Here is a 56,153-nt window from a genome sequence, read left to right as displayed (position 1 = left end):
GCGCCGGTTAAGAAGCCTTTGCCTAGCGGGCTGAAGGGCACGAAGCCAATTCCCAGCTCTTCAAGCAATGGCAGAATCTCTTGCTCAGGCTCGCGCCACCACATCGAGTATTCGCTTTGCAACGCCGTGACGGGCTGAACGGCGTGGGCACGACGAATCGTCTGCGCGCCAGCCTCAGACAGGCCGAAGTGTTTCACTTTGCCTTCGTCGATAAGCTGCTTCACCGTCCCGGCGACGTCTTCAATCGGCACGTCCGGGTCGACGCGGTGTTGATACAGCAAATCAATCACGTCCGTTTTCAGGCGGCGCAATGAGCCTTCCACCGCTTTACGGATATGCTCCGGGCGGCTGTTCAGGATCTGCTGTTTGTTGTCATCCCCGAAGGTGAAGCCAAACTTGGTGGCAATCACCACGCGACCGCGAAACGGTTTTAACGCTTCGCCGACAACCTCTTCATTGAGATACGGGCCATAGACTTCAGCGGTATCAAAGAACGTCACGCCGCGTTCAACCGCAGAACGGATGAGTTCAATGGCCTGACGGGTGTCTGTCGCCGGGCCGTAGCCGAAGCTGAGCCCCATACAGCCCAGGCCTAAAGCGGAAACCTCAAGGCCGGATTGGCCGAGTACACGTTTTTGCATTTGTTTGCCTCTTAAGTTGCGGATCACACGTCAAGCTTGCGGCCGGTCAGCCATTCCACTTTGGCCGGGTCGCGGTGATCGAAGAATGCGCTGGTGGCGGTATCAAGGGCGGTAATGTGCAGCATTTCGTCGGGCGTGAGCTCGAAATCGAGGATGTTGATGTTTTCCTCCATTCGCGCTTTACGAACGGTTTTCGCCAGCGACACAATGCCGCGCTGGAAGACCCAGCGCAGAACAACCTGGCCCACGCTTTTACCGTATTTCTGACCGATGGCGGTTAATACGGGATGATCAAACAGGCCGTTTTTCCCTTCAGCGAACGGAGCCCAGGCTTCTGGCTGAATGCCCCGGCTTTGCATCCACGGCACCGCCTGCAATTGCTGATTGAACGGGTTCACTTCTATCTGATTCACCGCTGGCGTAATGGTGTTGAAAGCGATCAAATCGGCCAGGCGGTCGGGGTGAAAATTACTGACGCCAATGGCGCGAATTTTCCCGGCCTGCTGGAGTTCTTCCATTGCACGCCAGGCGCCATGGACATCACCGTACGGCTGGTGAATCAAATAAAGGTCGACGTAGTCCAGCTGTAGTCGGTTGAGCGAACGCTCGAACTGCGCTTTCGCGCCTTCATAATTGGTGTCCTGAAGCCACAGCTTGGTGGTGACGAAAAGCTCATCGCGTGGCAGCCCGCTTTGTTTAAGCGCGTTGCCGACCTGAGTTTCATTCTGATAAGACGCCGCCGTATCAATCAGGCGATAGCCGGTTTCGATGGCCTCAATCACCGCACGCTCGCATTCGGCGGCATCTGTCATCTGAAACACACCAAAGCCCAGCAGGGGCATATGAATACCGTTATTCAGGGTAACTGTTTGCATCGCGTAATCCTTCTTTGGGAATGCTGAGAGCTTAACGCAGAGCGATTAATGCGATTAGAGGGGGTAATTCGCTAAGGTTAATCAGAATGATTCATGAATGAGGCAGGCTGTGGACGGCGCCACAGCCTGTGATGCTTTTCTTACCCGGCAGAAAGGGGGCTCAAGCGCGAGAGAATGGTCGGTAAAAACTCCGCCACGGTGGGGTGCACGGGCAGCGCCTGAAGCATTAACCGATAGCTCGCGCCCGTCGCCATGTAATTGGTGATAACCGCAATAATCTCGTCACCGCCGACACCCAGAAACGTGGCACCCAGAAAACGTTCACTTTCGGCATCAACAATCAGGCGAATCATCCCGGCTGTTTCACTTTCTTCTTTGGCCCGGCTGACATCTGCCATACGGAAGTTAGCCACCAGAATTTGCCTGCCGTCAGCGACCAGCTTTTTAGCCTGCTCAAGCGTAATGCCGGTGCGCCCGAGGGGCGGGTCGGTAAACATGGCATAGGAAATCACACGCTGATCCGCGTCCTGCCACTGGCCCACGGGCGTTTGGGCTTCGATTGCCGCCGACACAATCTGGTAATCGTGATAGCTGGTATGGGTAAAAGCGCCGCGTCCATTGATGTCGCCGAGCGCTTTTATTCCCGGCACGTTGGTATTGAAATGCGCATCGGTGCGGATAAATCCTCGTGAATCCGTTTCGACACTGACGGCAGCAAGATTGAGTCTGTCAGAATTGGGTACGCGCCCGGTAGCAAACAGAATATGGCTGCCGGTAAGCACAGCGCCATCGCTGAGCGTGGCTTTTACGCCGCCATTTTCAGAGGAGAGGCCAGTGACCGAGGCATTGAAATGAAAGGTGATGCCTTCCGCAGATAACACTTCGGCGATGGCTTCGCTCACATCGTGATCTTCCCGCTCGGCTACTCGACCCGCACGATGAATAATGGTCACTTCAGCGCCCAAACGGCGATAAATCTGCCCAAGTTCCAGCCCGATATAGCTGGCACCGACAATTAACAGATGCGAAGGAGAGCTTTCCAGTGCCAGCAGGCTGGCATTGTCCAGCCAGGGCACGCTGTCGATGCCCGGTAGCGCTGGAATATACGCTCGGGTGCCGGTATTGAGATAAACCTGCGCTGCACTCAGCGTTTCACCGTTCACTTCCAGCAGAAAACGCTCGCCGTCGCGGCCCTTAAAGCTGCCCCAGCCGTGGAACATGTCCAGGTTTTGCGTGCCTTCCAGCCACTGCGTCAAACCTGCTCGTGAACTCTCAACGCGTTCGCGCATTCGCTTAACGGCGGCCGAAAAGTCCACGCTAACGTGCCCTGTGATCACACCAAATTCTGCGGCACGTCGCGCCAGATGAGCAATGCGGGCAGATTTGCGCAGGGTTTTGGTCGGCGTACAGCCAAAATTTACGCAGGTGCCGCCATAGAAATTGCCTTCGATAATCGCCACCTGCTCCCCGCGAGAAGCCAGTTCAACCGCCAGCGACGGGGCCGCCTGGCCCGCGCCTATCAGCACAGAATCATAATGACGCATAGGGTTCCTCGATTGTCAGGCTGTTTTGCACACTGATTGAGCGTAGTGCAGGGCGATCGCCCTGACAAACTGGCGGTGAAATGCGCTTTTTTGGCGCATTGTGCTCCGTTTTAGTGCGCAGGTTTACGATAAATCTCGCAGGCGATCACAGATCGTGAATTAAGTTTTACTAATGCATAACGTTGCGATTATTAATGCTGCTAATGGCGCTTTGTTTCGTATTTATTCACTTTTTATGCATTTTGTGTGAATAGCGTTAGGTTGTAAGTTATTGATATTTAGTTGTCATCTTCCGTTTATGCAGTTTTGTGGCTGGCTGGCACGATGTCTGCAATATACATTTACAGCACAAACGCTCATTTTTATTAACAACACAATAACTTTATGTTTACCGGAAGAGGTTGCTATGAATCAGTCAGTATCGCGTGGAAATTTTGACGATTGGATGATGCCGGTTTACGCCCCGGCGCCTTTTATTCCGGTACGTGGGGAAGGCTCGCGCCTGTGGGACCAGCAGGGCAAAGAGTACATTGATTTTGCGGGCGGTATTGCCGTGAACGCGCTGGGTCATGCGCACCCGGTGATGGTTCGCGCGTTGACTGAGCAAGCGGGCAAGTTCTGGCACACCGGGAACGGCTACACCAACGAACCGGTGCTGAAGCTGGCAAAACAACTGATTGATGCCACGTTCGCCGAGAAAGTGTTTTTCTGTAACTCCGGGGCGGAAGCCAACGAAGCGGCGCTGAAGCTGGCGCGTAAATACGCTCATGACAAATTCGGCCCGCAGAAAAGCGGCATCGTGGCGTTCAAAAATGCGTTTCACGGACGGACGCTGTTTACCGTCAGCGCGGGCGGACAGCCTTCTTATTCTCAGGATTTTGCGCCGCTGCCGCCGCAAATCCAGCATGCGATTTACAACGACATCGACTCTGCGCGTGCGCTGATTAACGACGATACCTGCGCGGTGATTGTCGAGCCGATTCAGGGTGAAGGCGGCGTGGTGCCAGCAACGCCAGCCTTCCTGCAAGAACTGCGAGCTTTGTGCGACCAGCACAATGCGCTGCTGATCTTCGATGAAGTGCAGACAGGTGTAGGCCGTACGGGCGAACTCTATGCCTATATGCGTTACAGTGTCACGCCTGATGTGCTGTCTACCGCTAAAGCGCTGGGCGGCGGCTTCCCGATTGGCGCACTGTTAACGCGCAATGAATTTGCCAGCGTGATGACGGTTGGCACCCATGGCACCACGTATGGCGGTAACCCGCTGGCATGCGCTGTAGCAAATGAAGTACTGGCGAGCATTAACACCCATGACGTCCTGAACGGGGTAAAACAGCGCCACCAGTGGTTCACCGAGCGTTTGACTGCCATCAATAACAAAGTCGGCCTGTTCGACGACATTCGCGGCATGGGGCTGTTGATCGGCTGTGTGCTGAAGGCGGAGTACGCCGGGAAAGCGAAACAAATCAGCCAGCTTGCCGCCGAACATGGCCTGATGGTGTTGATCGCCGGGGCAAACGTGGTGCGCTTCGCGCCAGCGCTGATCATCAGTGAAGAAGAAGTGAACGCGGGCCTCGACCGTTTCGCCAAAACCTGCGAAAGCTTTGTCGCCGGGGTGACATCATGATGGTCATCCGCCCGGTCGGACGTGAGGATTTGTCCGGCCTGATGACTCTGGCAGGGAAAACCGGCGGCGGCCTGACGTCGCTGCCAGCGGATGAAGCAACGCTCTCGGCGCGTATTGAGCGCTCGATTAACACCTGGAATGGCAGCCTGCCGAAAGGCGATCAGGGCTACGTTTTTGTGCTGGAAGATACCGAGACCGGCAGCGTGGCGGGGATTTGCGCCATCGAAGTCGCTGTAGGGCTACACGATCCCTGGTACAACTATCGCGTCGGCACGCTGGTGCATGCGTCAAAAGAGCTGAATGTTTATAACGCACTGCCGACGCTGTTTCTGAGTAACGATCACACCGGCAGCAGCGAGCTCTGCACGCTGTTCCTTGACCCGGCGTGGCGTAAAGAAGGCAACGGGTATCTGCTGTCGAAATCTCGTTTCCTGTTTATGGCGGCCTTCCGCGATCGCTTTAACGACAAAGTGGTGGCAGAAATGCGCGGCGTTATCGACGACCATGGCTATTCTCCGTTCTGGGAAAGCCTGGGTCAGCGTTTCTTTTCCATGCCGTTTGCCCGTGCGGATTACCTGTGCGGCACAGGGCAAAAAGCGTTCATCGCTGAGCTGATGCCGAAGCACCCGATTTATACCGATTTCCTGACGCCGGAAGGGCGGGCGGTGATTGGTGAAGTCCATCCTCAAACCGCGCCAGCGCGTGCGGTACTGGAAAAAGAGGGCTTCCGCTATCGTAACTATGTCGACATCTTCGACGGCGGGCCAACGCTTGAATGCGATGTCGATCGCGTGCGGGCAATCCGTAAAAGCCGCCTGGTGGAAGTGGGCGAAGGCCAGCCTGCGCCGGGTGAGCTGCCGACCTGTCTGGTGGCAAATGAACAATACGGCAACTATCGCGCGATGCTGGTTCAGGCCGATCCCCACACGGAAAAACTGCTGTTAAGCGCCAAACAATTAGATGCCCTGAAGTGCCACGCGGGTGACCGCGTCCGGCTGGTGCGTCTTTGCCCGGAGGAGAAAAAAGCATGAGTTTATGGATCAATGGCGACTGGGTCACCGGGCGTGCTGAAGCCCGCAGCAAAAACAATCCTGTTACTCACGAAGCGGTGTGGCAGGGAAATGACGCTGATGCTGAACAGGTCGCGCAAGCAGTGCGAGCAGCTCGCAGCGCCTTTGCCGGATGGGCAAAGCAGCCTTTCAGCGCTCGTCAGGCGATTGCCGAAAAATTTGCCGGTTTGCTGGAAGCCAATAAAGAAACGCTGACGGAAATCATTGCCCGCGAAACCGGTAAACCGCGCTGGGAAGCGGCGACAGAAATTGGCGCGATGATCAACAAAATCGCCATTTCCGTGAAGGCTTATCACAGCCGCACCGGCGAGCAGGAAACCGCGATGCCAGACGGTGCGGCAACGCTGCGTCACCGTCCTCATGGGGTGCTGGCGGTGTTTGGCCCCTATAACTTCCCGGGGCATCTGCCGAACGGTCATATCGTGCCTGCGCTGCTGGCGGGGAACACCGTGGTGTTCAAGCCGAGCGAATTAACGCCGCTGAGCGGTGAAGCTGTCGTGAAACTGTGGGAGCAGGCTGGTTTGCCAGCGGGCGTGCTGAACCTGGTGCAGGGTGGTCGCGCTGTGGGTGAAGCGCTCAGTGCGCAAAGCGATCTCGACGGCCTGCTGTTTACCGGCAGCTCGAATACTGGCTTTACGCTACATCGTCAGCTTGCCGGGCAGCCACAAAAAATCCTGGCGCTGGAGATGGGCGGTAATAATCCGCTGATCGTTGATGAACCGCAGGATCTCGATGCGGCGGTGCATCTGACGATTCAGTCGGCCTTTATCACCGCCGGGCAGCGTTGTACCTGTGCGCGTCGTCTGCTGGTGAAACGTGGCGACGTGGGGGATGCCTTCCTGAAGCGTCTGGTGGAAGTCAGCCGCCGTATTATTCCGGGCAGCTGGAATGCAGAACCTCAGCCATTTATCGGCGGGCTGGTCTCTGAACAGGCAGCGAAAAATGTGCGTAGCGCGTGGGAGCAGCATGTGGCGAATGGCGCAGTGACGCTGCTGGAGCCTCGTTTGCTGGAAGCCGGTACCTCGCTAGTCACGCCGGGTATTCTGGACATGAGCAAGGCGACAAACGTGGCGGATGAAGAAGTGTTCGGCCCATTGCTGTGCGTCTGGCGCTATGACAGCTTTGATGAGGCCATTTCGATGGCGAATAACACTCGTTATGGCCTGTCCTGTGGGCTGATCTCAGCTGAGCGCGAAAAATTCGATCAGCTGCTGCTGGAGGCCCGCGCCGGGATCGTCAACTGGAACAAACCGTTGACAGGAGCAGCCAGTACCGCGCCGTTTGGCGGCGTGGGCGCTTCGGGTAACCATCGTCCTGGTGCCTGGTATGCCGCTGATTATTGTGCGTGGCCGATGGCGAGCCTTGAATCTTCTGCATTGACGCTGCCGGGCACGCTCAACCCTGGGCTTGATTTTTCCACTGAGGTGTCATCATGAAAGCCTGGGAAGTGAATTTTGATGGTCTGCCTGGCTTAACGCACCATTACGCCGGGCTGTCGTTCGGCAATGAGGCGTCGACAAAACACCGATTCCGCGTGTCAAATCCGCAGCTGGCGGCGAAGCAGGGTTTGCTGAAAATGAAAGCCCTGGCCGATCTCGGCTATCAGCAGGCCGTTCTGCCGCCGCAGGAGCGCCCGAATGTGCCGCTTTTACGCCAGATTGGCTTTAGCGGCAGCGATGAACAGGTGGTCGAGAAAGCCGCCACACAGGCACCGCAGCTGCTTTCTGCCGTGAGCTCTGCCTCCTCGATGTGGGTGGCGAATGCGGCGACAGTTTGCCCGTCAGCCGATGCGCTGGACGGCAAAGTGCATCTGACGGTGGCGAACCTGAACAACAAATTCCACCGTGCCAGCGAAGCGCCAACCACCGAAGCGGTGCTGCGCGCCATTTTCGCCAATGAGCAAAACTTCGCCGTGCATGGCGCGCTGCCTCAGGTGGCGATGTTCGGCGATGAAGGCGCAGCCAACCATAACCGTCTTGGTGGCGAATACGGTCAGCCTGGCGTGCAGCTGTTCGTGTATGGGCGCGAAGAGGGCGGCCATCATCAACCGCAGCGCTATCCTGCTCGCCAGACGCTTGAAGCCAGCCAGGCCGTAGCGCGGCTGAATCAGGTGAATCCTCAGCAGATTATCTTCGCCCAGCAAAACCCGGCGGTTATCGATCAGGGCGTGTTTCATAACGACGTGATTGCGGTCAGCAACCGTCAGGTGCTCTTCTGTCACCAGCAGGCTTTCCTGAATCAGCCGCAACTGTATGCTCAGCTACGTGAACGCATCACGGGGTTTACGCCTGTGGAAGTGCCGACCGCGCGAGTGTCCGTTAATGATGCAGTCGCGACGTATCTGTTTAACAGCCAGCTACTGAGCAAGCCGGATGGCAGCATGATGCTGGTGCTGCCGAAAGAGTCGCAGGAACATCCGGGCGTTTGGTCATACCTGAACGATGTGCTGGCGCAGGATAACCCGATCAACGAACTGAAAGTCTTCGACCTGCGCGAAAGCATGGCGAATGGCGGCGGCCCGGCCTGCCTGCGGCTGCGGGTGGTGCTGAACGAGCATGAACTGAAGGCGGTGAATCCGGCTGTGCTGATGAATGACTCGCTGTTCGACACGCTGAATACCTGGGTTGACAAATACTACCGTGACCGCCTGATTCAAGCCGATCTGGCCGATCCGCAGCTGCTGCGCGAGGGGCGAGAAGCGCTGGACACGCTTACGCAAATTCTTGGTCTGGGCTCGGTTTATCCGTTCCAGCAGTAAAGGAGGCACCATGCAGTCGTTTCTGGCGCTGACGCTGACCGGCGAAAAGCCACAGCAAACCCGCGGCGAGACAGCGCAGTTCCACTGGCAGTGGCACGATATCGGCATTCTGGAGCTGACGCCGTTCGACGAATGCTCACAGGCGCTGGTGCTTTCTGCGGGGATCCATGGCAACGAAACCGCACCTGTGGAGATGGTGGATTTGCTGCTCAAAGCGCTGTTTGCCGGGCAGATTACTTTGCGCTGGCGAATGCTGCTGGTTTTGGGTAATCCGCCCGCGCTGGTAGAGAACAAACGCTATCTGCACAGCGACATGAACCGGATGTTTGGCGGACGCTGGCATGAGTTTGTGCCGTCGCTGGAAACAGCGAGGGCAGCCAGGCTTGAAACTGCATTGGGGCAGTTCTGGCAGCCGCTGGATTCTCTACGCTGGCATCTGGATATGCACACCGCTATTCGTGGCTCGCATCACGTGCGATTTGGTGTGTTACCTCAGCGAGAAGCGCCCTGGGATGAAGACTTTTTGCACTGGCTGGGCGCTGCCGGACTGGAAGCGCTGGTGTTCCATAAAAGCCCTGGCGGCACCTTTACCCATTTCAGTACGGAACGTTTTAACGCGCTCGCCTGTACGCTGGAACTGGGCAAGGCGCTGCCGTTTGGTGAGAACGATTTGAGTCAGTTTGCGGCTACGCAAAGTGCGCTTACCAGCCTGCTGCAAGGGGAGACAGCTTCTGCACCGCTGCCGGTGAAGTACCGGGTGGCGCAGCAGATAACTCGCCATGATGACAGCTTCAGACTGCATATGTCAGCGCAGACGCTGAACTTCACGCCGTTCGAGCGAGGCACACTGCTCGCAGAAGAAGGGGAGACTCGCTGGAAAGTCGGGCATGATCAGGAATATGTCCTTTTCCCTAATCCTGATGTCGCGCCGGGTTTACGAGCGGGATTAATGTTAGTGCGCGAAGCGTAAAAGACAAAAGAGGAGACGGTGATTGATGACTGCCTCTTTTCTTTTTTTGTTGAACAGAACGTGTTGACTGAAAATTTTACAGAGTATTCCTGGTTAATGCTTTTAAATTAAACAGGCGTGGTGTAGACTTCTTCATAATTCCTTCCAGAACAGCTGCTTACTAATATTTCATCGCAACACTCCACACTTTATCCTTATTTTCTTCATAATTGGTTAAAACGTCGCTTTTATACTTTCAGTGTTTTACGTTTGCTCTGACTCATTGACGTTCAACCCCGTAAAGTTAATCTCGTCAACACGGCAATGCGCCGTAAAAAATAACTGAAAGTAAGGAACGTATTATGAAAAAGCTGACTTCTCTGATTATTGCCTCTACCCTGGCGCTGGGCGCTGCTAACTTCGCTCATGCTGCGGACACCACTGCGGCCACCACCACCGACAACGCGCCGATGATGCACCACAAAGGCAAGCCGGGTATGCATCACGACATGATGTTCAAAGGCCTGAACCTGACCGACGCGCAGAAAACCCAGATTCGCGACATCATGAAAGAACAGCGCGGCAAGATGCAGCGTCCTTCTCAGGATGACCGCCGTGCGATGCACAGCCTGATTGCCAGCGACACCTTCGACAAAGCAAAAGCCGAAGAGATGGTGAACAAAATGGAAGCGCAGCACAAAGCCATGGCGCTCTCCCGTATGGAAACTCAGAACAAGATTTACAACATTCTGACCCCGGAACAGAAAAAACAATTTAATGCCAATTTTGAGAAGCGTCTGACAGAACGTCACACAATGGACGGTAAAATGGCTCCCGCTGCTGAATAATTCAGTCGCAACGTCTTAAAGACCGCCGGTCTTGCCCACACGCTGTTAACCGATGTGGGCAGGACCGGCGGTTTTTCTTTTTCTCCCTCTTGCCAGTTGCCCGATTCCCGGTATTCTCCTGCTATCACCCATTGACTCTTTTCTACCGGATATCAGGCCGTTAGCCGCTTTTTGCTGCGTTCGAAAGCAAAGACGCTAAGGCTATCGTCGATCCCTGCCGATAATCCGTCTGTGGTGAAAAACTGATAATCAACGAGGCGGCACCTTAAAGTCGCCCAGGTCGTCGTTCAGGAGTGATGATGGAATACTTTGATATCCGCAAGATGCCGGTCAGTTTGTGGAAGAATGGCGCAGGTGAAACGCGCGAGCTGTGCTGCTTTCCGCCTGCGACGCGCGATTTCAACTGGCGCGCCAGTATCGCTTCCATCGCCGGTAACGGGGAGTTTTCCGCTTTCCCTGGGGTAGACAGAGTGATAACCCTGCTGGAAGGCGGCGAAGTGATGCTTGATGGCGGGACGGCGTTTCGCCACACCCTGAAGCGCTTCCAGCCTTTTAGCTTCGCCGGTGAGCAAACGGTGCGCGCGCAACTTACCGAAGGGCAGATGTCGATGGATTTAAACATCATGACCCGGCGCGACCGCTGCCAGGCAAGCGTGCGCGTGGCCGATCGCACCTTTACGACTTTTGGGACTCGCGGCGGGATGGTGTTCGTGCTGAGCGGAGCCTGGCAGCTTGGCGATAAACTGCTGACGGCCGATCAGGGCGCGTGCTGGCAGGAAGGCCGCCACACACTGCGTTTGCTGAAAGATGAAGGGCAAATTCTTTACAGCGAAATCAGCTGGCAGCCCGGCTTCCCGTTACCCGCCAGTCAGCAGATCGATAATCTCAGCCTCGCCGGATAACAGCGGTTTGCAGAGAATTTTATAGCCGTCGTGATCGAACCCTGCGGGTAACTGAGTCAGCGCACGGGCTTCACTCAGCGTATTGACAGAGCCCAGCCACAGCCAGTTGTGAATAATGTGGTAGTCGGTCAGGTCATCAGCCTGTTCTTTGAGGGCTATCGCGCCTTGCCACGGCCAGCACACCAGCTGCAGGCGGGCAAGTGCGGCCAGTAGCCGTTGCTGATGAGCTTCAACGCTTTCTTTCCCGCAGCATGCGCCAGCGCAACGACGTAAGGCTGAACGAAAACATCCTCGTCCTTTCGTTACCGCCTCAAGCCCCAGTAACCCATAACAAAGCTGATGTTCGTCGGCGGCACTCTTTAACGCTTCCAGCGCCGCACGACGGTTGGCGAACAGGCCGTATAAACCCGGTTGCTGCGAAAAATCGATATCTTTGGCATAGACGACCTGAGGCTGAGTGCCGTCCATCAACAGCGAACAAAGCTGACGATTGCGGCGCAGGCGCTTATTGAACAGCGGCTGCTGTTCCTTGATGAGTTTCGCTTCCAGTAATAATGCGCCCACTTCGCCCGCGGTGCGGGTCCAGGTGATGCGACGCGTCTGGCGGAGCATGGCTGCTTCATCCGGTGTCCTCAGATGAGAGAGCACGCGGCTGCGCAAATTGACGCTTTTACCGATATAGAGCGGCAGCGTTTCGCTTTCGCCATGAAAGATGTACACGCCGGGCAGGGAAGGCAAGGCTTCCAGCGACGGTCGCAGATGTTCGGGATATTCATAAATTGCCGCGGCCTCAAATTCGAGACGCGGCGTTGAGAGACGCCTGGCCACAAGGACTCCTGGTGCTGGTTATGCATACAGTGTAGCAGGTCGGGCCGGGGAAATCATTCGCATTGCCGGGCGTGTCTTGTAGGCCCGGTAAGCGAATGCGCCACCGGGCAGAGTTGCGTATCAGCGCTTCCAGAAATCGTCGAAAACGGTGATCGGCGGACGACGCTTATGCTCGGTCTTCAGATACCAGCCTTCAATGATTTTAGCGGTGCCTGCATCGACGTGTTTCCCTTCTAGATAATCGTCGATGTTGTCGTAGGTGACACCCAGCGCGGCTTCGTCCGGCAGAGAAGGGCGGTCATCTTCCAGATCGGCGGTTGGGGCTTTCTTGTACAGATGCTCCGGGCAGCCCAATGTGGCCAGCAGTTGTTTTCCCTGGCGCTTATTGAGGCGGAAAATCGGGTTGATGTCGGTGCCGCCGTCGCCGTATTTGGTGAAGAACCCGGTGATAGCTTCTGCGGCATGATCGGTACCGACGACAACGCCTTTGGTCATGCCTGCAATGCTGTACTGGGCTTTCATGCGTTCGCGTGCCTTCTCGTTACCACGAACGAAATCGCTCAGTTCGATGCCCGCTTCACGCAGCGCCTGCTCGCTCGCCAGCACTGCACCTTTAATATTGACCGTCAGCACGCGATCCGGCTTGATAAAGTCAATGGCATCCTGGCAATCCTGTTCATCCGCCTGAACACCGTAGGGCAGGCGCACGGCGATAAACTGCAGGCTTTCGTCACCGTTCTCTTTACGCAATTCATTAATGGCTGTCTGGCACAGCTTGCCGGTCAGGGTGGAATCCTGACCGCCGCTGATGCCGAGCACCAGTGACTTAATAAATGGATAGGTTTTCAGCCAGGCCTTCAGAAAATCCACGCTGCGGCGAATTTCTTCTTCGCTGTTAATCTGCGGTTTTGCGCCCAGTGCCGCGATAATCTCTTGTTGCAGAGCCATTTACCCCTCCCCGAAAAAGGTTGTCGTGTATCCGTTAAAGCTACCTCTTTGCCTGCAAAACGACAAGGATCACAGTTTTGACTGCCTTAAAAGGCGGCGATTTAGCAGGAAATCGTTGTTTAAGTAGATTTATCTGAAAGTTATGCCATCTTTGTCCTCAGGTTGAAAAAGATAGCACTTTATTCCAGGCTTATAACACACTGATAAAAAAGAGGACGGAATATGAACAAGAACGTAGCAGGATTTTTAGGTGCAGCAGCAGTACTGACCATGCTGGCGGGTTGTACCGCCTACGACCGGACCACCGATCAGTTCACCCAGCCGGTAGTAAAAGACGTGAAAAAAGGCATGACCCGTCAACAGGTCGCGCAGATTGCCGGGAAACCTGCGTCTGAAATTACCATGGTTCACGCTCGTGGTACTTGCCAGACCTACATCCTGGGTCAACGGGATGGTAAAGCTGAAACCTATTTCGTTGCGCTGGATGACACCGGCCGCGTGATCAATTCCGGTTATCAGACCTGCGCAGAGTACGACACCGACCCGCAAGCGAAGTAACAGAATCAGTCATTCTGTTGAGTTCTACGTAAACCCGACCCTCTGGTCGGGTTTTTTTATGAGAAATCATGCTTATTTAATTGCGCGAATTATTTGGCCAAAATGTGAGGGTAGTCATAACCGAAGGTCAATGAGAGACAATTTGGTTATGCCAGGAATTATCTTGCTGCTTTCTGATGCCGTATACTCAATCCCATAAACACAAAGTAACAATTCGTTACCATCATTACCCGGCCCCGATGTACAGCGGATGACGCAGCGGGAGGCGGGTTCAAAAGACAAATTGAGGAAGCGAGTATGGAAAAGAAACACATCTATCTGTTCTGTTCTGCGGGCATGTCCACCTCTCTGCTGGTGTCCAAAATGCGCGCGCAAGCTGAGAAGTACGAAGTGCCTGTAGTGATTGAAGCGTTCCCTGAAACCCTGGCGGGTGAAAAAGGCGAAGCTGCTGATGTTGTATTACTGGGCCCACAAATCGCTTATATGCTTCCGGAAATTCAGCGTCTGCTGCCAAATAAACCGGTAGAAGTAATTGACTCAATTCTGTATGGCAAAGTCGATGGTTTAGGTGTGCTTAAAGCCGCTGTCGCCGCAATTAAGAAAGCTTCAGCGCAGTAACTTTTGATTTATTTAAATCTTCCCGTCAAAGAGTAATTTCACACACATTAACGCCGTAATGTTTGTTGCGGCCTTTAAGGGTATTTTCTATGAGTAAAGTTATTAGCTCTCTTGAAAAGGTACTCCTTCCTTTTGCTGTTAAAATAGGAAAGCAGCCTCACGTTAACGCCATTAAAAACGGCTTTATTAAGTTAATGCCATTGACCCTCGCAGGGGCAATGTTTGTTCTTATCAATAACGTCTTTTTGAGTTTTGGCGAGGGCTCGTTCTTCTATTCATTAGGTATTAGGTTAGATGCTTCCACCATTGAAACCCTGAATGGTTTTAAAGCCATCGGCGGCAACGTGTACAACGGTACGTTGGGCATTATGTCGCTGATGGCGCCTTTTTTTATAGGCATGGCGCTGGCTGAAGAACGTAAAGTTGACCCGTTTGCGGCGGGCCTGCTTTCTGTCGCTGCCTTTATGACCGTTACGCCATACAGCGTAGGTGAAGCCTATGCGGTAGGGGCCAACTGGTTGGGTGGCGCAAACATCATTTCCGGTATTCTTATCGGTCTGGTGGTGGCGGAGATGTTCACCTTTATCGTCCGTCGCAACTGGGTCATTAAACTGCCTGACAGCGTGCCGGGCTCCGTGTCCCGCTCGTTCTCCGCGGTAATCCCGGGCTTCATCATTCTGTCTATTTTCGGCATCATCGCCTGGGCGCTGACCCACTGGCAGACCAACTTCCACCAGATCATCATGGACTCTATCTCTACGCCGCTGGCGTCGATGGGTGCCGTAGTTGGCTGGGCGTATGTGATTTTCACCTCGCTGCTGTGGTTCTTCGGCGTGCACGGTTCTCTGGCCCTGACGGCGCTGGACAACGGCATCATGACCCCATGGGCGCTGGAAAACATCGCGATTTATCAGCAGTACGGTTCGGTTGAAGCGGCGCTGGCAGCCGGTAAGAGCTTCCACATGTGGGCGAAACCAATGCTGGACTCCTACATCTTCCTGGGCGGTACCGGTGCAACTCTGGGTCTGATTATCGCCATCTTCATCGCTTCTCGCCGCGCGGATCACCGCCAGGTTGCGAAGCTGGCGCTGCCATCAGGCATCTTCCAGATTAACGAACCGATTCTGTTTGGTCTGCCAATCATCATGAACCCGGTAATGTTCATCCCGTTCGTGCTGATTCAACCGCTGCTGGCTGCCATCACCATGTCGGCGTACGGTCTGGGGCTTATCCCGCCAATCACTAACCTGGCACCGTGGACGATGCCAACCGGTCTGGGCGCATTCTTCAACACCAACGGAAGCATTGCGGCACTGCTGCTGGCGCTGTTCAACCTCGGGGTATCGGTTCTGGTTTACCTGCCATTCGTGGTTGTCTCTAACAAGGCGCAGGCGGTCATTGACGAGCAAGAAAGTGAAGAAGACATTGCTAACGCACTGAAATTCTGAGGTAACGCGGAGCGGGGGACTCTCCCGCTCCGCAAGACGTAAGAGGGAAAGAGTATGTTCGATCTGGATAAAATTGTGGCCGAAGAGGTGCAGGAAAACGACCTCGAAGAAGTGGTGATGGGACTCATCATTAACTCCGGACAGGCGCGCAGCCTGGCGTACACCGCACTGAAACAGGCAAAGCAAGGCGATTTCGCTACCGCAAAAGCCACCATGGAGCAGTCACGCGTAGCCCTGAGCGAAGCGCATCGCGTACAGACTCAGCTCATCGAAAGTGATGAAGGCGAAGGCAAAATGAAGGTCAGCCTCGTGCTGGTTCATGCGCAGGATCATCTTATGACCTCAATGCTGGCCCGCGAACTGGTTGCCGAATTGATCGAGCTTCACGAGAAGGTACAATAACGGGCAGAATTCACGATGAGGCAACCTAAGATGACAACCCTGGAAATCAGTACCGCGCTTGAACAACAGCTGTTTAACGGTAAAGATTTTCATGTCTTCATCTACAACAAAACGGAAAGCATCAGCGGTTTGCACCAGCATGATTACTACGAGTTCACCCTCGTACTGACCGGGCGCTATTATCAGGAGATCAATGGCAAACGGGTGTTGCTGGAGCGCGGGGATTACGTGTTTATCCCGATGGGGTCACACCACCAGAGCTTCTATGAGTTCGGCGCGACCCGCATCCTGAACGTTGGCATCAGCAAGCGCTTCTTCGAAGAGCATTATCAGCCGCTGCTGCCCGCTTTCCTGGTGGCCTCTCAGGTCTATTCGGTCAAAAGTACCTTTCTCAGCTATATAGAGTCGGTTATTGCATCACTCAATTTCCGCGAAAATGAATTTGACGAGTTTATTGAAGTTGTCTCTTTTTATGTGGTTAACCGCCTTCGCCATTTCCGCGAAGAGCAGGCCCAGGATGTTATTCCGCAATGGCTGAAAACCACCGTAGAGGCGATGCACGATAAACATAAATTCGGCGAGGGCGCGCTGGAAAATATGGTGGCGTTATCCGGTAAGTCTCAGGAGTATTTAACCCGGGCGACCCAACGCTATTACAGCAAAACACCGATGCAGATTATTAATGATATCCGCATCAACTTCGCCATGAAGCAACTGGAAATTACCAATTACTCGGTGACCGATATTGCGTATGAGTCTGGTTACAGCAGTCCGAGTCTGTTTATTAAGACCTTCAAGAAGCTGACCTCATTCACGCCAAGCAATTATCGAAAACAGCTCACCGTAATTAATTAACGCTGTGCGGTTCGCCGCACGCACCGAATTCGTTTAGCTATCCGCATCCCGTGGAGGGATTTTTACACCTCCTGCTGCGGATCACGAGGGAGAAAGTTATGAGCCAGAAATTAAAAGTCGTGACCATTGGCGGCGGCAGCAGCTATACCCCGGAATTACTGGAAGGTTTTCTCAAGCGCTATCACGAACTGCCGGTCACCGAGCTGTGGCTGGTGGACGTTGAAGGCGGGCAGGAGAAGCTCGATATCATTCACGCCCTGTGCGAGCGCATGGTGCAGAAATCGGGCGTGCCGATGACGGTGCATAAAACCCTCGACCGCCGCGAAGCGCTGAAGGATGCCAACTTTGTCACCACTCAGCTGCGTGTGGGTCAGCTGCAGGCGCGTGAAAAAGACGAGCGTATTCCGCTGAGCCACGGCTATCTGGGCCAGGAAACCAACGGTGCAGGCGGTCTGTTTAAAGGCCTGCGCACCATTCCGGTGGTGTTTGACATCATTAAGGACGTGCAGGAAATCTGCCCGGACGCGTGGGTCATCAACTTCACTAACCCGGCCGGGATGGTGACGGAGGCGGTGTATCGTCACACCAACTTCAAGCGTTTTATCGGCGTGTGTAACATTCCGGTCGGCATGAAAATGTTTATTACTGACGTGCTGAAACTGTCCGAAAAAGACGATCTGTCCATCGACCTGTTCGGCCTGAACCACATGGTGTTCATTCGCGATGTGATTGTGAATGGTGAATCTCGTTTCGCAGAACTGCTTGATGGCGTCGCTTCTGGCAAGCTCACCGCGAACACGGTGAAGAACATTTTCGACATGCCGTTCAGCGAAGGCCTGATTCGCTCCCTGAACTTGCTGCCGTGCTCTTATCTGCTGTACTACTTCAAGCAGAAAGAGATGCTGGCCATCGAAATGGGCGAGTACTACAAAGGCGGCGCGCGTGCGCAGGTGGTGCAGAAAGTTGAGAAACAGCTGTTTGATCTCTATAAAGATCCCGACCTCAACATCAAGCCGAAAGAGCTGGAACAGCGCGGCGGCGCTTACTACTCTGATGCCGCTTGCGAAGTGATTAACGCTATCTACAACAACAAGCAGACTGAGCATTACGTCAACGTACCGCACCACGGCCACATCGATAACATCCCGGCGGACTGGGCTGTAGAAATGACCTGTATTCTGGGCAGCGAAGGGGCGAAGCCGCACCCACGCCTGACCCACTTTGATGACAAAGTGCTGGGTCTGATTCATACCATCAAGGGCTTCGAAGTGGCGGCAAGCCATGCGGCACTGAGCGGTGAGTTTAACGATGTGCTGCTGGCGCTGAACCTCAGCCCGTTGATTCACTCTGATAAAGACGCGGAAGTGCTGGCCCGTGAGCTGATTCTGGCGCACGAAAAATGGCTGCCGAACTTTGCCGACACGGTGAAAACCCTCAAGCAGTAAAAGGAGTGGCAGATGGAACGTGTGTTAATCGTCAATGCGGATGATTTTGGCCTCAGTAAAGGGCAAAACTACGGGATTGTCGACGCCTGCAAAAACGGTCTGGTGACCTCCACAACCGCGCTGGTGAACGGCGCGGAAATCGAACACGCGGCTCAGCTGAGCCGCTGTTTACCCGAACTGGCGGTCGGTATGCACTTTGTGCTGACGCTGGGCATGCCACTTTCACCAATGCCTGGGTTGACCCGCGAGGGCAAACTTGGCAAGTGGATTTGGCAAATGGCAGAAGAAGACACGCTGCCGCTGGAAGAAATTGCCCGCGAGCTCGACTGCCAGTATCACCGCTTTGTGGATTTATTCGGCTGTGAGCCGACCCATTTTGACAGTCACCATCACGTGCATATGATCCCGCAGATTTTCCCGATTGTGGCGGCATTTGCAAAAGCGAAGGGCGTGGCGATGCGTATCGACCGCAGCCTGCAACAGCGTGATGGCCTGGACGATTTGGGCGTTCGCAGCAGTGCAGGTTTTGCCAGTGAGTTTTATGGCGATAGCATCAGCGAAGCGTTATTCCTGCAAACGCTGGAAACATCAGCTCAGGCAGAGGAAAGCTCGCTGGAAGTGATGTGTCACCCGGCGCTGGTAGATAACACCATTATGGGCAGCGCGTATTGCTATCCGCGTCTGGCCGAGCTGGATGTGCTGACTTCTCCATCGTTGAAATATGCGGTAGCAGAGCGTGGATACCGGCTTGGGACGTATCGCGACGTGTAATTCTGTGTTTATTGATGCCCGGCGTTCCTCCCGCAGGCATCGTGTTAGGGGTTAGGCCGGGTCATTGTCAGCACCCGGCATTTTTTTGCCCGCATTTCTCCGTCGTCGACAGGTTATCGCACACAAGGCGCGACGCAAGGCAGTGGGATCGGCTATCATTGCTTCTTTCTGTCTCTGTTTTCTGGTGCTTTTCCGCTTATGAAACCGCTGCGTCAACAAAATACCCGTCCTGTTATCAGCTATGTGCCGCGTGTGGAACCGGCGCCGCCCGATCATGCCTCTAAGGTCGATGGCTATCGGGATGTCTGGCTGCTGAGAGGGAAGTATGTCGCGTTTGTGCTGATGGGCAATCGGTTTCAGCGTTCACAGGCGTTCAGCGTGCCGGAATCCGCGCAGCGCTGGGCAGCTCAGATGCGTCAGGAAGGCGAAGTGGAAGAGTAATAACGTCCCCACGAAGGGGACGTTATCTGACATTAGCTCCAGAGCGCCAGCACCGGCCAGCCGACCAGCAGCAACAGCGAAATAAAAATCACGCCAAAAATGGCCCCTAAGCGCCAGTAGTCTTTTGACTTCACGTAACCACAGCCGTAAATGATGACCCCAGGCCCTGTCGCGTACGGGGTCAGACAACCCATAATCCCGATAGACAACACCAGTAAAATACACAGATGCTCCATCGGCACGCCTGGAATACCTTTACCCACCGCGAGGATAACCGGCAGCATTGTTGCGGTATGCGCGGACAGGCTTGCAAACAGGTAGTGAGCAAAATAGAACACCAGCACCAGCACGATTACCGTGGTATTGGCGGAGAAGCCCTCCAGATGCGTGCTCATGGTAGTGGCAAACCAGTTGATGAAGCCTGAACGGGTCAGCCCGCTTGCCATCACGACCAGCGTGGCCAGATTGACCAGCGTGTTCCACGCGCTGTTGTAGCGTGTGATTTCTTTCCACGGCACCACATGTAAAGCCAGCATCAGTGAAACGGCCAGCAGGCCAACAGCCGTCGCCTCAATATACTCTCCGCCAAAAACCCACAGCCCGAGACTTAACAAGACCAGCCCAATCAGTGTTTTCTCTTTCCGCGTGAGTGCGCCCATTTCTTTAAGCGCATCGTTCGCCCAGCCAGACACCTCGGCACTGTGGGTGATTTCCGGTTTGTACAGCACGTAAGAGAGCCACGGGGCCACGATCAGCAGAATAATCCCCACGGGCAGGAAGCTCAGAAACCACTGTAACCAGCTAATCTGAATGCCAGCGATTTTGCTGACAAACTCCAGACCCAGCACGTTTGGCGCGGCCCCGGTAACGAACATGGAGGAGCTGATGCTGGTACTGATCACCATCATCCACATCAGGTAACCGCCGATGCGTTTTGAGGACGGGTCGTTAGGGAAAGATTTGAACAGCGGCGGCAGGTTTTTTATCACCGGGAATACGGTCCCACCAGTACGTGCGGTATTCGACGGAGTAAACGGGGCAAGCAGAATGTCGATGATCACGATGGCATAACCCAGCGTCAGCGTGCGTTTGCCCATGAATTTGACCATGAACAGCGCAATACGACGCCCAAGGCCCGTCACTTCGTAGCCCAATGCGAAAATAAACGCGCCGAAGACCAGCCACACGGTGGTGCTGGAAAAGCCTGCCAGCCCCCATTTCAGCGACTCTCTTCCGGCATCAAAGGCCGGGTTCGCCAGCTCTTTCGCATCAAACAGCAGGTAATCACTGCCGATGACGCAAATTGTCACCGCAATAAAGCTGATGGCGGTTGCAGGGATCGGCTCAAGGATCATCCCGACAATCATCGCCACGAACACGGCAAAGTAGTGCCACGCCTGCGGCGGCATGCCGTCAGGCACCGGGATCAGAAGCATCGCGGCCATCACCAGCAGCGGCGCTATCAATTTCCCTGTTTTATCTTTTGTAAAAGACATAACTGATTCTCCAGTAAGGATTTTTTAACTTAACGTTGGAACATAAGTGGGTATTCGCTCAAAAAAATCGTGACGATCAGCAGGTCGGCGCTGCCGCCGGGGCTGAGATTACGTGCAATGCAGTGCTGGTCGAATTCATGCAAACGGTGGAGATCGACAGGGCGACGAATGCCGCCCTGCGACAGGCAGATTTTGGCCTGCAGTTGCAGCCAGTTCAGGCCTTGCTCACCGCCGCGAGAAGCCACGTTGGTGTCAGCGTTGTGGGCCATCAGCAGCAGCAGGGTGTCGAGCAGTGCCAGTTCAGGGTCGATACCTTGTGCACGCAACGACTGCAAATGAGGCAGGGCGAGCGTTAAAACCAGCGGGAAGCCGGCTTCAGCTTCACCCCTTGCGCCGGTTAGCCCCAACTGGCGATACAGCCGTTGACCTGCCGTTTGCAGCGGGTTGTGAGTCTGCAATTCGCGTGTGGTCAGCCCGCGACAGAATGCCGCGACCGTGGAGCAAAGCGCCTGCGGCGAAAGAGGACGGCGAAGCTGATAAAGGCGTCCCGCTGCCGCACATAACAGGCCCAAAGAGAAAATGCTGCCTTTATGCGTATTCACGCCTGCGGTGGCGCGAAACATGTCGGCTTCACAGGCCTGACCCAGTAAACGTAACCCGGGCAGAATCTGACCTTCAGCCTGGTTCGCGCTGTCGGCACCATAAAGCACAAAACGGGCCAGCCACGGGCGAATGGCCTCTGCGCTGCGATAAAAATCGTCCAGCGCCATATCTTTGTGTGCGCCACAGCTATAGCGATCGACAAGTCCTGGCTTTGGCGACAGGTTGACCTCGGCGATCATCGCCCGCCAGCCCCGTTCGCTGAGCCGATCCGCAAAAGTGGCCTCAGGCGTAAGTTGTGCAGTCGGCAACATCCAGCAGCGCCTCCATGCGGTTCAGCAAATCAGCGAGTGAATGCGTCCGTTCCCTGGCGCAAACTCTCGCGTCCTGTTCACAGAGCAAGCAACGGCGCGGGGGAAGTGAAAACGCGCTACGCGACAGCAGTTTTCCTTGTGCTGTGAAAATGTCGATATCCCACAATCGGCCCAGCGGAGCGTGTTGCTCCAGTTCGATGGCTGCCGCTTTCAGCGCCTGTGCGGGCGCGTCCACGGCCAGCAATCCTTCTGCGCCCGTCGGCAGCCCCAGACAGAGCTGGCTTTTGATTTCCCAGCCTGACTCAGCAAGACATTCCCGCAACGCCCGCAGCCCGTGATTGAAAATGCGCCTTGTCAGCTCGCTGTCTTTAACAGGCCCCGGAGCCAGCGTGGTAAACGAAATCAGCGGAGTGACATATTTTTTCAGCCATAGCTGCTGACGGGCCTGACGCGCATCCCGGCTGGCGAGCAGTTCGGCTAAGCTCACGGCGTTGTTGCTGGAGGAGGTCAGATACAGAGGCATCTTTTACTCCTTCACCTGATGGACGACATCGATCACCGATCCGTCGCGATAGCGCACCACGGCGATGACTCTGTCGGTGAAGGCGATGGCTTTTGGTTTGCCCGTGAGTGTTTCTGCACGTTCCCGTAACCCCTCAATGGATACCACGTTCAGCCCGGCGGCTTTCAGGCGTTCAGCCAGTTCCGGGCGAGCCGGGTTCACTGCAATCCCATGATCGGTTACCAGAATATCGACACTCGATCCCGGCGTGACGCAGGTGGTGACTTGATCCACTAACGTTGGAATACGACCGCGAACCAGCGGCGCAACAATGATCGACAGCGCAGCAGCCACGGCGGTATCGCAGTGTCCGCCGGAAGCGCCACGTATCACACCATCGGAACCAGTGAGCACGTTGACGTTAAATTGTGTGTCGATTTCGAGTGCGCTCAGCACCACCACATCGAGCCTGTCAACAGAAGCGCCTTTGGAACCCCAATTCGCATACTCATTGGCGCTGATTTCAATATGATTGGGATTGCGGGCGAGGGATTCTGCTGCGGCGCGATCAAAACTCTGTACGTCGAGAAGCTTATGAATCAGGCCTTTTTCATGCAGATCCACCATCGTGGAGGTAATGCCGCCAAGGGCGAATGCGGCATGGATCTCACGCTGGCGCATTTTGTCTTCCAGAAAACGCGTTACGGCAAGCGATGCGCCGCCGGTTCCTGTTTGCAGGGAAAAGCCCTCTTTAAAGTAACCCGAATTTACCACCACATTGGCCGCGTTGCGGGCAATCAGCAGTTCGCGAGGATTGGAGGTCATACGGGTCGCACCCGCACCAATTTTGTCGGCATCACCGACATGTTCAATCTCGACAATCAAATCCACCTGATCCTGGCGCAGGCTGGCAGGGCTGTGCGGATAGGGGACTAATGCCTCTGTCAGCAACACTACCTGGCGGGCATTTTCCGCATCGACCCGGGCATAACCCAACGAGCCGCAGCAGGCTTTCCCCGTATAACCGTTGGCATTGCCAAAGGGATCGCAGGAGGGTACGCCAAGAAAGGCAACATCAATGCTCAGCTCGCCGCTCTTCACCAGATGCACGCGTCCGCCGTGAGAGTGAATTTGTACCGGTTCTGCCAGCAAGCCGCGCGAAATCTCCTCTGCCAACGGGCCACGAAGGCCTGAGGTATAAACCCGGCTGACGACGTTATTGCGGATGTGTTCGATGAGCGGGGCGTGGCAATCGCTAAGTGAACTTGAAGCCAGCGTCAGGTTTTTAAAGCCCATTCTGGCGATGACGTCCATCACCGCGTTAAGCGTCAGATCGCCATTGCGGAAGGCATGGTGAAACGAAATGGTCATGCCATCCTGCAACCCGGATCGGCGAATCGCTTCATCCAGCGTGGCGCAGAGTTTTTTATCGCGTGGTTTTTGCGTCTGTTGGTTGAGTTTGGAAACCGCGTGATACGCAGGCGTTTGACCGTGCCATGCAGTAATGCGTGCCAGTCTTGAGTTCTGAGTCATGATGCGTCCTTATTCTTCACGAAGGCCGGAAAGTGCTGCTCGGGCGAGCACCAGGCGTGCGCGTTCAATCACCGGGCTGTCGACCATTTTTCCGTTCAGCGACACCACGCCGCGGCCTTCAAGCGCAGAAGCTTCGGCGGCGTCAACGACAAGTTGGGCGTGATCGACTTCTTTTTGCGTTGGCGCATAGAGGTTGTGCAACAGGTCAATTTGGCGCGGGTTGATCAGCGATTTACCGTCAAAGCCAAGTTGCTTGATGTGGGCGGCTTCATGCAGGAAACCGGCATCGTTGTTGGCATCGGAATAGACGGTGTCGAAAGCCTGGATCCCGGCGGCACGCGCGGCCTGTAAAATAGCGCAGCGGGCAAACAACAATTCGGTGCCTTCGGCTGAGCGTTCGGTTCGTAAGTTGCGAACGTAGTCTTCAGCGCCCAGTGCAATACCGATTAAGCGCGGTGAGGCATGCGCGATGGCCACCGCCTGAGTAATGCCCATCGGCGATTCAATCGCTGCCAGCAGGCCGGTGCTTCCTGCTTCGCGGCCGCACTCGGCTTCAATGCGGGTGATTTCGTTCTCGATATCGATAACGTCCTGAGCGGTGTCGGTTTTGGGCAGGCGCACAATGTCCACTCCACCGCGCACGACGGCTTCAAGATCGGCAAGACCATACTCAGAATCCAGAGCGTTAACACGCACGATGGTTTCCCGATCCTGATAAAGCGGATGTTGCAGGGCGTGATACACCAAACGCCGTGCGGCATCTTTTTCCCGCAGAATGACCGAATCTTCCAGGTCAAACATCAGCGCATCAGCACCGTAGATAAAGGCGTTGCTGACCATTGCGGCGTTAGCGCCAGGGATGAACAGCATGCTGCGACGAGTGCGAGTTTTCATGGACGCTCCTCCCACGGCAGGGCGGTAACGTTGCTGGCACGCACGAGCAGGGTTTCCAGACGAGCGCGAAGCACACAATCGAGAGCGCCTTTGTCGTCCACCATCAGTTGAACGCCTTGCACTTCGTAGCGACTGAGGAGCTCATAAATCGTGGCGCGGATAGCGTCACCAAACTGTTTCTCAACGCTGCTGCTCATTTGCAGGTCGATGTCCGGTGAATCGAGTGGGGCGATTCGTATCATCACATCGCCGGATTCCAGGGTGCCGGCAACGGCTGCTTGGGTTATTTTCATTTTTCACCTGTCGCTAATGCAGAAATCAGGGGGTTGTCCGGAGTGACCATCTGTTGCAGATAGGCCCGGGTGGGCTCCGGAACCAAAAGTTCGATAGTGGTCAGATCTTTTTTGACCAGCAGCCGACGCACCCAGGAGGCGGATATCGCGATGCCGTGGTATTGCAGGCGCTCAATTTCGACAAGCGTAATAGGCGGTGCGACGTCGGAAGGATCGGCCAGGCGCTGGCGCATATCGTGGTTGTAGCCTGCAGTGACAGTGCAAAAGGGCTCAGTCCCGACAAAACGGTGAGTGATGCCCAGCGCCGGGGCCAGATGCTGGCGAAAGATTTGCAGGTCAATTTCGGTATAACAGTGGTTGATAACACTCTGCTCTTTGATGAAATAGCAGGGAAACGTGGCACGAGAGATCAGGTATTCTGAGCCGCGATGCACCGTCAGCTTCGGGATATCTGCCGTTCCGGCGCGAACCAGCGTCAGCCTGTCTTCATAAGGGAAACGGGAGGTATCCTCTTTCACCAAAAAGACGTGCAGCCAGTCACATTCCGCGGCCGCTTTCTGAATCAGATAGCGATGGCCACGTGTGAAGGGATTGGCGTTCATTACGATGCAGCCAATTTTGTTCCCTGGCTTGCGTAACGTCGTGAGATAACTGGCATAGCGTTGCAGGCGAGTGGCGCTATTTTCCATTAGCACCATTACGCCGGGAACGCTGGAGAGCGTATAAAATCCGCACTGTTTAAACAGGGCTTCATTGTGGCTTTTGGTATAAATAAATAACTGTGTACAGTTTCTTTCATAAGCCAGATTTATTAATTCTGTGGCAAGGGTCAGCGCCAGGCCATCACCGCGAGAAGATTCACTGATAGCAACACACTTAATAATATTACCCGCAATACCGCCGCAGGCGATGAGGCAATCGTTACGGGTTACCGTAATAAAAACTTCTACCGTGGTATCAATACTCAGATCATTTTCACGCAGAAACTGCGTAATGGCGGCTATTTTTTTATGTTCAGCTCGCTTAACCTGAGCAAATACGGGTTGGGCAAACATGGTTCAGAACGTCCTGTTATTCACGCGGTATAAAGCAACGTGACGGGTGATAATTCTTTGCAAATTAATAACATTTGAATGGGTGATATCGGTTGTCCTTCAATCACGCGGCGAGTGTACGACTGATTGGCTCGCTTGTTTTTGACTTGTTTCACAAAGGGTTGCCTGATTTAACTGGACTTAATGGTTTTTATTTTCTTTATTCGCCTTAATGGCGTTTATTGCGTGGTGTTTATTTTCTTAATTTATTTTATTTGTGGAATTCATAACGAATTTCACCGCGATAACTGGACGCGGTAAAAACAAATCCATTACATTCTGCTGAAGCTTTGGGAAAGTAAAATATTGGGGTAAGAGCGTGATCACGTCAGGTCAAAAAACGGCAAAGGGATTTGTGTTTTTCCGCCGTCTTGCATTTCCACTCAGAATATTCTTGCTCCTTCTGCTGATCTCGACTTTATTAGTGACCGTGCTGGGCCAGTATCTCTCGGCCAGTTTCGGAGATTATCTCACCCGCCACGTGCGTGATATGGCGATGAATCAGGCCAAAATTATTGCCTCCAGCGACAGTCTTGTCGCCGCGGTAAAAGCGCGAGACACCGCACGACTGGCAGCTATTGTTAATAAACTGGCGGACGGTTCTGATTTTGATTATGTGGTCATTGGCGACAGTCACTCTATCCGGCTTTATCACCCCAATCCCCAAAAAATCGGCTACCCGATGCAGTGGAACAAACCCGGTGCGCTGGAAAAAGGCGAAAGTTATTTCATCACCGGCGAAGGGTCGATAGGCATGGCGATGCGGGCCAAAACGCCCATTTTTGATGAACACGATAAAGTCATTGGCGTGGTGTCGCTGGGCTATCTGGTCAGCAAGATAGACAGCTGGCGACTCGATTTCTTATTGCCGTTAGCCGGGGTTTTTGTCCTGATCCTGATGATGTTGCTGCTGCTCTCGTGGCTGTTTTCCAGCCATATTCGTCATCAAATGCTTGGGATGGAGCCCAGACAGATTGCCCGTGTGGTGCGCCAGCAGGAGGCACTGTTTGGCTCGGTGTTTGAAGGGCTGATTGCGGTCGATCCTCAAGGGCGTATCACAGCCATTAACCGAAACGCCCGCAAGATGCTGGGTTTGAGTTCACCGGGGCGACAATGGCTGGGCCAGCCGATAGGCGAAGTCGTGCAGCCTTGCGCGTTTTTTACCGAGAAAATTGCCGAAAAGCGCCAGGATGTGGTGTGCACGTTTAACGGGCTGAGCGTGATTGCCAATCGGGGCGCAATCCGTTTCGGTAATGAGATGTTGGGGGCGATAATCAGCTTTCGCAGTAAAGATGAAATCAGCACCCTGAACGCGCAGTTAACTCAGGTGAAACAGTATATAGAAGGGCTGCGGGCGCTGCGTCATGAGCATCTTAACTGGATGGCGACGCTCAGCGGTTTGCTGCAAATGAAAGAGTACGACCGGGCGCTGGAGATGGTGAAAGGTGAATCACAGGCTCAACAGACGCTAATCGACAGGTTGCGCGCCTTCTTCGATGATCGGCAGGTCGCGGCTTTGCTGTTTGGCAAAGTGCAGCGTGCCAATGAACTGGGCATCGCCCTGAACATTGTGGAAGGCAGCCAGTTGCGGCAGCTTCCGTCTGGTCTGGACAGCACTGAGTTTGCCGCCATTGTCGGTAATCTGCTGGATAACGCATTCGAAGCCAGCCTGCGTAACCCACAGAGTGATAAAACCGTTGACCTTTTCCTCAGCGATGAAGGCAAGGACGTTGTCATTGAGGTCGGTGACCACGGATGCGGGGTCCCGTTCGGTCTGCGTGACCGTATTTTTGAACAGGGCATGAGCACCAGGCAGGATGACGCGGGTGAGCACGGTATTGGCCTGTATTTGATTTCAAGCTACGTAGCGCGCTGTGGCGGCGTGATCATCCAGGAAGACAATGATCCCTGCGGCGCTTTATTTTCCGTTTTTATTCCGAAAGTGACTTTACGCGATGGTACAACCTCTCACAATTTTGATCGTTGAAGATGAAACGCCGCTGGCGGAAATGCACGCCGAGTTTATTCGCCATTTTCGCGGCTGCGGGCAAGTGTGGCTGGCAGGAAATCTGGCCCAGGCGCGGGTGATGATTGCGCGCTTTAAACCGGCGCTGATCCTGCTGGATAACTATCTGCCCGATGGCGAAGGCATCACGTTGCTGCATGAGCTTGCGCTAGCCCATAACCCTTGTGGCGTGGTATTCACTACGGCGGCAAGTGATATGGACACCGTGTCAGAGGCCGTACGCGGTGGGGTATTTGATTACCTAGTCAAACCGCTTTCCTACGAACGACTGGAACAGACGCTGGAACGTTTCCAGCAGCGAATGCTGATGCTTGCGACGGCAACCAGCGCCAGCCAAAGGCAAATTGATCAGATGTTCAACGCTTATGCGCGTGGCGAAACCAGAGAGGAATTGCCCGTCGGTATCGACGCGCTGACGCTGGCCAAGGTGCAGGCTTTGTTTGAAGACAATGAGACGCGCCACACCGCAGAAACCGTTGCTCAGGAACTTAAACTGAGCCGGACGACGGCGAGACGTTATCTGGAATTTGCCGCAAGTCAGCAGCAGATTGTGGCGGAGATCGTTTATGGGAAAGTAGGGCGACCGCAGCGAATCTACCGGAGCGCATTATAAAAAACGGTGAGTCAGATTCGCTCTGGCTCACCGTTCAGGTGTCAAACAAAATCGGGCTTAGCGATGCGCCAGCTCGACTTCGTCTTCGCTGTTCATCACGTCTTTATCCGTCTGGCGCAGCCACTGGCTGGTCAGGGTGCCCGCAGTCATGGAACCGTTGACGTTAAGCGCAGTACGGCCCATATCAATCAGCGGTTCGATGGAAATCAACAGCGCCACCAGCGTTACCGGCAGACCCATTGCAGGCAGCACGATCAGCGCGGCAAACGTTGCGCCGCCGCCCACACCGGCCACACCCGCAGAGCTCACGGTGACAATACCGACCAGCGTTGCGATCCACAGCGGGTCGAGTGGGTTAATGCCTACCGTTGGGGCAACCATCACCGCCAGCATCGCCGGGTAAAGACCCGCACAACCGTTCTGACCAATGGTGGCACCAAAGGAAGCGGAGAAGCTGGCGATAGATTCCGGCACACCCAGACGACGCGTTTGCGCTTCGATGTTCAGCGGAATAGACGCGGCGCTGGAACGGCTGGTAAAGGCGAAGGTCAGCACAGGCCAGACTTTACGGAAGTACTTCAGCGGGTTGACGCCGTTCGCGCCCAGCAGCAGGCCGTGCACCACAAACATGATCGCCAGACCAAGGTAAGAGGCCACCACGAAACCGCCGAGCTTGATGATGTCCTGCAGGTTAGAACCGGCAACCACTTTGGTCATCAGCGCCAGCACGCCGTAAGGGGTCAGTTGCATCACCAGACGTACCAGCTTCATCACCCAGCCTTGCAGGGTGTCGATAGCGGTCAGCACGCGCTTGCCTTTCGGCTCATCGTCTTTCAGCAATTTGAGCGCAGCCACACCCAGGAATGCCGCAAAGATAACGATGCTGATGATTGACGTCGGGTTCGCCCCGGTCAGATCGGCAAACGGGTTTTTCGGCACGAAAGAGAGCAGCAGTTGCGGCACGCTGAGGTCAGCGACTTTGCCAACATAGGTGCTTTGAATCGCGTTCAGACGGGCGGTTTCGGCAGTCCCCTGAACCAGACCTTCAGCGCTCAGGCCAAACAGGTTGGTGACCAGCACACCGACCAGCGCAGAGATCAACGTGGTGAACAGCAAGGTGCCGATAGTCAGGAAGCTGATTTTACCCAGCTGAGAAGCGTTATGCAGACGCGCCACCGCACTCAGAATCGAGGCGAAGACCAGCGGCATCACAATCATCTGCAGCAGTTGCACATAGCCGTTGCCAACAATGTTGAACCACTGGATAGAGTCTTTCAGTACCGGGTTATCGGCACCGTAAATGAGTTGCAGCGCCAGACCAAAGACCACGCCGATCGCCAGACCGAGCAGCACCTTTTTCGCCAGACTCCACTGCTTATGTCGGGTTTGCCCCAGCGCAAACAGCAACACCACGAACACAATCACGTTCGCTATTAATGGAAAGTTCATCCCCGTTTCTCCTGATGTCATTATAAGGCCCAGAAACAGGCCTACTTTAATGGCGCAAGAGTAGCAGAAGTGTGAAGTGCCGCTTATATCCAAATGGAATGGTTTATGCCAAATGAGTAAAGATCGCTGGTTTAGCGTTCAGTCTGGTGATTTATAAAGCGATCGAAGCGGAATTGCAGGGCGCTGATAAGGTTTGATGACCAGCGAACCGCGCTGTTTTCGGGCATGGATTGGGGCATCCAGACGGCGTAAACGAACAACGCCATGCACAAGACGCGTTCCAGTTGGTTGCCTTTACGAGGTGCCAGAATCGGCAAACGGAAGCGCCAGCGGCAGGGCCACAGCAGAGGCACGCCCGCAGGCGTAAGCATATCGGCCAGAATATGGCTCAGGTAACCCAGCACCATGCCCTGAATGGCATCGGCAGGCACAATCCAGGTCTCCGGTACTTTGAGGTAAAACAGCGTCAGGCTGGCGAAGACCGCCAGCAGGCTGTGCGTAAAGCCCCGATGACCGAAGGCCCTGGCGACAGGTTTGGCTATCCAGCTTAATCGCTGCCCCAGAAATGACTTCGGGTGGTCGATATCCGGCAGCAGGCAGGTTAACACCGCTGCGGGAACAATATGCCACCAGTCACCTTGCGCCAGTACAGGTGTCAGCTCGGCATTTTTGGCAAACACCGCGCAGGCTATAGAAAAGAGCAGGTGGCCTTCCGCTGTCATGATAACACCCGTCAAACTGTCGATTCATACAGTATAGGGTTTTTGTACAGTAGGCGGAAGAGGTGACGGTGTAACTCTTTGTCACACGCTGCTTTATCGTGCAAACCTCGATAAGGAGAGGAAAACCCGGCAACGGTGTTACCGGGAGAAGGTGTTAGCCCAGCAGATGCGCGGCGGTAAGCTGCTCAAGCGAACTGAGCTTCACGTCAGCCAGCACATAGCGTGCATCGGCAAAGTTTGCATGTTCCGGCACGACGATGGAGCGCATGCGCGCGGCTTTGCTGGCGATCATCCCATTGACGGAATCTTCGAGTGCCACACAGGTCAGCGGAGAAACGCCAAGCTTAGCGGCGCAGTCCAGATAAACCTGAGGATGCGGCTTGCTGTAAGGCAGTTTCTCGGCGGAAGCCAGCGCATCAAACTGATCGCGCAGGTCAAACATGGTCAGCACTTTTTCCAGCATGTGCAGAGGAGAAGCGGAAGCCACGCCGACTTTCAATCCTTGCGCTTTACACAGCGCAATCGCTTCACGTACGCCTGGCAGCAGCGGACGTTCTTCCTCCACCAGAGAAATAGCACGGCTGATAATGGTGTCTGTCACTTCTTCACGGCTCGGGCCGTTCCACGGCTGCTGGGCAAACCACAGTTCTACGACCATGTCGATGCGCAGACCCAGCGTGTCCGGGAGTTCGTTGCGGCGGGAAATGTCCACGCCAAGGCTGGCAATGATGTCCAGTTCGGCGCGATCCCACAGCGGTTCGGAATCAATCAGTAAACCGTCCATATCAAAAATAGCGGCAAGAATTTGACGCTGGGCTGTCATAGGGCAACTCCTGTAGAGGTAAAAAGGCCTGAGATTCGGCCTAATCGTACACCATAACGCTTTTAAAGCGCAGGCGAAAAGCGACAACTAAAGGTAGACTTACAGCGAAACAGAAAGCGCGTCTGAACAAGGGGAAACCATGACGTATCAACAAGCTGGACGCATTGCCATACTGAAACGCATTTTGGGATGGGTTATTTTTATCCCTGCCGTGATTTCCACGCTGATTTCCGTGCTCAAATTCATGTTTGAACACAGCGAGAAGCAGCCAGGGATTGATGCCGTCATGCTCGACTTCGCGCACGTGATGATCGAGATGATTCGCTTCAACACGCCATTTCTTAACTTCTTCTGGTACAACTCGCCGCTGCCCGATTTTCACCACAGCCTCAATATCGGCTTCTGGATTATCTTCGTCCTGATCTTCGTTGGCCTGGCGTTGCAGGCTTCTGGCGCGCGGATGAGTCGTCAGGCTAAGTTTCTGAAGGAAGGGGTACAGGACCAGATGATTCTGGAGAAAGGGAAAGGGCCGGAAGGGCTGACCAAAGAACAAATCGAAGCCAAAATTGTGGTGCCGCACCACACCATTTTTCTGCAAATCTTCCCGTTATATGTGTTGCCAGTGATAGTGATTGTCGCCGGATACTTCTTCTTTAAGCTGTTAGGCTTCCTCTAAAACGACAAAACCCGGCAATCACCGGGTTTTGTTTTTTCAGCACAGCATCAAACTTTCGGGAAAGGCCGGGGTTTACCTTCGCTGTCTACGGCGACGTAGATAAACAGCGCTTCAGTCGCCTTGTAGCGTTGCCCAATCGGCTCAGACGAGACTTTCTTCACCCACACTTCGATGTTCACCGTGATGGAGCTGTTGCCGCGTTTCGTGCAGCGCGCATAGCAGCACACTACATCCCCCACGGCGACAGGGCGCAAGAACGTCATACCTTCCACCCGAATGGTGACCACGCGGCCCTGAGCGATTTCTTTCGCCATGATGGCGCCGCCCAGGTCCATTTGCGACATCAACCAGCCACCAAAAATATCCCCATTGGCGTTGGTATCGGCCGGCATTGCCAGCGTGCGTAAAACTAAATCGCCAACCGGCGTGTTACTGCTGTCAGTCATTCTTGTCGTCCTGGGGCATGTGGCGGTAGATGTAAACGCCGCTCAGCAGGGTGAACACCAGCGTCAGCGCGGTGAGGCCGAACACTTTAAAGTTTACCCAGATATTCTGCGGCAGCCAGAAGGCGATGTAGATATTGGCCAGCCCACACAGAATAAAGAATACCGCCCAGGCGATATTCAGGCGCGACCAGACAAATTGCGGCAGGGTCAGCTCTTTGCCGAGCATGCGCTGAATCAGTGGTTTCTTCATGATCCACTGGCTGACGAGCAGCGCGCCAGCAAACAGACCGTAAATCACCGTGACCTTCCATTTGATAAATTCATCGTTATGGAAGAACAGCGTCAGCCCGCCAAAGACGGCGACCAGCACAAAAGTGATCAACGCCATTTTTTCAACTTTGCGGTAGCGCACCCAGCTATAGATAAGCACTACGGCGGTGGCGACGATTAACGCGGTGGTGGCAGCGTAGATGTCATAGAGTTTGTAGAAAACAAAGAATACCACCAGCGGTAAAAAATCGAGAAACTGCTTCATACATCATTTCCGTCATTCAGTTGCGGCCCGGACGCTCCGGGCCAAAGGGATCAGTTACGAATAAGCATATACAGGCGGAATAAATAGATCAGCAACAAAGCAGAAATGAGGTTACTGATACAGTTCACCACCACCGCGCCGACGTTTGGCGACAGCACGGCAAAGTTGGGTGCAAACATCAGCAGCAGCGTTTTTGCCAGCAGCCAGCCCATGACCGGTGAAGCCACCATACGCATATTAGCCCACGCCAGACGCATGCTGCTGCGCATGGAGGTGAAGATCCCCATTTTGTCCTGCACCATCATGACAGGCGCGAAGGCGAGCACGATAGCGAGCAGCACACCCGGCACCACCACCAGCATCACGCCCATCTGCACCAGGAAGGTGGTGATGAAAATCAGCAGTAACAGCTTCGGCAGCACCGGCGCACTGGCCCCGATAGCGCGCAGGGCGCTAATACGCTGGCCTGCTGACACCATCTGAATCGTCAGCAACACGCCACCTGCCAGAATGGCATTGCCAATCAGCCCGGAAAACGTGGATGCCGCAGAGGCACGCAGCAGGATTTGCTGCTGCTCAGGCGTCATGTTTTGCACCAGCTCAAACAGTCCGGCGCTGCCTGCGAGGTTATCGCCTTCTTTCAGAAGGGCGAGTTGTTCGTCGCTGGGTGAGAACGCATGGCCAAGTACCACCGTGATAAACGCACACAACAACGCAATCAGTAAAAGGGTAACGAACTGATTACGAAAAAAATTACCCGTGTCACGGAAAACAGAACTTGCCGTGATAGACATGCACTCTCCTTGAGTCTTACCTGCTGTGATTAAGCCGGCAATTGTAACTCAGCCAGCGGCAAAGTGGCAGCATCAACACCTGTATGGAAAAGCATATCTTTGTAAAGGGGCGGTAAGCCGCAGTGACCTCTGATGGGAGTGCCGGGCGCGATGCCTGGCTGATCTTTGCCGAACATCACACCGTTGAAGCTGATTTTGTAACAGACAAAAGGCTGAAAATTGATGTGGATGCGATTTATTCGGCTCTCTTTGGTAACCAAAAATTAATCCAGATCAATGAATGTTAAATCTCAAGACTGAATGTGATCCCGATTGGATCGTTATTACTCTTTTGTGGGTATATTCACCGCGCGGATAAAACCATAAGGAAGGAGTGGAAATGAAAAAGTTAGCCGTGGCAGCACTGGTTTTAAGCAGTCTCTCTGGGGGAGCCTGGGCGCATGAAGCGGGTGAGTTCTTTATTCGTGCCGGTAGCGCAACAGTTCGCCCGACGGAAGGCTCTGACAATGTGCTTGGACTGGGCAGTTTTACCGTCGATAACAATACCCAAATGGGGTTGACCTTTACCTATATGGCGACCGATAACATCGGTATCGAGCTGTTGGCCGCCACACCGTTCCGTAACAAAGTGGGCACCGGCCCGACCGGAACCCTTGCCACAGTGAATCTGTTACCGCCAACGTTGATGGCGCAGTGGTACTTCTTTGAGGCCGACAGTAAGGTCCGTCCTTATGTGGGCGCAGGGATCAACTACACCACTTTCTTTAACACCGACTTCAACGATAACGGGAAGGATAAAGGTCTGTCCGACCTCAGCGCAGATGATTCCTGGGGCGCAGCGGGGCAGGTTGGGGTGGATTATTTAATCAACCGCGACTGGCTGATTAACGCCTCCGTCTGGTACATGGATATCGACACCGACGTGAAATTCAAAGCAGGCGGTCAGAGTCAGACTATTCATACACGCCTTGACCCGTGGGTGTTTATGTTCTCAGCAGGCTACCGCTTCTGATGCCTCATTGAGCGGCTGTTTCACGCCGCTCATTATTTTATTTTTATGATTTAAAAATAAATTTCTTACATTTCGCGAGAGTGCAATTCTCGCATCTTCTGCCGTTCCGCCTAGAATAGCGCGCTTCTCTTTCCAGAAGCAGACCCATTCTAATGAACTATAAATCACTTTTTCTTGTTGCCGCTTTGGCCATTACCGGGTGCAGTGCTAAAGGCGACACCGCCAACGAACAGCGCGCCACCATTAAAAAAATGCGTACAGATACGCTGAGCAAGCTCTACAACCTGCATCCTGAAGCTCGCAGCGACATCGCACACTCTTCTGGATATGCCGTGTTTTCCAGCAACAGCAGCAAGATTTTCCTGTTTGGCTTTGGTAGCGGCTACGGCGTAGTGAAAGACTCGCGCAGCGGCAAAGACACTTATATGAAAATGGCTCAGGGTGGTGCAGGTGTCGGCGTGGGCGTGAAGCAGCTCAGCACCGTGATGGTGTTCCACGATCGTGAGACACTGAATAAATTCATCACCAACGGCTATGTTGTGGGCGCAGATGCGAACGCGGCGGCAAAATATGACGACAAAGGGGCAGGGGCCGGAACCTCAGCAAGCGCGGTGGCGAAAGATACGCAGTCATTGCCGTCCAAAGTCAGCGTCTATGAAATGACCGAGAAGGGCCTGGCTGCTCAGGCGATGTTGAACGGCTACAAGTACTGGCCGGATGAAGATCTGAATAAATAACGCAGAAAAAAAAGCCCGCACGAGTGCGGGCAAATAATACTGGAAGCAATGTGAGCAATGTCGTACCGAATACCTGAGTGATTAGCTCAACTATTCGGTAATGAGAAAGATAATAGTTCTCATTAGTGGCGTCAACCCCTTCTTTTTTGTGGTTATTCTTCAACGGTAAACACGGTGCAATTTTGCTCTCATCCCGGGGGCGGGCAGTTATTTCGGCTGGTGCGCAAATATGCGGAGAGTGTGAAAGGAAAAACGCCGCCTGAGGAAGCCCAGACGGCGTGAGGATTACGCGTGGCGAGTGGCGGCTTTCAGGCTCTGCACGAAGGCTTTCAGCTCGGCCAGCATCGCCGGGTGATTATCGACGTTTTTCTCGATAATTTTGACAATCGCTGAACCGGAGATCGCCCCGGCTGCGCCTGCACCAATCGAGGCGCTCACCTGATCCGGCGCGGAAATACCAAAGCCCTGCAACGGCGGCGCGGCATGGTACTCCTTCAGTTTCTCAATCAGGTGATGCAGCGGCAACGCGGCCTTGTTTTCAGCGCCTGTCACGCCCGCACGGGAAAGGAGGTAGGTATAGCCGCGACCATGAGAGGCAATCTGGCGCAGCAGGTCGTCATCGGCGTTTGGCGGGCAGATGAAGATTGGCGCGACGTTATGACGCATCGCCGCCTGACGGAATTCCGCAGACTCTTCCACTGGCACATCCGCAACCAGCACGGAATCCACACCCACGCGCGCGCATTCCGCGTAGAAGTTATCAATCCCACGGTTGAACACCAGGTTGGCGTACATCAGCAGCCCGATAGGAATGGTCGGATACTTCTGGCGAATCGCGGCCAGCATTTCGAAACACTGAGTTGGCGTCACACCGGAAGCAAACGCGCGCAGCGTCGCGTTCTGAATCGTTGGACCATCAGCCAGCGGATCAGAGAACGGGATACCCAGCTCCAGCGCGTCAGCCCCGGCTTCGATAAGCGTATCGATGATTTTCAGCGACTGTTCAGGGGTCGGGTCACCCAGCGTGACGAAGGGGACAAACGCGCCTTCCTTGCGGTTTTTCAGCTCAGCAAACAGGTTGTCATAGCGTTCCATCAGATTTCCCCTCGTGCTTTCAGGATGTCATGTACGGTGAAGATGTCTTTATCGCCGCGGCCGGAGAGGTTAACCACCAACAGCTGCTCTTTGTCCGGGTTCTCGCGCATCATTTTCAGGGCATGAGCCAGCGCGTGGGAAGATTCCAGCGCCGGGATGATCCCTTCATGGCGGCTCAATGCTTTAAAGGCATCCAGCGCTTCGTTATCGGTAATCGATACATATTCAGCGCGGCCAATACTGTTCAGGAAGGCGTGCTGTGGCCCAACGGATGGGAAATCCAGACCCGCAGAAATGGAGTAAGACTCCTCAATCTGGCCTTCATCGGTCTGCATCATCGGCGATTTCATGCCGAAGTAGATGCCGACACGCCCGTGCTTCAGTGGCGCGCCGTGTTCGCCGGTTTCGATACCGTGACCCGCAGGTTCAACACCAATCAGGCCAACCGAGGTTTCGTCGATGAAGTCTGCAAACATGCCGATGGCGTTGGAACCCCCGCCAACACAGGCGATAACCGCATCAGGCAGACGGCCTTCACGCTCCTTAATCTGCACTTTGGTTTCTTCGCCAATCATGCGCTGGAATTCACGCACGATGGTCGGGAACGGGTGTGGGCCAGCCGCAGTACCGAGCATGTAGTGCGCGGTTTCGTAGCTGCCAGACCAGTCACGCAGAGCTTCGTTACAGGCATCTTTCAGGGTGGCGGAACCGCTGTGAACGGCAATCACTTCAGCTCCCATCAGGCGCATACGGAAGACGTTTGGCGACTGACGCTCTATGTCTTTCGCACCCATATAAATGCGGCATTTCAGGCCGAGCAGGGCACAAGCGAGTGCGGAAGCCACACCGTGCTGGCCTGCGCCAGTTTCCGCGATGATTTCAGTTTTGCCCATGCGCTTGGCCAGCAACGCCTGGCCCAGCACCTGGTTGGTTTTGTGCGCGCCGCCGTGCAGTAAATCTTCACGCTTGAGGTACAGCGTGGTTTTGGTGCCTTCAGTCAGGTTCTGGCATTTGGTCAGCGCGGTCGGGCGACCGGCATAGTTTTTCAGCAGATCAGTAAACTGCGCCTGAAATTCTGGATCTTTCTGCGCGCTGACGAAAGCTTCTTCCAGCTGGCGCAGGGCAGGCATCAGGATTTGCGGCACGTACATGCCGCCAAATTCGCCAAAGTACGGGTTCAGTAATGTGTTCATGTCCATTTCCTTAATATGCGCGCAGCGTCTGAAAGACCGAGGCCAGTTTGCTGGCATCTTTAATGCCCGGTTCAGACTCTACACCTGAATTGAAATCGAGCCCGGCGCAGCCGCTTTTCGCAGCCTCGACGCAGTTATCCGGGCTAAGGCCACCTGCAAGCAGCACGTTACTTAAGTCTTGTCCGTTCAGCAGCGACCAGTCGAAGCGCTCGCCCGTGCCGCCCTGACCGTTATCGAAGACGTACCTCTCAACGTGATTCAGGTTGCGGGCAGGCAGGGTGTCTTTCACACTCAACGCTTTCCAGATTTGCACTTTCTCAGGCAGTTGGCTGCGCAGCTCGTCGATATAAGCCTGATCTTCGCTGCCGTGCAGTTGCACCGCAGCCAGCTTCAGGCTTTCCGCTTTCGCCACCACGTCGGTCATCTCGTTATTACGGAACACGCCAACGTAGCTCAGCGGGGCGCTTGCAATCACGGCACGAGCTTGCTCTTCCTCAACAAAGCGAGGGGAGGACGGCACAAAAATCAGCCCGCCGTAAATGGCTCCCGCTTCGAAAGCTGCTTTAGCATCTTCACCGCGAGTCAGGCCGCAAACTTTGTTTTCTCCCAGCAGCACACGGCGAACCGCAGCGTTGAGATCGTCGTGCGACATCATCGCGGAACCAATCAGGAAGCCGTTAGCAAAGTGACTCAGTTCGCGAACCTGGCCGTAGGTATTAATGCCGGATTCGCTGATAACCGTCACACCCGCGCCTAAGCGTGGTGCCAGCTGGCGAGTACGGTTCAGATCGATAGAGAGGTCGCGCAGATCACGGTTGTTAATCCCGACCACTTTCGCGCCAAGGGCGATGGCCCGCTCCAGCTCTTCTTCGTTACTGACTTCGGTCAGCACGCCCATGCTCAGGCTGTGCGCGACGGCCGAAAGCTGGCGATATTCTTCGTCATCCAGCACGGAGAGCATCAGCAGGCAGGCATCTGCCTGATAGAAGCGCGCCAGGTAGATTTGATACGGATCGACGATAAAGTCTTTGCACAGAATCGGCTGTGGCGCTATCTGGCTGACAATCGGCAGAAAATCAAAGCTGCCCTGGAAATATTTCTCGTCCGTCAGCACGGAGATGGCGGACGCATAGTGTTTGTAGACCCCGGCGATACGCGCCGGGTCAAAGTCTTCACGAATCACGCCTTTGGACGGCGACGCTTTTTTGCATTCCAGAATAAACGCGGTACGGGCACCCTGAAGGGCATCGTAGAAGTGGCGTTTACTTGGCTGGACGTCGTTCTGGAAACTGGCTAACGGCTGTTGCGCTTTACGGGCTTCTACCCAGATGCGTTTATCGGCAACAATTTTGGCTAACACGGTCTGCATTTTTTATCCTCTTGCCGCTAATGCGGTCACGCGATCGTAGGCGGCACCACTGTGGAGAACGTCCAGCACCTGCTGCACGTTAGCTTTCAACTCTTCCTGGCCGTGCAGGCGCATCAACATGGCGACGTTGACCGCGACAGCGGCCTCGTGGGCGGCTTCACCTTTACCTTGTAACAAGCGTGAGAGAATGTCACGGTTTTCTTCCGGCGTGCCGCCAGCCAGCTGTTCCTGGCGATACGGCGTCAGACCGAAGTCGTCAGCCGTGAGCTGATAGCTCAGAATTTCACCGTCTTTCAGCTCGGCCACCACGGTTGGCGCATGCAGGGAGACTTCATCCATGCCGCCGCTGTGCACCACGGCGGCGCGCTGATAGCCCAGCACGCGCAGGGTTTCGGCAATCGGTAACACCAGTTCCGGGCTGTAAACGCCAATCAGCGCCAGCGGCGGGTGGGCCGGGTTAATCAGCGGACCGAGCACGTTAAACAGCGTGCGGGTTTTCAGCTGCTGACGCACTGGCATCGCGTGACGGAAACCGGTGTGATACTTCGGCGCGAACAGGAAGCACACGCCCAGTTCATCCAGCGCTTCACGTGATTTGTCGGCGTTCATGTCCAGATTGATGCCGAATGCAGCCAGCAAATCGGAAGAACCGGATTTACTGGAAACGCTACGGTTGCCGTGTTTGGCCACTTTCAGCCCACAGGCCGCGGCGACAAACGCGCTGGCCGTTGAAATATTGATGCTGTTGCTGCCATCGCCACCCGTTCCGACGATGTCGGCAAACGGGTAGTCCGGGCGTGGGAAGGGGGCCGCGTTTTCCAGAAGCGCGGTAGCCGCTCCGGCGATTTCCTGCGGATCCTCACCACGGACTTTCATGCTCACCAGAGCAGCAGCAAGCTGTTCTGGCTTCACTTCGCCACGCACCACGGCAGAAAACAGCTGGTGGCTTTCCTGCTGTGTCAGGATCTCAGCCTGATACAGTTTTTCCAGAATCGGTTGCAGCGTATTGGCAGGTTCCAGTTTCTTCAGCGCCCATTCGAGGGTCTGTTCCAGCAGGCGAGCGCCGTGGCTGGTCAGAATGGATTCCGGGTGGAACTGGAAACCGACAACGCGATCTGCATCATGACGGACAGCCATCACCATGCCGTTAAAGCTGGCGTTGATAGTCAGCCCCGCAGGGATATTGCTGCCGACCAGTGAGTGATAACGCGCCACCGGCAAGGGATTCGGCAAACCAGCAAACATCGCCTGGCCGTCATGCTCGATGCTTGACGCTTTACCGTGCAGGATTTCGCCCGCCTGGCCCACGTAGCCACCATAGGCCTCAACAATGGCCTGATGGCCGAGGCAGATGCCAATAATCGGCAGTTTACCGCGCATACGCGTCAGTAATTCAGGCATGCAGCCTGCTTCAGAAGGCGCACCTGGGCCTGGAGAGAGCATCAGCACAGGGTTATCCATGGTGCCAATGCGTTCAATCAGTGTCTGAGCCGGAACGTGGTTACGGTAAATCACCACGTTGTGGCCGTTCGAGCGCAGCTGGTCTGCCAGGTTGTAAGTGAATGAGTCGATATTATCGAGCAGCAGAATGTCAGCCATTAGAAAATCTCCTGTGCGTGGTGGGCCTGAGCAATGGCGCGCAGCACCGCGCGAGCTTTATTGCGGGTTTCGTCGGCTTCAGACTGCGGTACAGAGTCCAGTACCACGCCAGCGCCAGCCTGAACGGTGGCGATGCCGTTTTCGACAAAGGCAGAGCGGATCACGATGCAGGTATCGAGGTCGCCGTGAGCGGTAAAGTAGCCGACCGCGCCGCCGTAGCTGCCGCGACGTTTACCTTCAGCGGCGGCAATAAGCTGCATCGCACGCACTTTTGGCGCACCGCTCAGGGTGCCCATGTTCATACAGGCGCGATAGGCGTGCAGCACGTCCAGATCCTGACGCAGTTCACCGACCACGCGAGAGACCAGATGCATCACGAAGGAGTAGCGGTCAACTTTGGTGAGGTCTGCCACATAACGACTGCCCGGCGTACAGATACGCGCCAGATCGTTACGCGCCAGGTCAACCAGCATCAGATGCTCTGACAGCTCTTTGTGGTCAGTACGCATTTCCAGTTCGATCCGGCTGTCGAGGTCCCGGTCCAGAGAGCCATCAGCACGACGACCGCGTGGACGCGTTCCGGCAATCGGGTAGATTTCAATCTGACGGTTATTGGCGTCGTACTTCAGGGAGCTTTCCGGGGATGCACCAAACAGCGTGAAATCGTTGTCCTGCATAAAGAACATGTACGGGCTAGGGTTGCTTTTCTTCAGCACGTCATAAGCGGCCAGCGGAGAAGGGCAAGGCAGCGAGAAGCGGCGAGAAGGCACGACCTGGAAGATTTCCCCGGCGCGGATCGCCCGCTGCATTTTGCGAACCACGGCACCGTATTCATCATCGCTCTGATTCACTTCCGTCTGCATCTGCTCGATTTTGGTTACCGGCAGCGGCATTGGCGGCTCGTTCAACTGCTGACGCAGTTGCTCAACGCGCTTCGTCAGACGCTGTTTTTCCGCGTCGGAAGGGGTAAACAGGCTGGCCTGAATGCGGCTGGTTTTGGTCTGGTGGTCAATCACCAGCAGCGTTTCTGCCAGATAGAAGCAGTAATCCGGGCAGGCGGTGTCGCTGTCCAGATGCGGTAGATCTTCAAAACCGGCTACCAGATCGTAGGCGAACAGGCCGCCGAAGAACATGGCTTCGCGCTCATTGACCGGCACCGTCACCAGCGTCTGCAACAGGCGGAAAGCATCAAACACGGAAAGCGAACACAGGCGAGCATCTTCATCCAGCAGATTACTGACTGCAGGAAAACGCAGGATGCGGCCATTAGGCTGGTGTTGATTATCGATACCCGCTGGCAGCGCGCTATCCAGCAAATCCAGCAGGGCAGCACCGTTATCCGACAGCGCCTGAATGGTGACAGTGTCACCTAATGCGGTAATGCGCAGCGCGCTGTCGACCAGCAGCAGGCTTTTTAGATCATCTTTACTGTCGATATCTGCCGATTCCAGCAGCAGCGTTGCCGGGCGAGCCCCACAAATCTGATGGAACAGCGCGGTCGGGTTCTCGCGGTAGATAGCATCACTGGTCAGAAGCTCGAGCTCGGGTTTTTGTGTTGGCATTTTCGTTCTCGTCTCTCTCGAAGGTGTTGGTTCAATAAAAAGCCCGCTCATTGGCGGGCCTGGTATCTGTTCGTCTTCTCCAGACGCGATCGCACAGCCCGTTATCAGGGAGTACGCCACCAGCTATGCAGAGTAACGGAAAAGTGGGTCATCGCAGATACCTCGTCGTGTGAACTTGCGTACTAGTTAACTAGTCCATGAGCCTAAAGTCAACCCTTGTTTGCAGAAATCTTACTTTTAGGGTTAAGAGCGAAAGATAGAGGCAAAAGCGCAGGAAGCAACCAGGATTAATGAAGAGGGCTCATAAGTCCAATGGGATGCGGGTGGGTAATGCAAAGCACTCACTGGCGATACACTTGTGTGACTAAGCAGAAGCTAAACCGGAGAAGATGATGAAAATTATACGCAATGCCAGCACGCCGTCCGTGAAAGGCCCGGAAGACTATTTTACCGGGCAGGTCAGAATCGATGCGCCGTTTCAGGCGACCCCACCGGCGCGAGTCGGTGGTGCGACAGTCACCTTTGAACCCGGGGCGCGTACAGCCTGGCATACGCATCCGCTCGGGCAGACCTTGATTGTTATCCACGGGCAAGGCTGGGTTCAGCGCGAAGGCGAGGAGAAGCTGACGATTAATCAGGGTGACATCGTCTGGATCCCGGAGGATGTTCGTCACTGGCACGGCGCAACCTCCACGACGGCGATGACCCATATCGCCATTGCCGAATCATTAAACGGCAGCCCGGTTACCTGGCTTGAGAAAGTCATGGATACTGATTACATCGGATAACTGGAAAGAAAAAGGGATGCAAAATGCATCCCTTTATAACGATTAATGCGTCTCATCAAACTGCAACAACCGCCCGGTATTTCCCAGTACCATCAGCGTACTCAGGTTATGCAGCAGTGCGGCAATCAGCGCGCCTGCGCCACCTAAAAGACCGAGTGCGGCGGCAGCGACAATCAAGATGGTCCAGCCGAGGCCGATAAAGACATTCACCATCAGGGTTCTGCGACAGCGGCGGCTCAGGCGAATCGCGGTAGGCAGACGACGAAGATCGCTACCTGTCAGCACCACGTCAGCGGAAACCAGCGCAATATCCGCCCCGTTCGCGCCCATCGCCATGCCGACAGCACCCGCTTTCAGCGCCAGCGCATCGTTAATGCCGTCGCCAACGACCAGCGGATGCCAGCCCTCGCGCACCGCTTTTTGCACTTCATCCAGTTTGGTGGACGGCAGGGCTTGCGCGACCACATCTTCAATACCCAATGAGGCCGCGACGCTACGCGCTGCCGCAATGCGGTCACCGGTCAGCAGCATTTTTCTTTCAATGCCCAGCGTGTCGAGTTCCCGCAGGGCTTCTGCGGCTTCCGGGCGAAGAGTGTCCGCGAGCAGCAACCAGCCGAGGAACTGTCCATCCAGAGCAACACCAACCAGCGGCCCTTCGTGTTCCGGCAGCGCGAGCGGAGAGACACCGTGCTCAACAAACAAATCCGAGCGCCCGAGAAGCGCCTGGCCGCGATCGGTTCGGGCGATAATGCCCATACCTTGCCGCTCTTCGACCTCATGAATACCCAATGTCTCATCGGCTGGCGCATAGTCTGCAAGCGCATGGCTAACCGGGTGACTACTGGTTGCACCGAGGGTAGCGGCCAACTGGATAACCTGTTGCTCATCACAACCGGCAGCCAGAATGGCGTCCACCATCTGCAACCGTCCCTGCGTCAGCGTGCCGGTTTTATCGACGATCAGCGCATCAACATCCGCAAGCTCTTCGAGGAAGGCGGCATTGCGGATCAGGATGCCGTGACGTGCCGCAACGGCAATTCCTGCCATTGCGGTGGCCGGGGCAGAGAGCACCAGCGCACAAGGGCAGGCGGCAACCAGCACGGCTAACATTGCCTGGCTGTCGTAGGTTAAAAACCAGGTGCTGGCGGCAATCAGCAGAACCAGAATCAGGTAATGGGACGCATAGCGCTCCAGCATACGCGTGATCGGCGGTTTGGCCTGTTCGGCATCTTTCATCAGCGCGATGACTTTACCGAGCGTGGACTGATCGCCGGTATGGGTCACTTCCATCCGCAGCAAACCGTTGAGGTTGATTGACCCCCCGAAAACAAGGCTTCCCGGGCCAGCTTCCTGTGGCACCGATTCTCCGGTTATTGAGGCAACATCCAGACTGGCGTAGCCGCTGATAATTTTGCCGTCTGCCGGAACGTTATCCCCGGCGCGGATCTCCACGATATCGCCAACGACGATATTCTGGCTATCGACGCTATCCAGCGAACCATCGGCATTAACGCGACGGGTCTTGCTTCGGGTCAGTTTGGTTAAACCCGCAATCGCCTGACGCGTGCCCATCACGCTGCGTTCTTCCAGAATGTGACCGAAAATCATCAATACCGGCAACAGAGCGGCAGTGATGAGGTCGCCCAGCGCCCAGGCCCCCAGCATTGCCAGCACAATCAGCAAGTCTGTTACGCCGTGTAAATCTGGGTGGCGCAGGCTATGCCAGCCCGCACGGAACACCGGCACGGCAACGATAAGCCACGCCACGCCTGCCAGCAGATCGCTGATTGCGCTTTGCTGTGGCGCAATCGTACGCCACAACAGGCTGAGCAAAATCAGCCCAATGGTGGTCATCGCCAGCGTTAACTGGACGGTCATGCGCCGTTGCTCTTCTGGCGTCAGCAGCGTTTGGCTAAAGTTGGGATGAAAGTGACCGTGACTACATTGATGGCTCATCGCAGATCTCCAAAGACATCAGACAGAGAGGCGGGCGTATTCGACGCAGGCGCTGAAGTTGTGGCCGGGGCCGACACCGAGGATGACGATGAAGAGGCCCAGTTCGACGTGACGCTGTTGCCTGACGACGCCGTTGTATCGCTGGATGCAGGCTGATCGATGCCCTGATCGTCAGGCCCGGACAGCACCAGTCGGTTTTTATTTTCAGGCGCTACCGTCAGCACTTGCCCGGCATGAGAAAGAATGGCGGAAATCCGGTCACGCCACAGTCGTTGCAGTAACCCGGCATCGCTGCCACTGGCACGTGCCTGTGCCAGTTTGGTGATGGTCTGGGTGGCAACTTCTGCTTTGGCGTGCATTTCACTGCTGCTGGCTTCCGCTTGCTGAATCACGCGGTCAGCCTGCTGCTGGGATTTTTGTAAACGCAGTGTCGCTTCGTTTTGTGCCTGCGCGATGTTCTTCTCCGCCTGCTGACTGGCTGTCAGCACCGAGTTAAAGGCATCAACCGCTTCATCTGGCAGCGAAGAGGCGATATCAACTCGCTCGATCACAATGCCGGGATCGTTATCGCTACCGGCAAGCTGCTGTAAGTCTTTGTCCATCATCTGCTTCAGGTCGCTACGCAGGCGTGAACGCTCTTGCGCGGCATAGGTGTCATCCTGTTGGGTTTCAGGACGGGCGACCAGTACGGTGTCGAGATCGCGACCGGCACAGATAAGCGTTGAAGCACGCTGTGCGAGACGATCAATCAGCGCGTCCACATGTGGGCGCTGTAAGACATAACGCAGCGGATTATCAATGCGGTAAAACACCTGCATGTTGAGCTGAACCACGCCGGCATCCCCCGTGAGCTGATAGCCCGCGCCCGCGCCCGCATCCGCAGTCACCTGCGCGGCAGTCAGCGTTTTGAGCTGCTCTTTACGCTGAAGCGGCAGCACATCATGTTGCAGGATGCGAGCCGGGCCTGGGATCACCTGGACGTTATCCACTGGCGCAGGCCAGGCAAAGACCACGCCCGGACGTTCAACGGCTATTGGCTTGCCAAAACGGAAGACCACGGCCTGGCTGTCTGGCGTAACCTGATGAAAACTGGAAAACAGCCAGGCCAGTGCCGCAAGCAGCGTGGCCGCATACAGCCCGAAGAAGGCGATGCGATAAGATTGCCCCCATGGGGAGGTCGTTACGGATGGCCTTTTCATTGCGCAGCCTTATTCGCATCAGTCGGTTGCTGGACCAGCGCTTTAAACGGCGCCGCATCGGTGCTGACGACGATTCGCGTGCTCTTATTCACAATGTCATTGAGCGTATCGAGCGAGCGCAGCAGGTTGTAGAGCTCAGGATCAAGCGCATAGGCTTTGGCGTAAATAGCCGCCGATTCCTGCTGCGCCTGCGCCATGATGGTCGCGGCTTTAATTGAAGCGTCAGCTTCGGTGATACGCGCTTCTTTATCTGCCTTCGAGTGGATATCCGCGGCCTGACGATTGCCTTCTGCCGTGCGCTCGGTAGCGATGGTTTCACGCTCTGCACGCATTCTGTCAACGGTAGCGTTGAGGGTGACCGCAGGCAGGGTTAAGCGTTCGATGCCAACGTCAATCAGCTCAATGCCATAGCTTTTCAGCAACTGGGCTTTCAACTGCTCTTTAATTTGCTGCTCAAGCTGCGGGATCTTCACCTTCGAGCCATCCGTGTTGACGATTTCGGAGAGCGCATAATTACTGGTGGTGGTTTCCAGTGAAGAGCCGATAAAGGTGCGAATCTGACGCGCCGCTTCTTCTGGCTGGTTCTGAACCGCGCGAATAAAACGCAGAACATGCTGCTGGTCCGGGCTGACTTTCCAGATTGCCCACGCCTGGACAATCACGCGCAGGCCGTCGCGGGTACCGACGTCCTGAAGGCCGCTTGACGTTGAACGGCTGCGTAAATCGACTTCAACCGGCGTTTCAAACGGGGCAGGCAAACGCCAGCCGAGGCCCGGTGCCATCAGCACACGCACAGGGCTGCCGAAACGGGTCATCACTGTGGCACTGCCTGCATGCACCTGAACCAGACAGGCCGTCAGCAGCGCCAGCAGAACCAGCAGGCCTGCAACAGCGTAACGAACACCTCGTCTGGCGAAGTTGGGGGCTTTCGGGTTTGTCCCGGAGTGAGTCACTCCAACTTTTGTCGTGGTCGCCTGGGTGGCGATAGAGCGAATTTTCATTTTTCTCAGGCCTTTATTTTTAGTTCTGGCGGGAGGAAGGGGCGAACTGGCGCGTATCGAGTACCGACTCGTTGTTTGTGCTCAGTTGGCTGTCCAGGATAAGCAACGGGGTTTTTGCCAGCGCCTTGCTGTAGGCCTGATAGCGTCGCTCATTCAGATAAGCCTCTGGATTGATTTTCCAGGACTCATAGTCCGCGCTGTAGCGCGTTAAAGAGGCGGTAGCCTGGGCCTGCATTTCGTTGGCTGAAGCCTGAGCACCATCAATAGCGGTGGTCGCTTTTCGTTGGGCATCATTGGCTGTCGAAGCGGCATACCCTTTTTCGCGCGCGATTGAGGCATTGGCGGCGATTTGCGCCGCCTGTACGCCGTGATAAGCGTTTGCTGCACCTGCTGGGGGATGAATAGATTCGATACGGGTATAGAGCAGTTCGACACCGGTATTGAGCGCGTTCAGACGCTGCTGGATCTCACGGTTGAGTTTGGTCGCCATGGTCGCGCGCTGTTCATTCAGCAGCGCATCCAGTTGTTGATGTGAGAAATACTGTGTCATCACCTGACGGGCAACGCGCTGGATAGTGGTCGGCAGATCGTCAGTTTGATACAGGCTGTTCAGCGCATCGTTATCATGCAAGCCTACGCGCCAGATCAGGCGAATATCCATATTGACGATCTGGAAGCTTTGCTTATCGCCCACGGCGCTGGCGATGACTTGTGCCTGATCGGTGCTATGGCTGCTGTCCCACAGGCGCCAGCTTTCCTGGGGAGCAGGGCCTTCAATCAGATCGGTCACCGTTGCGGAAGAGGGTTGCACTTCAGGCTGTGCTTCGCTTAATGCCAGCTCATGGACGGCACCGAAATCAACCGGCAATACGCGACCAAAAGGCCACGGCAGACCCACATGCACGCCGGGTAGCAGCACTTCCGTCGGTTTACCAAAACGCTCATAAACGCCACGCTGGCTGACGGAGACTTCGCTGATGCCGCTCATCAACCAGCCTGTCAGCGCAATCACGCAGGCGACGGGGACAAAGATTTTGCCGATCAGACGGAAGGCCTGAATCTGCCCAATATCAACGCCAAAATGCTGCACGATTTTTTTGCGAATGCTCAGCAGCGGATGCAGCGGCCAGCGGTACTGCTCAGCGAGCAGGCTTTGGGTCAGGAACGGCGTTTTTCTGGCCGGTGAAGGAGCAATCCATATTGTCGCCACCGCCCGAATCAAAAACTCTGCGGCGACCACGATCACCAGCAGGCTTGCCAGATAAAGCGTCCAGTACGCCAGAATGCTGAACGCATTAACGAGAGCCAGCGCGAGGGTGGTGATGAGAAAAACGCTAAGCAGTGCTCGCAGCAACCCAACACAGACTTTCTGCTGTGGCCAGTGGCGCAAAGGGCGGAAGCTCAGCATGCGCTCGCAAACCAGCAGAACAAAGCAGGCTGTCAATAGCAGTGAGGCTACCGGGATCTGCCCACGAGTAAGGGGAGCAAGCACGTGTTGTGCGGAGAAATTCGCGCTAATAATCGTTATTGCAAGCACGGCGGCGGCGAGGGTCAGCCCATGTTGCCAGAGATGCCGGAACCACAGCGTGATGCCTGGTGGCACAGGGCGTTGCCAGATTTTTTTCTTTTCGCCGTCAGCCTCTGTTGCCATCACACGGCTTTTACGCAGTGAGGGCAACTGACACAGGGCATTCTCGATGACGGCAAGGCCAAGTAGGGCACCTGAAATCAACGGACGGGCAAACGCCAGCCATGAGGTCTGTTCGACAGAGAGCGGCATCCAGTAGAGGACGGCAGACAAGATCAGGAGGAGGCATGCAAATGCTCTGCACCACAGCAGACGCACACGCAAGCGCCTTTCCTGAGCGCCGTGTTCACCAGTAAGGTTAGGCAGCATAAAGGCTCCATGTTAAGACAAAATTTAACGCGTCAGAGTGGACACCTGACGGGGAAAAGAGACGGCTAGGGTATAGCGCAACCGCGATCATGCAAGGCAATAGCTGACCAAAATTAAACAAGCGGGTCATTTTTTTTCTCTTTCATGACAATTGCTTAGTTCACTTTTGATCATAGCTGCATGACAAGTGCCGAATGGGAGTTTTGGTGAAAAAAGTGTTTCAGCGTTTACGAAAGTGTTTGGAAACGTGTTTTGGGCTGCCACTCGTCGATTTCGCCACCTTCATTTTTCGCTGTCATCGCGATTTCGGAAAATCCGTCGCAGGCGCTATGATGTGCGCCGCATTGATAAAATTTGATACGACTACACTGATACCCGGAGCGATTTTGAGCGACCCTTCTTACGCCGTGATTTACGATCTGCACAGCCACACCACCGCATCAGATGGCCGGCTGACGCCGGAAGAACTGGTGCACCGTGCGCTAGACATGCGGGTTGGGACGCTCGCCATTACCGACCACGACAGCGTGGCGGCGATCCCGGCGGCGAGAGCTGAAATTGCCCGCGCCAACCTGCCGCTGAATTTGATTACCGGCGTGGAGATCTCCACTGTCTGGGAAAATCATGAAATTCATATCGTCGGTTTGAATATCGATATTGAGCATCCTGCAATGATCGCGTTTCTGGCCGGGCAAACAGAGCGCCGTCAACAACGAGCGAAGCTGATTGCTGAACGCCTCGATAAAGCCCAGATCCCTGGGGCCTGGGAAGGCGCGCTGAAGCTGGCAGACGGCGGGGCGGTGACGCGTGGTCATTTTGCCCGTTTTCTGGTTGAGGCAGGCAAAGCCAGCAATATCGCCGACGTTTTCAAAAAATACCTCGCGCGCGGGAAAACCGGATACGTTCCGCCGCAGTGGTGTACAATAGATCAAGCTATTGATGTCATTCATCATTCTGGTGGCAAGGCGGTGATCGCCCATCCCGGGCGCTATAATCTTTCTGCCAAGTGGCTGAAAAGATTGCTGGCACACTTCAGCGAATGTGGCGGCGACGCGATGGAAGTCGCTCAGTGCCAGCAGGCTCCCCACGAACGTGCCCAGCTCGCGGCGTATGCGCGTCAGTATGGATTACTGGCGTCACAAGGGTCTGATTTCCATCAGCCTTGTCCGTGGATTGAACTGGGTCGCAAACTGTGGCTACCCGCCGGAGCAGAAGGCGTGTGGCAGAGCTGGGAACAGCCGCTAGAGATCATTGAGAGGGAAGTATGAGTCAGTTTTTTTATATTCATCCGGATAACCCACAGCAGCGCCTGATAAACCAGGCCGTGGAGATCGTGCGTAAGGGCGGCGTTATCGTCTACCCAACGGACTCAGGCTATGCGCTGGGCTGCAAAATTGAAGACAAAGGCGCGATGGAGCGAATCTGTCGTATTCGTCATTTGCCTGACGGGCACAACTTCACCCTGATGTGCCGTGACCTGTCGGAGCTGTCGACCTACTCGTTTGTCGATAACGTGGCGTTTCGTCTGATCAAGAACAACACGCCGGGCAACTACACTTTTATCCTCAAAGGCACCAAAGAAGTTCCGCGTCGCCTGTTGCAGGAAAAGCGTAAAACCATTGGGATGCGCGTGCCGTCCAACCCGATAGCGCAAATGTTACTCGAAGCGCTGGGTGAGCCGATGCTGTCGACGTCTCTGATGCTACCGGGCAGCGAGTTTACCGAGTCTGATCCGGAAGAGATTAAAGACCGCCTGGAGAAAGTGGTCGATTTGGTCATTCACGGCGGCTATCTCGGCCAACAGCCGACCACGGTTATCGATCTGACCGAAGACGCGCCTGTTGTGGTGCGTGAAGGCGTCGGTGATGTGAAGCCTTTCCAGTAATCGCGGTAACGGCTATACTACGCGGCCCTAAATACCATGAAATACGGTATCCAGAATTCTCCACGACGCCTGGGAAGGCGACACCTTAAGGAAGCTCGATGAGCGAGAAATTACAGAAAGTGCTGGCTCGTGCTGGCCACGGCTCCCGCCGTGAAATCGAAACGATGATTCAGGCCGGGCGCGTCAGCGTCGATGGCAAAATTGCGACGCTCGGCGATCGCGTAGAAGTTATTCCTGGTCTTAAAATCCGTATTGACGGACACCTTATCTCCGTCAAAGAGTCGGTAGAGCAGATTTGCCGCGTGCTGGCCTATTACAAACCGGAAGGTGAGCTGTGTACTCGCAGCGATCCGGAAGGGCGTCCGACGGTGTTTGACCGTCTGCCAAAACTGCGAGGCGCACGCTGGATTGCCGTAGGCCGTCTGGATGTGAACACCTGTGGTTTGCTGCTGTTTACCACCGATGGTGAGCTGGCTAACCGTCTGATGCACCCAAGCCGCGAAGTTGAGCGAGAGTACGCAGTACGCGTGTTCGGTGAAATTGATGACAACAAAGTGCGTCAGCTGTCACGCGGCGTGCAGCTTGAAGATGGCCCGGCGGCTTTCAAAACCATCAAATTTACCGGCGGTGAAGGGATTAACCAGTGGTATAACGTCACGCTGACAGAAGGGCGTAACCGTGAAGTTCGCCGTCTGTGGGAAGCGGTAGGCGTGCAGGTTAGCCGCCTGATTCGCGTGCGTTACGGTGATATTCTCCTGCCAAAAGGCCTGCCTCGCGGTGGCTATACTGAGCTGGACCTGGCGCAAACTAACTATCTGCGCGAGCTGGTAGAGCTGAAGCCAGAAACCGAATCCAAAGTCGCGGTAGAGAAAGATCGCCGTCGTATGAAGGCGAACCAGATTCGCCGTGCGGTGAAACGCCATACGCAGGTCAGCGGTAAACCCGCGCGCAGCGGTGGGGCTCGCCGCTCCAGCAGCCGAAACAACGGCAGCGGTTCATAAGAAAAAGGCCCTTCGGGGCCTTTTTTAATGGAAGAAACTCAGTAGTCGATGCCGATTTGCGCTTTCACCCCAGCATCAAACGCGTGCTTCACAGGGCGCAATTCGCTGACCGTATCCGCCATATCCAGAATCTCACGATGACAGCCGCGACCGGTGATAATGACCGTTTGCTGGTGAGGGCGATTTCGTAACGCCGTCAGTACTTCCTCCAGCGGCAGATAATCATAAGCCACCATGTAGGTAAGCTCATCGAGGACAACCAGATCCAGGTGTTCATCGGCCATCATTCGCTTCGCGTGTTGCCACACTTTCATGCAGGCGGCGGTGTCGCCCGCTTTATCCTGCGTGTTCCAGGTGAAACCTGTCGCCATAACCTGAAACTCAACGCCATGAGGTTCGAGTAAATTACGTTCCCCGTTGGGCCAGTCGCCTTTGATAAACTGGATCACGCCCACTTTTTTTCCGTGCCCGACGGCGCGTGTTGCGGTGCCAAATGCCGCGGTTGTTTTCCCTTTGCCATTGCCGGTTAGCACCAGAATGATGCCTCGCTCGTCCTGGGCTTCTTCAATACGGGCATCCACTTTCTCTTTCAGACGCTGCTGGCGCTCGCGATGGCGATCGTCACTCATTGTGCAATTCCTGGTTTACGGCCCGGTTGGGCATCGAACGTGGTGCCGGTTTTGCGACGACTGTCATCGCCCATCAGCCACAAATAGAGCGGCATGATGTCGGCAGGGGTTTTCAGTTTTTGCGGATCTTCGGTTGGAAACGCGCTGGCCCGCATGCCAGTGCGCGTGCCTCCCGGATTGATGCAGTTGACGCGCAGACGACCCTGATACTCTTCAGCAAGCACCTGCATCATGCCTTCAGTGGCAAATTTTGACACCGCATAGGCACCCCAATTCGCACGGCCTTGCTGGCCTACGCTCGAAGAGGTGAACACCAGCGAGCCGCCATCGGATTGAAGTAATAAAGGAAGGAGTGCCTGAGTCAGCATAAAGGTGCCGTTGACGTTGACCTGCATAACATCCTGCCATACGGCCAGGTTTTGCTGATCCATGGGCACAACATCGCCGAGCAGACCTGCGTTGTGTAACACCCCGTCAAGGCGGGGATAATGGATGCTGATTTTCTGCGCCACCTGTTGGCACGCTTCAGGCGTGCAGGTCAGTAAATCCAGAGTAAACCACTGAGCGGGAATGCCGCCTTCCTGTTGGATCTGTTGTGCGACGCTGCGCAGCTTGTCTTCATTGCGGCCCAGCAGCACTACGCTTGCACCATAGCGGGCATAGGTCAGGGCGGCTTCACGACCAATGCCATCGCTGGCACCTGTCACAAGAATGATACGATTTTGCAGCAAATCGCGTTGCGGTTGATAATGCACGGGCGTTCTCCTGTAGCTCTGCCGCGAGCTACGTGACTGTTCTTGTTCTGGGAATTCTCTTTTTGGGCTTTATGCCTTAAATCACCGGCTATTACAATCAGCCAGGCGGAAAGGCTGTTCAGAATTAACATTTTGCAATCATTTCATTGACGCGAAAAAAAACAGGAAGCCAGTACGCAACGTAAAATTCCGGCGCAAGACGCACTGAAATGGCTGTTGTACACTGTGCCCGATAACCGAGTGATTCTTTTTCAAGGTGGAAGCGTGGAACTACTTTCTCAATATGGGTTGTTTTTGGCGAAAATCGCCACGGTTGTAGTCGCGATAGCGGTGATTGCCACACTTATCGTGAATCTTACCCAACGCAAAAAGCAGCGCGGAGAGCTGCGGATCACCAATCTGAGTGACCAGTATAAAGAGATGCAGGAAGACATGAGCGTGGCGCTGTTGGATGGCCCGCAGCAGAAGCTCTGGCTTAAAGCGCAAAAGAAAAAGCACAAGCTTGAGGCGAAAACCGCGAAAGCAAACGCGAAGAAAGGCGTGAGCGAGTCCGGCGACAAACCGCGCGTGTGGGTGCTGGATTTTAAGGGCAGTATGGATGCGCATGAAGTTGCCTCTCTTCGTGAAGAGGTGACGGCAGTGCTGGCCGTTATCAAGCCGGAGGACCAGGTGGTTGTTCGTCTGGAGAGCCCAGGCGGAGTGGTGCATGGCTATGGTCTGGCGGCATCACAGCTGCAACGTCTGCGTGACAAACAGGTGCCCATCACGATTGCTGTCGACAAAGTTGCGGCAAGCGGCGGGTATATGATGGCGTGTGTGGGCGATAAAATCGTCTCTGCGCCGTTTGCTATTATCGGCTCGATTGGCGTGGTAGCACAGATCCCGAACTTTAACCGCTTCCTGAAAAATAAAGACATCGACATTGAGCTTCATACCGCGGGGCAGTACAAACGCACGCTGACGCTGTTAGGCGAGAATACCGAAGAAGGGCGGCAGAAATTCCGCGAAGATCTGAACGAAACGCACCTGCTGTTCAAAGCGTTTGTCCACCAGATGCGTCCGCAGCTGGACATTGATTCGGTGGCGACGGGTGAACACTGGTACGGCAGCCAGGCGCTGGAGAAAGGGCTGGTCGATGAGATTGGTACCAGCGACGATCTGCTGTTGAGCCTGATGGTGGGGCGTGATGTCCTTAACGTGCGCTACCTGCAACGTAAAAAACTGGTCGACCGCTTTACCGGCAGCGCCGCGGAGAGTGCGGACCATTTGCTGATGCGCTGGTGGCAGCGCGGGCAAAAACCCATGATGTAAAAGGGCAATAAAAAAGAGCGAGGAATGATCCTCGCTCTTTTTTTTAGTCAATCAGGTGATATTTTTCTGAGAGCTGGTGTGCGAGATATTTGAACATGTTGAATACCGCGGTGCTTTTGGCTGTTGGCAAACCTTGCTCATCAAGATAATACTCACCGCTAAAGACCAGCACGCCGTTGCGTTGTTCCACACCCGTCGCTTCGATGCCTTTCAGCGTGTCATCGTGTTCGCGAATAAGGCGGTTGGCTTCTACCAGCAGAGATTGACGATCGATAGGTTGGGATGTTTCTTGCATATCAGACTCCTTTAAAACAGTGGCGCTAGTCTACGCCCGGCACGCGCAACGGGCAAATTTTCCCTGTGAAACACAAGGACATGCCAATGGCGCGCCCGCTGGCGGGATTGGCATTTGCGTGCTAATAAGGTTGCGTAACGAATTTTATCAGGTACAGTGTGCGCTTTCTGCAATCTGGCAACAGATTTGCTTGACATTCGACCGAAAATTCTTCGTGCTATATCACCTGGTTGGTATTGACCAGCAAACTCACTCCTCTGAGAGCGACTTCTGGGGTCGGCACAGAGAAGGGGTTGAACTCCATTGACGCCGCCACTACATCAGGCTCGTCACCAATGGAAGGTGAATTCAAGCGCGAAATATGCACGACCTCCTTCTGGACAGGTGTGTATTCCTGGAAGAATCAAATTAGGTAAAGGTGAATATGGGTAAAGCTCTCGTTATCGTTGAGTCCCCGGCAAAAGCCAAAACGATCAATAAGTATCTGGGTAATGACTACGTGGTGAAATCCAGCGTCGGTCATATCCGCGA

Annotated in this window: 57 protein-coding genes, 1 pseudogene and 1 other annotated feature (1 of these 59 running past the window's edge); of the genes and pseudogenes, 27 read left to right on the top strand and 31 right to left on the bottom strand. The window is 54.9% G+C overall.

Annotation, left to right across the window (positions count from 1 at the left end; genetic code table 11):
• The 3 genes from ACRCWW_RS03255 to ACRCWW_RS03245 all read right to left on the bottom strand — a co-directional run.
• Window positions 1-641 carry the 5' portion of an aldo/keto reductase gene (locus ACRCWW_RS03255; RefSeq protein ID WP_438681111.1) on the bottom strand. 349 nt of this gene lie to the left of the window's left edge, so 641 of the gene's 990 nt are visible here — the first part of the coding sequence; its start codon is at window positions 639-641; its stop codon lies off the left edge, out of view.
• Window positions 642-664: 23 nt separating this feature from the next.
• Window positions 665-1,516 carry an aldo/keto reductase gene (locus ACRCWW_RS03250; protein ID WP_438681110.1) on the bottom strand — a complete coding sequence of 284 codons (852 nt, stop codon included), beginning with the start codon at window positions 1,514-1,516 and terminating at the stop codon, window positions 665-667.
• 140 nt (window positions 1,517-1,656) lie between these two features.
• Window positions 1,657-3,060 carry a mercuric reductase gene (locus ACRCWW_RS03245; RefSeq protein WP_438681109.1) on the bottom strand — a complete coding sequence of 468 codons (1,404 nt, stop codon included), beginning with the start codon at window positions 3,058-3,060 and terminating at the stop codon, window positions 1,657-1,659.
• A gap of 406 nt (window positions 3,061-3,466) precedes the next feature.
• On the opposite strand from ACRCWW_RS03245, the gene ACRCWW_RS03240 reads away from it, so the two are divergent.
• The 7 genes from ACRCWW_RS03240 (at window position 3,467) to ves (ending at window position 11,214) form a co-directional block, all read left to right on the top strand.
• The gene (locus ACRCWW_RS03240; RefSeq protein ID WP_438681108.1) at window positions 3,467-4,687 is read left to right on the top strand and encodes an aspartate aminotransferase family protein; all 1,221 of its coding nucleotides are present in this window, start codon (window positions 3,467-3,469) and stop codon (window positions 4,685-4,687) included.
• Window positions 4,684-5,718 carry an arginine N-succinyltransferase gene (gene astA, locus ACRCWW_RS03235; protein ID WP_438681107.1) on the top strand — a complete coding sequence of 345 codons (1,035 nt, stop codon included), beginning with the start codon at window positions 4,684-4,686 and terminating at the stop codon, window positions 5,716-5,718. The genes ACRCWW_RS03240 and astA overlap by 4 nt, the downstream gene beginning before the upstream one ends.
• Window positions 5,715-7,193, top strand: coding sequence for a succinylglutamate-semialdehyde dehydrogenase (astD, locus tag ACRCWW_RS03230; protein ID WP_438681106.1), 1,479 nt, complete (start codon window positions 5,715-5,717; stop codon window positions 7,191-7,193). The genes astA and astD overlap by 4 nt, the downstream gene beginning before the upstream one ends.
• Entirely contained in the window at window positions 7,190-8,515 is a 1,326-nt protein-coding gene (gene astB / locus ACRCWW_RS03225) for an N-succinylarginine dihydrolase (RefSeq protein WP_438681105.1), read from the top strand. Before astD ends, astB begins: the two co-directional genes overlap by 4 nt.
• A 10-nt stretch (window positions 8,516-8,525) precedes the next feature.
• Window positions 8,526-9,485, top strand: a complete 960-nt coding sequence (gene astE / locus ACRCWW_RS03220; RefSeq protein ID WP_438681104.1) for a succinylglutamate desuccinylase — start codon at window positions 8,526-8,528, stop codon at window positions 9,483-9,485.
• Window positions 9,486-9,823: 338 nt separating this feature from the next.
• A complete protein-coding gene (spy, locus tag ACRCWW_RS03215) occupies window positions 9,824-10,312 on the top strand; it encodes an ATP-independent periplasmic protein-refolding chaperone Spy (protein ID WP_438681126.1) in 489 nt (162 codons plus the stop codon).
• A 299-nt stretch (window positions 10,313-10,611) separates the two neighbouring features.
• Window positions 10,612-11,214 (top strand): environmental stress-induced protein Ves, encoded by a 603-nt coding sequence (gene ves / locus ACRCWW_RS03210; protein WP_438681103.1) that lies wholly within the window; start codon window positions 10,612-10,614, stop codon window positions 11,212-11,214.
• Here ves and cho read toward each other — a convergent pair.
• Both cho and nadE read right to left on the bottom strand, forming a co-directional pair.
• Window positions 11,170-12,042: an excinuclease Cho gene (gene cho / locus ACRCWW_RS03205; protein WP_438681102.1), complete on the bottom strand. Its 873-nt coding sequence runs from the start codon at window positions 12,040-12,042 to the stop codon at window positions 11,170-11,172. The two genes, ves and cho, sit on opposite strands and share 45 nt — an antisense overlap.
• Window positions 12,043-12,162: 120 nt before the next feature.
• Entirely contained in the window at window positions 12,163-12,990 is an 828-nt protein-coding gene (nadE, locus tag ACRCWW_RS03200; protein ID WP_438681101.1) for an ammonia-dependent NAD(+) synthetase, read from the bottom strand.
• A gap of 222 nt (window positions 12,991-13,212) precedes the next feature.
• On the opposite strand from nadE, the gene osmE reads away from it, so the two are divergent.
• From osmE to cedA, 8 genes are all read left to right on the top strand, one after another.
• Window positions 13,213-13,548 carry an osmotically-inducible lipoprotein OsmE gene (gene osmE / locus ACRCWW_RS03195; RefSeq protein ID WP_438681100.1) on the top strand — a complete coding sequence of 112 codons (336 nt, stop codon included), beginning with the start codon at window positions 13,213-13,215 and terminating at the stop codon, window positions 13,546-13,548.
• Between the two features lie 297 nt (window positions 13,549-13,845).
• Window positions 13,846-14,166, top strand: coding sequence for a PTS N,N'-diacetylchitobiose transporter subunit IIB (gene chbB / locus ACRCWW_RS03190; RefSeq protein ID WP_404659594.1), 321 nt, complete (start codon window positions 13,846-13,848; stop codon window positions 14,164-14,166).
• Window positions 14,167-14,255: 89 nt separating this feature from the next.
• Window positions 14,256-15,614 (top strand): PTS N,N'-diacetylchitobiose transporter subunit IIC, encoded by a 1,359-nt coding sequence (gene chbC / locus ACRCWW_RS03185; protein WP_404659596.1) that lies wholly within the window; start codon window positions 14,256-14,258, stop codon window positions 15,612-15,614.
• 54 nt (window positions 15,615-15,668) lie between these two features.
• Window positions 15,669-16,016: a PTS N,N'-diacetylchitobiose transporter subunit IIA gene (gene chbA / locus ACRCWW_RS03180; protein WP_404659597.1), complete on the top strand. Its 348-nt coding sequence runs from the start codon at window positions 15,669-15,671 to the stop codon at window positions 16,014-16,016.
• Between the two features lie 30 nt (window positions 16,017-16,046).
• The gene (gene chbR, locus ACRCWW_RS03175; protein ID WP_438681099.1) at window positions 16,047-16,871 is read left to right on the top strand and encodes a transcriptional regulator ChbR; all 825 of its coding nucleotides are present in this window, start codon (window positions 16,047-16,049) and stop codon (window positions 16,869-16,871) included.
• A gap of 98 nt (window positions 16,872-16,969) precedes the next feature.
• Window positions 16,970-18,316, top strand: coding sequence for a 6-phospho-beta-glucosidase (locus ACRCWW_RS03170; protein WP_438681098.1), 1,347 nt, complete (start codon window positions 16,970-16,972; stop codon window positions 18,314-18,316).
• Window positions 18,317-18,328: 12 nt separating this feature from the next.
• Entirely contained in the window at window positions 18,329-19,087 is a 759-nt protein-coding gene (gene chbG, locus ACRCWW_RS03165; protein WP_438681097.1) for a chitin disaccharide deacetylase, read from the top strand.
• A gap of 198 nt (window positions 19,088-19,285) precedes the next feature.
• Complete coding sequence (cedA, locus tag ACRCWW_RS03160) at window positions 19,286-19,528, top strand: cell division activator CedA (protein ID WP_438681096.1); 243 nt, start codon at window positions 19,286-19,288, stop codon at window positions 19,526-19,528.
• 32 nt (window positions 19,529-19,560) lie between these two features.
• Here the strand turns inward: cedA and ACRCWW_RS03155 are convergent, their stop codons facing one another.
• The 7 genes from ACRCWW_RS03155 to citC are packed head-to-tail and all read right to left on the bottom strand — an operon-like array spanning window position 19,561 to window position 26,215.
• On the bottom strand, window positions 19,561-21,024 hold the full coding sequence (locus ACRCWW_RS03155; RefSeq protein ID WP_438681095.1) for an anion permease: 1,464 nt from the start codon (window positions 21,022-21,024) through the stop codon (window positions 19,561-19,563).
• Between the two features lie 29 nt (window positions 21,025-21,053).
• Entirely contained in the window at window positions 21,054-21,938 is an 885-nt protein-coding gene (citG, locus tag ACRCWW_RS03150; protein ID WP_438681094.1) for a triphosphoribosyl-dephospho-CoA synthase CitG, read from the bottom strand.
• Window positions 21,910-22,461: a citrate lyase holo-[acyl-carrier protein] synthase gene (gene citX / locus ACRCWW_RS03145; protein ID WP_438681093.1), complete on the bottom strand. Its 552-nt coding sequence runs from the start codon at window positions 22,459-22,461 to the stop codon at window positions 21,910-21,912. The genes citG and citX overlap by 29 nt, the downstream gene beginning before the upstream one ends.
• A gap of 3 nt (window positions 22,462-22,464) precedes the next feature.
• Complete coding sequence (citF, locus tag ACRCWW_RS03140) at window positions 22,465-23,973, bottom strand: citrate lyase subunit alpha (RefSeq protein ID WP_438681092.1); 1,509 nt, start codon at window positions 23,971-23,973, stop codon at window positions 22,465-22,467.
• Between the two features lie 9 nt (window positions 23,974-23,982).
• Window positions 23,983-24,867: a citrate (pro-3S)-lyase subunit beta gene (gene citE, locus ACRCWW_RS03135; RefSeq protein ID WP_438681091.1), complete on the bottom strand. Its 885-nt coding sequence runs from the start codon at window positions 24,865-24,867 to the stop codon at window positions 23,983-23,985.
• On the bottom strand, window positions 24,864-25,160 hold the full coding sequence (citD, locus tag ACRCWW_RS03130) for a citrate lyase acyl carrier protein (protein ID WP_438681090.1): 297 nt from the start codon (window positions 25,158-25,160) through the stop codon (window positions 24,864-24,866). The genes citE and citD overlap by 4 nt, the downstream gene beginning before the upstream one ends.
• Window positions 25,157-26,215, bottom strand: coding sequence for a [citrate (pro-3S)-lyase] ligase (gene citC, locus ACRCWW_RS03125; RefSeq protein ID WP_438681089.1), 1,059 nt, complete (start codon window positions 26,213-26,215; stop codon window positions 25,157-25,159). The genes citD and citC overlap by 4 nt, the downstream gene beginning before the upstream one ends.
• A gap of 361 nt (window positions 26,216-26,576) precedes the next feature.
• Between citC and dpiB the strand changes: the two genes are divergently transcribed.
• A complete protein-coding gene (gene dpiB, locus ACRCWW_RS03120; protein WP_438681125.1) occupies window positions 26,577-28,241 on the top strand; it encodes a sensor histidine kinase DpiB in 1,665 nt (554 codons plus the stop codon).
• Entirely contained in the window at window positions 28,210-28,893 is a 684-nt protein-coding gene (gene dpiA / locus ACRCWW_RS03115; RefSeq protein WP_438681088.1) for a two-component response regulator DpiA, read from the top strand. Before dpiB ends, dpiA begins: the two co-directional genes overlap by 32 nt.
• A 57-nt stretch (window positions 28,894-28,950) precedes the next feature.
• On the opposite strand, the gene ACRCWW_RS03110 is transcribed toward dpiA, so the two are convergent.
• The 3 genes from ACRCWW_RS03110 to hxpB all read right to left on the bottom strand — a co-directional run bounded on the left by ACRCWW_RS03110 (window position 28,951) and on the right by hxpB (window position 31,887).
• Window positions 28,951-30,342 carry an L-cystine transporter gene (locus ACRCWW_RS03110; RefSeq protein WP_438681087.1) on the bottom strand — a complete coding sequence of 464 codons (1,392 nt, stop codon included), beginning with the start codon at window positions 30,340-30,342 and terminating at the stop codon, window positions 28,951-28,953.
• 131 nt (window positions 30,343-30,473) lie between these two features.
• Window positions 30,474-31,064, bottom strand: a complete 591-nt coding sequence (locus ACRCWW_RS03105) for a metal-dependent hydrolase (protein ID WP_438681086.1) — start codon at window positions 31,062-31,064, stop codon at window positions 30,474-30,476.
• 154 nt (window positions 31,065-31,218) lie between these two features.
• Complete coding sequence (gene hxpB / locus ACRCWW_RS03100; RefSeq protein ID WP_438681085.1) at window positions 31,219-31,887, bottom strand: hexitol phosphatase HxpB; 669 nt, start codon at window positions 31,885-31,887, stop codon at window positions 31,219-31,221.
• Window positions 31,888-32,026: 139 nt separating this feature from the next.
• Between hxpB and ACRCWW_RS03095 the strand changes: the two genes are divergently transcribed.
• The gene (locus ACRCWW_RS03095) at window positions 32,027-32,563 is read left to right on the top strand and encodes a YniB family protein (protein WP_438681084.1); all 537 of its coding nucleotides are present in this window, start codon (window positions 32,027-32,029) and stop codon (window positions 32,561-32,563) included.
• A 47-nt stretch (window positions 32,564-32,610) separates the two neighbouring features.
• Here the strand turns inward: ACRCWW_RS03095 and yciA are convergent, their stop codons facing one another.
• The 4 genes and pseudogenes from yciA to ACRCWW_RS03075 all read right to left on the bottom strand — a co-directional run.
• Window positions 32,611-33,009 carry an acyl-CoA thioester hydrolase YciA gene (gene yciA, locus ACRCWW_RS03090; RefSeq protein WP_438681083.1) on the bottom strand — a complete coding sequence of 133 codons (399 nt, stop codon included), beginning with the start codon at window positions 33,007-33,009 and terminating at the stop codon, window positions 32,611-32,613.
• The gene (locus ACRCWW_RS03085; protein ID WP_438681082.1) at window positions 33,002-33,544 is read right to left on the bottom strand and encodes a septation protein A; all 543 of its coding nucleotides are present in this window, start codon (window positions 33,542-33,544) and stop codon (window positions 33,002-33,004) included. Before ACRCWW_RS03085 ends, yciA begins: the two co-directional genes overlap by 8 nt.
• Window positions 33,545-33,594: 50 nt before the next feature.
• The gene (locus ACRCWW_RS03080) at window positions 33,595-34,338 is read right to left on the bottom strand and encodes a YciC family protein (protein ID WP_438681081.1); all 744 of its coding nucleotides are present in this window, start codon (window positions 34,336-34,338) and stop codon (window positions 33,595-33,597) included.
• Between the two features lie 29 nt (window positions 34,339-34,367).
• Window positions 34,368-34,469 (bottom strand): annotated as a pseudogene (locus tag ACRCWW_RS03075) (YkgJ family cysteine cluster protein); the annotation flags it as partial.
• Here ACRCWW_RS03075 and ACRCWW_RS03070 point away from each other — a divergent pair.
• The 3 genes from ACRCWW_RS03070 to ACRCWW_RS03060 all read left to right on the top strand — a co-directional run bounded on the left by ACRCWW_RS03070 (window position 34,461) and on the right by ACRCWW_RS03060 (window position 36,087).
• Window positions 34,461-34,625: a hypothetical protein gene (locus tag ACRCWW_RS03070; protein WP_438681127.1), complete on the top strand. Its 165-nt coding sequence runs from the start codon at window positions 34,461-34,463 to the stop codon at window positions 34,623-34,625. The pseudogene ACRCWW_RS03075 and the gene ACRCWW_RS03070 sit on opposite strands and share 9 nt — an antisense overlap.
• Before the next feature lie 92 nt (window positions 34,626-34,717).
• Window positions 34,718-35,350, top strand: a complete 633-nt coding sequence (gene ompW, locus ACRCWW_RS03065) for an outer membrane protein OmpW (protein ID WP_438681080.1) — start codon at window positions 34,718-34,720, stop codon at window positions 35,348-35,350.
• Between the two features lie 152 nt (window positions 35,351-35,502).
• Window positions 35,503-36,087, top strand: a complete 585-nt coding sequence (locus ACRCWW_RS03060) for a YSC84-related protein (RefSeq protein ID WP_438681079.1) — start codon at window positions 35,503-35,505, stop codon at window positions 36,085-36,087.
• A gap of 285 nt (window positions 36,088-36,372) precedes the next feature.
• On the opposite strand, the gene trpA is transcribed toward ACRCWW_RS03060, so the two are convergent.
• The 5 genes from trpA to ACRCWW_RS03035 are packed head-to-tail and all read right to left on the bottom strand — an operon-like array spanning window position 36,373 to window position 42,905.
• Entirely contained in the window at window positions 36,373-37,182 is an 810-nt protein-coding gene (trpA, locus tag ACRCWW_RS03055) for a tryptophan synthase subunit alpha (protein ID WP_438681078.1), read from the bottom strand.
• Window positions 37,182-38,375 carry a tryptophan synthase subunit beta gene (trpB, locus tag ACRCWW_RS03050; RefSeq protein WP_438681077.1) on the bottom strand — a complete coding sequence of 398 codons (1,194 nt, stop codon included), beginning with the start codon at window positions 38,373-38,375 and terminating at the stop codon, window positions 37,182-37,184. Before trpB ends, trpA begins: the two co-directional genes overlap by 1 nt.
• A 10-nt stretch (window positions 38,376-38,385) precedes the next feature.
• Entirely contained in the window at window positions 38,386-39,744 is a 1,359-nt protein-coding gene (gene trpCF / locus ACRCWW_RS03045; RefSeq protein WP_438681076.1) for a bifunctional indole-3-glycerol-phosphate synthase TrpC/phosphoribosylanthranilate isomerase TrpF, read from the bottom strand.
• 3 nt (window positions 39,745-39,747) lie between these two features.
• Complete coding sequence (gene trpD / locus ACRCWW_RS03040) at window positions 39,748-41,343, bottom strand: bifunctional anthranilate synthase glutamate amidotransferase component TrpG/anthranilate phosphoribosyltransferase TrpD (protein ID WP_438681075.1); 1,596 nt, start codon at window positions 41,341-41,343, stop codon at window positions 39,748-39,750.
• Window positions 41,343-42,905 (bottom strand): anthranilate synthase component 1, encoded by a 1,563-nt coding sequence (locus tag ACRCWW_RS03035; RefSeq protein ID WP_438681074.1) that lies wholly within the window; start codon window positions 42,903-42,905, stop codon window positions 41,343-41,345. Before ACRCWW_RS03035 ends, trpD begins: the two co-directional genes overlap by 1 nt.
• A 33-nt stretch (window positions 42,906-42,938) precedes the next feature.
• Window positions 42,939-43,033: a sequence feature (Trp leader region), on the bottom strand.
• 264 nt (window positions 43,034-43,297) lie between these two features.
• Between ACRCWW_RS03035 and ACRCWW_RS03030 the strand changes: the two genes are divergently transcribed.
• Window positions 43,298-43,693 carry a (R)-mandelonitrile lyase gene (locus ACRCWW_RS03030; RefSeq protein WP_438681073.1) on the top strand — a complete coding sequence of 132 codons (396 nt, stop codon included), beginning with the start codon at window positions 43,298-43,300 and terminating at the stop codon, window positions 43,691-43,693.
• Between the two features lie 42 nt (window positions 43,694-43,735).
• On the opposite strand, the gene ACRCWW_RS03025 is transcribed toward ACRCWW_RS03030, so the two are convergent.
• From ACRCWW_RS03025 to ACRCWW_RS03010, 4 genes are read right to left on the bottom strand one after another with little or no spacing between them, the layout of a single operon-like run.
• Entirely contained in the window at window positions 43,736-45,649 is a 1,914-nt protein-coding gene (locus tag ACRCWW_RS03025; protein WP_438681072.1) for a heavy metal translocating P-type ATPase, read from the bottom strand.
• Entirely contained in the window at window positions 45,646-46,848 is a 1,203-nt protein-coding gene (hflK, locus tag ACRCWW_RS03020) for a protease modulator HflK (RefSeq protein ID WP_438681071.1), read from the bottom strand. Before hflK ends, ACRCWW_RS03025 begins: the two co-directional genes overlap by 4 nt.
• Window positions 46,845-47,849: a protease modulator HflC gene (gene hflC, locus ACRCWW_RS03015; RefSeq protein ID WP_438681070.1), complete on the bottom strand. Its 1,005-nt coding sequence runs from the start codon at window positions 47,847-47,849 to the stop codon at window positions 46,845-46,847. The genes hflK and hflC overlap by 4 nt, the downstream gene beginning before the upstream one ends.
• Before the next feature lie 19 nt (window positions 47,850-47,868).
• Complete coding sequence (locus ACRCWW_RS03010) at window positions 47,869-49,746, bottom strand: SPFH domain-containing protein (RefSeq protein ID WP_438681069.1); 1,878 nt, start codon at window positions 49,744-49,746, stop codon at window positions 47,869-47,871.
• 386 nt (window positions 49,747-50,132) lie between these two features.
• Here ACRCWW_RS03010 and rnm point away from each other — a divergent pair, with 386 nt between their 5' ends.
• The 3 genes from rnm to rluB all read left to right on the top strand — a co-directional run bounded on the left by rnm (window position 50,133) and on the right by rluB (window position 52,632).
• Entirely contained in the window at window positions 50,133-51,014 is an 882-nt protein-coding gene (rnm, locus tag ACRCWW_RS03005; RefSeq protein ID WP_438681068.1) for an RNase RNM, read from the top strand.
• Complete coding sequence (locus ACRCWW_RS03000) at window positions 51,011-51,631, top strand: L-threonylcarbamoyladenylate synthase (RefSeq protein WP_438681067.1); 621 nt, start codon at window positions 51,011-51,013, stop codon at window positions 51,629-51,631. The genes rnm and ACRCWW_RS03000 overlap by 4 nt, the downstream gene beginning before the upstream one ends.
• 98 nt (window positions 51,632-51,729) lie before the next feature.
• On the top strand, window positions 51,730-52,632 hold the full coding sequence (gene rluB, locus ACRCWW_RS02995) for a 23S rRNA pseudouridine(2605) synthase RluB (protein ID WP_438681066.1): 903 nt from the start codon (window positions 51,730-51,732) through the stop codon (window positions 52,630-52,632).
• Window positions 52,633-52,670: 38 nt separating this feature from the next.
• On the opposite strand, the gene cobO is transcribed toward rluB, so the two are convergent.
• Both cobO and ACRCWW_RS02985 read right to left on the bottom strand, forming a co-directional pair.
• Window positions 52,671-53,261 (bottom strand): cob(I)yrinic acid a,c-diamide adenosyltransferase, encoded by a 591-nt coding sequence (gene cobO, locus ACRCWW_RS02990; RefSeq protein WP_438681065.1) that lies wholly within the window; start codon window positions 53,259-53,261, stop codon window positions 52,671-52,673.
• Window positions 53,258-54,016: a YciK family oxidoreductase gene (locus tag ACRCWW_RS02985; protein ID WP_438681064.1), complete on the bottom strand. Its 759-nt coding sequence runs from the start codon at window positions 54,014-54,016 to the stop codon at window positions 53,258-53,260. Before ACRCWW_RS02985 ends, cobO begins: the two co-directional genes overlap by 4 nt.
• A 264-nt stretch (window positions 54,017-54,280) precedes the next feature.
• Here ACRCWW_RS02985 and sohB point away from each other — a divergent pair, with 264 nt between their 5' ends.
• Entirely contained in the window at window positions 54,281-55,327 is a 1,047-nt protein-coding gene (sohB, locus tag ACRCWW_RS02980; RefSeq protein ID WP_438681063.1) for a protease SohB, read from the top strand.
• Between the two features lie 43 nt (window positions 55,328-55,370).
• Here the strand turns inward: sohB and ACRCWW_RS02975 are convergent, their stop codons facing one another.
• A complete protein-coding gene (locus ACRCWW_RS02975; RefSeq protein WP_438681062.1) occupies window positions 55,371-55,622 on the bottom strand; it encodes a YciN family protein in 252 nt (83 codons plus the stop codon).
• A 424-nt stretch (window positions 55,623-56,046) separates the two neighbouring features.
• On the opposite strand from ACRCWW_RS02975, the gene ACRCWW_RS02970 reads away from it, so the two are divergent.
• Window positions 56,047-56,153: toprim domain-containing protein (locus ACRCWW_RS02970; protein ID WP_438681124.1), on the top strand; the 107-nt coding region annotated here is incomplete at its 3' end.

Origin of the sequence: Scandinavium sp., from assembly GCF_051650185.1 — a bacterium.
Classification (GTDB): Bacteria; Pseudomonadota; Gammaproteobacteria; order Enterobacterales; family Enterobacteriaceae; genus Scandinavium.
This window is presented reverse-complemented; position numbering and strand designations above follow the sequence as displayed.

Excerpts from the sequence above, each read along its gene's own strand:
- ACRCWW_RS03250 (WP_438681110.1), bottom strand. The coding sequence starts at position 1,516 with ATGCAAACAGTTACCCTGAATAACGGTATTCATATGCCCCTGCTGGGC.
- ACRCWW_RS03245 (WP_438681109.1), bottom strand. The coding sequence starts at position 3,060 with ATGCGTCATTATGATTCTGTGCTGATAGGCGCGGGCCAGGCGGCCCCG.
- ACRCWW_RS03240 (WP_438681108.1), top strand. The coding sequence starts at position 3,467 with ATGAATCAGTCAGTATCGCGTGGAAATTTTGACGATTGGATGATGCCG.
- astA (WP_438681107.1), top strand. The coding sequence starts at position 4,684 with ATGATGGTCATCCGCCCGGTCGGACGTGAGGATTTGTCCGGCCTGATG.
- astD (WP_438681106.1), top strand. The coding sequence starts at position 5,715 with ATGAGTTTATGGATCAATGGCGACTGGGTCACCGGGCGTGCTGAAGCC.
- astB (WP_438681105.1), top strand. The coding sequence starts at position 7,190 with ATGAAAGCCTGGGAAGTGAATTTTGATGGTCTGCCTGGCTTAACGCAC.
- astE (WP_438681104.1), top strand. The coding sequence starts at position 8,526 with ATGCAGTCGTTTCTGGCGCTGACGCTGACCGGCGAAAAGCCACAGCAA.
- ves (WP_438681103.1), top strand. The coding sequence starts at position 10,612 with ATGGAATACTTTGATATCCGCAAGATGCCGGTCAGTTTGTGGAAGAAT.
- nadE (WP_438681101.1), bottom strand. The coding sequence starts at position 12,990 with ATGGCTCTGCAACAAGAGATTATCGCGGCACTGGGCGCAAAACCGCAG.
- osmE (WP_438681100.1), top strand. The coding sequence starts at position 13,213 with ATGAACAAGAACGTAGCAGGATTTTTAGGTGCAGCAGCAGTACTGACC.
- chbB (WP_404659594.1), top strand. The coding sequence starts at position 13,846 with ATGGAAAAGAAACACATCTATCTGTTCTGTTCTGCGGGCATGTCCACC.
- chbC (WP_404659596.1), top strand. The coding sequence starts at position 14,256 with ATGAGTAAAGTTATTAGCTCTCTTGAAAAGGTACTCCTTCCTTTTGCT.
- chbA (WP_404659597.1), top strand. The coding sequence starts at position 15,669 with ATGTTCGATCTGGATAAAATTGTGGCCGAAGAGGTGCAGGAAAACGAC.
- chbR (WP_438681099.1), top strand. The coding sequence starts at position 16,047 with ATGACAACCCTGGAAATCAGTACCGCGCTTGAACAACAGCTGTTTAAC.
- ACRCWW_RS03170 (WP_438681098.1), top strand. The coding sequence starts at position 16,970 with ATGAGCCAGAAATTAAAAGTCGTGACCATTGGCGGCGGCAGCAGCTAT.
- chbG (WP_438681097.1), top strand. The coding sequence starts at position 18,329 with ATGGAACGTGTGTTAATCGTCAATGCGGATGATTTTGGCCTCAGTAAA.
- cedA (WP_438681096.1), top strand. The coding sequence starts at position 19,286 with ATGAAACCGCTGCGTCAACAAAATACCCGTCCTGTTATCAGCTATGTG.
- ACRCWW_RS03155 (WP_438681095.1), bottom strand. The coding sequence starts at position 21,024 with ATGTCTTTTACAAAAGATAAAACAGGGAAATTGATAGCGCCGCTGCTG.
- citG (WP_438681094.1), bottom strand. The coding sequence starts at position 21,938 with ATGTTGCCGACTGCACAACTTACGCCTGAGGCCACTTTTGCGGATCGG.
- citX (WP_438681093.1), bottom strand. The coding sequence starts at position 22,461 with ATGCCTCTGTATCTGACCTCCTCCAGCAACAACGCCGTGAGCTTAGCC.
- citF (WP_438681092.1), bottom strand. The coding sequence starts at position 23,973 with ATGACTCAGAACTCAAGACTGGCACGCATTACTGCATGGCACGGTCAA.
- citE (WP_438681091.1), bottom strand. The coding sequence starts at position 24,867 with ATGAAAACTCGCACTCGTCGCAGCATGCTGTTCATCCCTGGCGCTAAC.
- citD (WP_438681090.1), bottom strand. The coding sequence starts at position 25,160 with ATGAAAATAACCCAAGCAGCCGTTGCCGGCACCCTGGAATCCGGCGAT.
- citC (WP_438681089.1), bottom strand. The coding sequence starts at position 26,215 with ATGTTTGCCCAACCCGTATTTGCTCAGGTTAAGCGAGCTGAACATAAA.
- dpiA (WP_438681088.1), top strand. The coding sequence starts at position 28,210 with ATGGTACAACCTCTCACAATTTTGATCGTTGAAGATGAAACGCCGCTG.
- ACRCWW_RS03110 (WP_438681087.1), bottom strand. The coding sequence starts at position 30,342 with ATGAACTTTCCATTAATAGCGAACGTGATTGTGTTCGTGGTGTTGCTG.
- ACRCWW_RS03105 (WP_438681086.1), bottom strand. The coding sequence starts at position 31,064 with ATGACAGCGGAAGGCCACCTGCTCTTTTCTATAGCCTGCGCGGTGTTT.
- hxpB (WP_438681085.1), bottom strand. The coding sequence starts at position 31,887 with ATGACAGCCCAGCGTCAAATTCTTGCCGCTATTTTTGATATGGACGGT.
- ACRCWW_RS03095 (WP_438681084.1), top strand. The coding sequence starts at position 32,027 with ATGACGTATCAACAAGCTGGACGCATTGCCATACTGAAACGCATTTTG.
- yciA (WP_438681083.1), bottom strand. The coding sequence starts at position 33,009 with ATGACTGACAGCAGTAACACGCCGGTTGGCGATTTAGTTTTACGCACG.
- ACRCWW_RS03085 (WP_438681082.1), bottom strand. The coding sequence starts at position 33,544 with ATGAAGCAGTTTCTCGATTTTTTACCGCTGGTGGTATTCTTTGTTTTC.
- ACRCWW_RS03080 (WP_438681081.1), bottom strand. The coding sequence starts at position 34,338 with ATGTCTATCACGGCAAGTTCTGTTTTCCGTGACACGGGTAATTTTTTT.
- ompW (WP_438681080.1), top strand. The coding sequence starts at position 34,718 with ATGAAAAAGTTAGCCGTGGCAGCACTGGTTTTAAGCAGTCTCTCTGGG.
- ACRCWW_RS03060 (WP_438681079.1), top strand. The coding sequence starts at position 35,503 with ATGAACTATAAATCACTTTTTCTTGTTGCCGCTTTGGCCATTACCGGG.
- trpA (WP_438681078.1), bottom strand. The coding sequence starts at position 37,182 with ATGGAACGCTATGACAACCTGTTTGCTGAGCTGAAAAACCGCAAGGAA.
- trpB (WP_438681077.1), bottom strand. The coding sequence starts at position 38,375 with ATGAACACATTACTGAACCCGTACTTTGGCGAATTTGGCGGCATGTAC.
- trpCF (WP_438681076.1), bottom strand. The coding sequence starts at position 39,744 with ATGCAGACCGTGTTAGCCAAAATTGTTGCCGATAAACGCATCTGGGTA.
- trpD (WP_438681075.1), bottom strand. The coding sequence starts at position 41,343 with ATGGCTGACATTCTGCTGCTCGATAATATCGACTCATTCACTTACAAC.
- ACRCWW_RS03035 (WP_438681074.1), bottom strand. The coding sequence starts at position 42,905 with ATGCCAACACAAAAACCCGAGCTCGAGCTTCTGACCAGTGATGCTATC.
- ACRCWW_RS03030 (WP_438681073.1), top strand. The coding sequence starts at position 43,298 with ATGAAAATTATACGCAATGCCAGCACGCCGTCCGTGAAAGGCCCGGAA.
- ACRCWW_RS03025 (WP_438681072.1), bottom strand. The coding sequence starts at position 45,649 with ATGAGCCATCAATGTAGTCACGGTCACTTTCATCCCAACTTTAGCCAA.
- hflK (WP_438681071.1), bottom strand. The coding sequence starts at position 46,848 with ATGAAAAGGCCATCCGTAACGACCTCCCCATGGGGGCAATCTTATCGC.
- hflC (WP_438681070.1), bottom strand. The coding sequence starts at position 47,849 with ATGAAAATTCGCTCTATCGCCACCCAGGCGACCACGACAAAAGTTGGA.
- ACRCWW_RS03010 (WP_438681069.1), bottom strand. The coding sequence starts at position 49,746 with ATGCTGCCTAACCTTACTGGTGAACACGGCGCTCAGGAAAGGCGCTTG.
- ACRCWW_RS03000 (WP_438681067.1), top strand. The coding sequence starts at position 51,011 with ATGAGTCAGTTTTTTTATATTCATCCGGATAACCCACAGCAGCGCCTG.
- rluB (WP_438681066.1), top strand. The coding sequence starts at position 51,730 with ATGAGCGAGAAATTACAGAAAGTGCTGGCTCGTGCTGGCCACGGCTCC.
- cobO (WP_438681065.1), bottom strand. The coding sequence starts at position 53,261 with ATGAGTGACGATCGCCATCGCGAGCGCCAGCAGCGTCTGAAAGAGAAA.
- ACRCWW_RS02975 (WP_438681062.1), bottom strand. The coding sequence starts at position 55,622 with ATGCAAGAAACATCCCAACCTATCGATCGTCAATCTCTGCTGGTAGAA.